Raw genomic sequence first — 57,671 nt, forward strand, 5'->3', positions numbered from 1 at the left:
GGCGCCCCTCCGCCCCGCACAACTCCCACCCCTCGGGTTTGCCCCCCCCCCCCCCCCCCCCCCCCACTACCTCATATGGTCGAACACCCCGGCCACCCAGTCGATGAACACCCGCAGCCGCGGCGACGGTGTGCGGTTGCGGGGGTAGACCAGGCTCAGTGGACTCGGTGTCGGCGGCGCGTCCGGCAACAGCTCGACCAGCTGCCCGCTCGCGATGTAGGGGTCCATCCGGTAGCGCGGTGCCTGGATGATGCCGAGACCCGCCAAGGCGGCACCAAGGAATGCGTCCGCGCCGGAAACCCTCACCCGCGCGGGCAGCGGCACATAGCGCACCTGCCCACCCTGCTGGAACTCAAGCGGAATCAGCTGGCCGGTGGCGCTGGAGCGATAGCCGACCATCTGGTGGCCTTGCTCCAGTGATTCGATGGTCTCGGGCACACCGTGCGCCTGCACATAACCCGGTGCGGCCACCGTAACTTCCCGCAGCATGGTCAACCGGCGCGCCGCCAGATCGCTGTCGGCCAGGGTCCCCACCCGCAACGCCGCATCCACGCCTTCGCGCAGCAGGTCGACATAGCGGTCGCCTTCGCTGACCTCCAGTTCGATCTCGGGGTAATGCTGCAGGAAGTCCGGTAGATGCGGAAACAGCAGATGCCGGCCCAGCGTGCCATGCACTTCAATGCGCAGCGGGCCACGCGGCGGCACGTCACGGAACGCGGCTTCGGCATCGTCCATGTCGGCGATCAGGCGCAGGCAACGCCCATAGAACGCTTCCCCTTCCAGGGTGGGCACCACCAGCCGCGTGGTCCGGTGCAGCAGGCGCACGCCCAGCCGCTGTTCCAGTGCTTTGATCGCATCGGTCACCGTGGCCCGCGGCAGGCCCAGGTCCTCGGAGGCCCGGGTGAAGCTGCGGCGCTCGACGATGCGGACGAAGGCGCGCATGGCCGTGAATCGGTCCATTGTTCGGCAATCCGGATTATGTTGGCGGATTATGCATGATTATCCGAACTGATGAGATGGCGAAGATGGCACTGCGCCAGTCCGGCGCGCCCTGCTGGAACCAACCATGCCCACCTCCTCCGCCCGCCGCGTCGCTCTGGTCACCGGCGGTTCCCGTGGCATCGGCGCGGCCATTTCGCGCCGCCTGGCCGCCGACGGCCATGCCGTGGCGATCAACTACGCCGGCCGCCGCGACGATGCCGAGGCACTGGCCGCCGAACTCACGGCCACTGGCGCGCACACCATCGCGCTGCAGGCCGATGTGGCCGACCCGCAGGCGGTGCGCCAGCTGTTCGACGCCATCGAGGCGCGCTTCGGCGGTATCGACGTGGTGGTGAACAGCGCCGGCGTGCTGCAGCTGGCGCCGCTGGCCGACAGCGACGACGCGCTGTTCGAACGGGTCATCGGCATCAACCTGAAGGGTGCCTTCAACGTGCTGCGCGAGAGCGCGCGGCGGGTGCGCGACGGCGGCCGCCTGATCAGCCTGTCCACCAGCGTGGTCGGCATCAGACTGGAGAACTACAGCGTGTACGCGGCCAGCAAGGCGGCGGTGGAAACGATGGCAGCGATCCTCAGCAAGGAGCTGCGTGGGCGCAACATCACGGTGAACACGGTGGCTCCCGGCCCGACCGCCACCGACCTGTTCCTGGAGGGCAAGTCACCGGAACTGATCGAGCGGCTGGCGAAGATGAACCCCCTGGAACGGCTGGGTATGCCGGAGGACATCGCCGGTGCGGTGGCCTTCCTGGCCGGTGCTGATGGCGGGTGGATCAACGGGCAGGTGCTGCGCGCCAATGGCGGGATGGTGTAAGGACCACCGGACTGGCTATGCTCGGCCAAACGGAGGGGGCACGCGCATGGAAAAGCCGGGCATCTGGTATCGACTCTGGATGATCACGTTTCTGCTGGGAGGCCTGTTGGCGCTGGCGACGCTGGTGTTATGGACCTGGCTGCCTGGCGACGTACGCAATCTGGCGATGGCCCTGATCTGGGTGCTGTGGGCACTGGCGACCGTCTGCTTCTTTCTGGGGGGCATCGCCGATGGCTTTACGATCTGGGGCGTCAACATCGCCAAGAAGGTATGGCGTGCTGAAACGCCAGGCCGTTTCTGGTTCTTCCACATCACCACGACGGTGCTGTGCGTCAGCTGCCTGGGCCTGCTGATCGTGCCGATGATGATCGCCTGGCAGGGGTCGGCGTGGTGAGCTTGCCAACTCCACACAAGACGTGGATCCCTGTGTAGAGCCGAGCGCATGCTCGGCTGCTCTTCGCGCAAAGGCCAGAAGCAGCCGAGCATGGCTCGGCTCTACACGTCGTCAGCCGGCGCGGGCCTCGCGACGCCGGTGCACCCAGTAGTAGAGCGTCGGCAGTACCAGCAGGGTCAGCAGCATTGCCGACAGCAGGCCACCGATCACCACCACCGCCAGCGGCTTCTGGGTCTCTGCACCGATCGCATGCGAGGTCGCCATCGGCAGCAGGCCGAACATCGCCAGCAGTGCGGTCATCAGCACCGTGCGCAGGCGCTGCAGCGAGCCCTGCACCACCGACTGCAGCAGGTCCATGCCCTGTTCGCGCAGCTGGGCGAAACGACTGAGCATCACTACCCCGTTCAGCACCGCTTGTCCGAACAACGCAATGAATCCGATCGCCGCCGACACTGACAGTGGAATGCCGGTCAACCACAACGCCAGGATGCCGCCGATCATCGCCAGCGGTACGTTGGCCAGGATCAGCGCCGCGCTGCTGATGTCCTTGAAGGCATCGAACAGCAGTACGAAGATGAGCAGCACCGACAGCGGAATCACCCAGCCCAGCCGCTTCATCGCACGCTGCTGGTTCTCGAACTCACCGGACCATTCCAACCGGTAGCCTTCCGGCAGCTGCACGCTGGCATCCACGCGCTTGCGCATGTCGGCCACCACGCTGCCCATGTCCCGCCCGGCGATGAAGATGCTCACTGCCTTCACCCGCTGTGCGTTCTCGCGCGAGATGTTGATCGCGCCGCTGGCCATGCGGAAGTCGGCCACGTCGGACAGCGTCACCGTGTGGCCATCGCCGATGCCCACCGGCACCGTGCGCAGCCGCTGCAGGTCACGATCGGCATCGTCCAGGCGCAACGTGATCGGGAACCTGCGGTCGCCCTCCCACAGCTCGCCGACCTGGCGCCCACCCAGCGCTGTCTCGATCACTTCGTCGATGTCACGCACATTCAGCCCATACCGTGCTGCACGGTCGCGGTCGATCTCGATCTGCAGCTGCGGCAACGAGCCATCGCGGTCAATGAAGGCACTCTCCACGCCCTCCACGCCACGCACCTGGCCCAGGATCGCCTGCGCCTGCCGGTTCAGTACGTCCAGATCCGAGCCACTGACCTTGATCACCACCTGGCCCTTGATCTGCGAGATGCTCTCCAGGATGTTGTCGCGCACCGGCTGTGAGATCGAGAACTCCGGCCCCGGAATGCGCTGCTCCAGCGTGCGCTGCAGGTCGCTCACCAGCTGCCGCTTGTCCACCCCCTTCGGCCATTCCTTCTCCGGCTTCAACGCCACCAGTGCCTCGATCTGGTTGGCGCCCTTGGCATCGGAGCCGTCTTCCGGCCGCCCCAGCTTGGCCACCACCGTCGATACCTGCGGGAAGGTTCCAACCAGCTCACGGATGCGCCGCGACTGCTGCTGTGCTTCGGCCAGGCTGGTGCTGGGGTCAAGCGTGGCGGTCAGCCAGATCGAGCCCTCGTCCAGCTCGGGCAGGAACTCCGAGCCCAGGCGAGTGCCCAGTGCCAACGTACCCACCAGCAACGCCACTGCGGTCAGCACCACCGCACGTGGCCGGGCCAGTGCGCGCTCCAGGATCGGCCGGTACCAGTCGGTCAGGCGGTCCATCAGCGGGTTGCCGTCGCGCATGCGGTCGCGCCGCAGCCACCAGTAGCAGAACAGCGGCACCACGGTCAGCGCCAGGATCAACGCACCGATCAGGGCCGAGGTCACCGAGTACGCCATCGGCGCGAACATGCGGCCTTCCTGGCGCTGCAGGGTGAAGATCGGGATGTGCGCGGCGATGATGATCAGCATCGAGAAGAACGTCGGCCGGCCCACTTCCGATGCGGCGGAAAGAATGGTCGAGAACCGCGTCTTCCGATCAGCCGTAGGTGGCAGCTTCGACAATCGCGAGACAATGTGCTCGGTGACGATCACCGCGCCATCGATGATGATGCCGAAGTCCATCGCACCCAAGGACAGCAGGTTGGCCGGCACGCCCCACAGGTGCAGGCCTAGGAAGGTCGACAACAGCGCCAGCGGCATCATCGCCGCCACGATCAGCGCGGCGCGGGCGTTGTACAGGAACAGCCACAGCACCAGGAACACCAGCACCGCACCTTCCAGCAGGTTGCGGAAGACGGTCTTCAAGGTGGTCGACACCAGCCAGGAGCGGTCGTAGAACGGCTCGATGCTGACCCCGGCCGGCAGCTGGTTCGCTTCGATCTCGGCGATGCGCGCATGCAGGGCGTCGAGCACGTCGGACGGATTCTCGCCCTTGCGCATGAGCACCATGCCGAACACCGCATCGTCATTGTCGTCCTGGCCGACCAGGCCCTGCCGTGGCAGGCCGGTATCGGCGATGCCGGCCAGGTCGCGCACCAGGATCGGCGTGCCACCTCGCTGCGCCACCACCACGTTGCCGATGTCACCCGGCGAACGCATCAGGCCCACGCCGCGGATCAGGAACTGCTGCTGGCCACGCTCCACGTAGCCGCCGCCGGCATTGGAGCTGCCCTTCTCCAGCGCCTCGGCGAATTCACCGAGGCTGATGCCGCGATCACGCAGCTTGTCCAGGTCCGGTTTGACCTGGAAGGTGCGCGCGAACCCGCCGAAGCTGATCACATCGGCCACGCCCGGCACGGTGCGCAGGCTGCGCTCCATCGTCCATTCCTGCACGGTGCGCAGCTGGGTCGGCGTCATGTGCGGGCCCTTGAGTACGTAGCGGTAGATCTCGCCCACCGCCGAACTCATCGCCTCCAGCTCCGGGGTCACGCCCTCCGGCAGCTCCACGCCCTGCAGGCGCTCCAGCACCTGCTGCCGCGCGAAATAGTCGTCGGCCTTGTCGTCGAAGGTCAGGATGATCATCGACAGGCCGAACTGGGTATGCGAGAACACCCGCACCGAATGCGGAATGCCGGACAAGGCCACTTCCAGCGGCATCGTCACTTCGCGTTCCACCTCTTCGGCGGCGCGGCCCGGGTGCAGCGACACCACCGTCACCTGGGTGTCGGAGACGTCCGGGAAGGCCTCCACCGGCAGCACGCGGAACGCGGCGATGCCGCCGCCGATGAACAACAGCAGTGCCAGCATCACCATCAGCGGCTGGCGCAGGCAATAGGCAATCAGGCGATCGATCATGGGGCGGCATGCCCCGCGCCGGTGCTGGCGGCCGCTGGCGCGCTGTCGACCAGCTGCTGCAGCAGCAGGCCCCCTTCGACCACCACCCTGCTGCCAGCCGCCAGACCGTCACGCACCCACAGTCGACCGTCACCCAGCTCCTCGGCGTGCACGGCGTGGCGCACGTAGCGGCCCTTGCCCTCTTCCACGAACACTACCTGCTTGCCGTCGATCAGCAGCACCGCCGCATCGGGCAACGAGACACCGCCCTCGGCCGGCAACGCCACCTGGGCGCGCACATACTGTCCCGCCTTGAAGCCGCGTGCGCGGTTGTCCAGCTCGGCGCGCGCCTGCACCACGCGGCGTTCGCTGTCGACGAAGTCATCCACATGCTGCAGGGTCGCCTGCAGCGGCTGGCCATCTGCACCCGGCACGCTCACCTGCATGCCGGCCTTCAAACGTCCGGCCAGGCTTTCGGGAATGTCCAGCAACAGCCACAGGCGGTCCGGATCGCCGATCACTGCCAACGGCTGATCGCTGTCGGGGCTGACCGACACGCCCGGGCTCATCCGCCGCTCCACCAGCACGCCATCGATGGGCGCGCGCAGCGGCAGGCGCTGGTCGACGCGCTGGCCGTTGCCATAGGCCTTGGCGAAGGCGGCCGCGCGTGCATGATCAGCCTGACTGCCAGCGAAGTTTGCCTCGGCCTCGTCCAGTTCACGACCCGACGCCACTCCCGCCGCATGCAGTTCGCGGGTACGGTCCAGTTCCTTGCGTGCCTGCTGCAGCTCGGCGCGACCACGGGCACCTTCAGCCTGAGCCTGGCCGAACTCGGGCGAGGTGATCCAGGCGATGACCTGGCCGGCTTTCACCTTCTGTCCCGGCTGTGCCTCGATGCGCGCTACCTGCCCCGGCAGCGGCGTGTGAAGTGCGCTGGAGCGCGTCTCATCCCAGACCACCCGGCCCGGCAGCTGTAGGCTGGCGCTGGCGCCGGCACTGACTGTCTCGCTGCGCAGCACGTCCAGCTGGCGGCTGTCGGCGGGAAACTGGATCTGGCCCGCGCTGACCTGGGGCGCATCCTCGGTATAGGACGCTGGCTCGCGGCCACAGCCGCTCAGCAGGGCCAGCGCCAGCAACGCCGGCAGCACGGCATGTCGCGCCCGTGGGCGATGGGCGACGGTGGACTTCATCGGGATTCTCCTTCGGCAACGGATGTGGCGGCTTCCCAGCGCGCCAGGGCAATGGCATGGTCGGTGCGCGCCTCGATCAGCGCGGCCTCGAAATCGCGCCAGCTGCGGCGCGCATCCAGCAGATCGGTCAGGTTGGCGGCACCGCGCCGGTACGCCAGTTCGATGCCCTGCACCGCCCTGCGTGCGGCGTCGGACTGCAGTCCCTCATAGTCGCTGCGGCGCTGTGCGGCGGACTGCGCGCTGGCCTGCAGCTGGTCCAGCTCGGCGCGTGCTTCGCGCTGCAGCACCTGCAGCTCCAGCGCGGCGCTGTCACGGTCGGCCTCGGCACGCTGGATCGCGCCGCGCGCGCGCGACGGCCCCCCCAGCGGAATGGTCAACGACACGCCCCAGGTAACACCGCTGATGTCGGTCGGCTCTCGTTCGGCCTCCACGCCCAGCTGGATATCGCGATGGCGCTCGCTGCGCGCCAGGGCCACGCCGGCATCGGCGGCCGCTAGGCGCGAGCGTGCAGCGCGAAGATCCACGCGCTGCTGCGCGTCGGAGACACGCACGCTGGGCACGCTGCTGGCAGCCGGCCACGGATCATCGGCGCTGAGGTCCTGGCTGTCGTCGCGTCCAAGCAGCAGGCCCAGCGCATGCCGCGCGTCACGCAGATCCAATGCTGCCTCGCGCGCCGCATCCGCCACAGCCAGGTCGTCCACCGCCAGGCGCGCGCGATCCACCGGCGCCATCGCCCCTGTCGCAACCTGCTTATCCGCCGCCGCCATCTGCTCGGCCGAACTCTGCCGGTTGGCGTCGGCAATCTGGGCCCGCTCCTGCGCGCCCTTCAGGCCGAAATAGGCTTCATGCAGTGCCACCTGTTGTCGGCGACGGGTATCGAGCATCTCCAGCCCTGCGACTTCCAGCAGCGCGTCGGCCTGGCGGATGCGCAACGCACGCTTGCCACCACGTTCCCAGGTCCAGCCCAGGCCCACGGTGCTGTCCACGCGCTTGTCCTGCCAGCGCCCCGGGCCGATGCCATGCTTGGGGCTGACCTTGCTGGTACCGAGCGACAGCTCGGTGGCCGGGCGCAATGCCGCCGTCTGCGCATCGCCCTGCACACCGCGCAGCTCCAGTGCCGCCGCACGCAGGTCAGGGTTGTGTGCGTCCATTGCGCGCTGCGCGTCCTGCAGGGACAGCGCCGAAGCCACAGGCGCGCACAGAAGAGTGGCCAGCACGGCCGCAAGACGAGAGGAGAAATTCATGTGCGTCAAGGTAAGGTGATGCACTTGCGCCAAACTTGCCCCAACCTTGCACGAAGCTTGCAATGCGAATCCTGCTGATCGAAGACGATGCCGCCCTGGCCGATGGACTGATCCGCGCCCTGCAAGGTGCCGGCCATCTGTGCGACCACCTCTCGCGCGGACTGCACGCACCTGCGGCGCTGGCCAGTGCACCCTATGACGTGATGGTGCTGGACCTTTCATTGCCGGACGTGGATGGCCTCGACCTGCTCTCGCGCCTGCGCAACGATGGCGCCACCTTGCCGGTGCTGATCCTGACCGCACGCGATGGCGTGGAGGACCGCATCCTCGGCCTCGACCGCGGTGGTGATGACTACCTGGCAAAACCATTCGCGCTGGGCGAGCTGGAAGCGCGCCTGCGTGCGTTGTCGCGCCGCCGCAGTGACGCACCGGCACAGAAGCGATTGGGCCGGCTGTGCTTCGACAGCATCCGCAACGAAGTGCAGGTGGACGGCCAGCGTATCGAGCTGACCGCGCGCGAGCTGTCGCTGGTCGAAGCGTTGATGCAGCACCCCGGCCGCACCGTGACCAAGCAGCGCCTGTTCGATGCGCTTTACAGCTGGGACCACGAGGCCAACCTGTCGGTGATCGAGGTGCACGTCAGCCGCCTGCGCCGCAAGCTGGAGCAGGCCCGCGCCGGCGTCGGCATCCGCATGCTGCGCGGCCTCGGCTACCGGCTGGAGGCCGTGGGTGACTGAGCGCGTGCACAGCCTGCGTGGCCTGTTGCTGCGGCGCCTGTGGCTGCCGCTGCTGGTACTGCTGCTGTGCAGTGCGGTGGGTTCATTCGCGTTGGCGCGCTTCTATGCCGGCCAGGTCTACGACCGCTGGCTGCTGGACTCGGCGATGTCATTGTCCGAGCTGGTGACGGTGCAGGACGGCCGCGCATCCATCGAGATCACCCCGGCGGTATCACGCATGTTCACCTGGGACACCGCCGACGAAGTGCATGGCGAGGTGGTCGACGCCGCAGGAGGGCGCCTGTATGGCGATCTGCCCGAGGCATTGCCGCGTCCGGCGAGCGCCGCCGCGAATGACGATGCGGTCTACTACGATGCGCGTCTGCGTGGTCAACCGGTGCGCATGGTCGAAGTGGTGGTCAGCGCCGGGCCGGGCCATGACATCCGGCTGCGCGTGGCCGAGACGCTGCGCAAGCGCCACCGGCTGGAACGCAAGCTGCTGCTGACCAGCGTGCCGTTCCAGGCCGCGATCCTGGCACTGGCGGCGTGGCTGGCCTGGTCCGGCACCGGCGCCGCCGCAGGCCACGCCAACCTGGTCGCACGGAAGCTGGCCAGCCCGCGGCCGGATCCGTTGGCACCGCTGGATCCGGCGCAGGAGGCACCGCGCGAACTGTGGCCGGCGGTTGAGGCCTACAACGCCCTGCTGCAGCGCCTGGACGCGATGCAGGATGCGCAGCGGCGCTTCGTCAGCAACGCCGCACATCAACTGCGCACACCGTTGGCGGCCATGCAGGTGGAGCTGGAGAGCTCATTGCGCCAGCATGATCCGCAGGCCCAGCAGCTGGCGCTGTCCGGCACGCTGGCCGGGTTGGCCCGCTTGCAGCATCTGGTCAACCAACTGCTGATGTTGAGCCGCTCCGAAGATCCACATGGCAGCGCACTGCCGCTGCAGCCAGTGGACCTGGCCGCGTTGGCGCGTGGCGTGGTGGAGCGCTATGCGGACCGCGCATTGGCTGCAGGCGTGGACCTGGGTTATGACGGGCCCGACGACGGCGTGCAGGTACAGGGCGATCCGCAGCTGCTGCGCGAGGCGTTAGGCAACCTGCTGGACAACGCGCTGCGCTACGGTTCCCTACCAGGTGTGATCACCCTCGGCCTTCGGCAGGAGACCGAAGGCGTACAGGTATGGGTGGACGATGATGGCGCCGGCATTGCCGAAGCCGAGCGCACGCGCGTCACGGAACGCTTCTACCGGGCCAGCACAGAAGGCGACGGCTGCGGACTGGGATTGGCGATCGTGGCCGAGATCGCGCAGCGGCATGATGCGGCGCTGGTGATCGATACCGCCCCGATCGGTGGCGCGCGGGTGGGGATGCGGTTTCGATCCCGCTGACGTCCTGCGTGCCAACCAAGGTTGGCACCCACCCGGTCACGCCATCCGGTAGACGCCCACCTTGGTGGGCGCTGTTGACGTCCCGCATGCCAACCAAGGTTGGCACCTACCAAAGGCACCCCAGCCGGCGGATTCCGGTAGACGCCAACCTTGGTTGGCGCCGTTGATGTCCTGCATGCCAACCAAGGTTGGCACCTACCAAAAGCACCCCAGCCGGCGGATCCCGGTAGATGCCAACCTTGGTTGGCGCTGTTGACGTCCCGTGTGCCAACCAAGGTTGGCACCTACCAAAAGCACCCAGCCGGCGGATTCCGGTAGACGCCAACCTTGGTTGGCGCCGTTGATGTTCTGCATGCCAACCAAGGTTGGCACCTACCAAAAGCACCCCAGCCGGCGGATTCCGGTAGATGCCAACCTTGGTTGGCACCTACCCATCATCAACGGCTCATCGAATACGGCGCCTGCGCGCCCTGCCCCGGCCAGTCCCTGTTCGGCTCGGCCTGCATGCTGAAGCGCAGTTCGCCACCTGCCAGGATCTCGTCGTGGCGCAGGAAGGTGCGCTGCAATGGCTTGCCGTTGAGGCTCACATTGCCCACATAGGTGTGCTTGTCATCCAGCCCATCGGCCACGATGGTGAACGTCTTGCCGTTCGGCAGGCGCATTGCGGTCTTCGGCAGGAACGGGCGACCCAGGATGTACTCGCCCGAGCCCGGGGCCACCGGGTAGAAGCCCAAGGCGGTCAACACGTACCACGCCGACATCTGGCCGACGTCATCATTGCCGGCCAGGCCATCGGGGCGGTCGGCGTACTGGGTATCCATGATCTGCTTCAGGCGCGCCTGCGTGCGCCACGGCTGACCGGCATACGAATACAGGTAGGCGACGTGGTGGCTGGGCTCGTTGCCGTGCGCATACCAGCCGATCAGCCCGGTGATGTCTTCCATGTGCTCGAAGATGGACGGGTCGACCTTGGCGTTGAACACCTCGTCCAGGCGCGCGAGCAGCTTGTCACTGCCACCGTGCGCTGCCGCCAGACCGGCCACATCCTGCGGCACGTACCAGGAGTACTGCCAGGCATTGCCCTCGGTGTAGTCGGTGCCGTATCCACTGGCGCTGGGATCGAATGGGGTGCGGAAGCTGCCATCACGCTTGCGCGCGCGCATGAAGCCGGTGTCCTCGTCGAAAGCATTGCGCCAGTTGCCGGCGCGCTTGTCGAAGGTGGCCGCAACATCGGTCTTGCCCATCGCCTGTGCCATGCGCGCGATGGTCCAGTCGTCGAAGGCGTACTCCAGTGTCTTGCTGGCCGCTTCGCCTTCCTCGTCGATCGGCACATAGCCCAGCTCGCGGTACTGCGCGATGCCGTCGTAGGGCCCGTAGTTGGCGGTCTCGACCATCGCCTTCAGTGCCTTGTCGGCGTCGAAGCCGCGGATGCCCTTCACGTAGGCGTCGGCGATCACCGGCACGGCGTGGTAGCCGATCATGCACCAGTCTTCCAGGCCATGGAATGACCACACCGGCAGCATGCCGTACGGGCTGTGCTCATGGTGGGCCAGCATCGAATTGACGAAGTCGCTGTTGCGCTTCTCCGGCTGCACCAGCGTCAGCAGCGGATGCAGCGCGCGGTAGGTATCCCACAGCGAGAACGTGGAGTAGTTGGTGTAGCCCTTGGCCTGGTGCACCGCGTTGTCCGAGCCGCGGTACTGGCCATCGGCATCCATGAACAGCGTCGGCCCCAGCAGGGTGTGGTACAGCGCGGTATAGGCACTGCGCCGGGCGTGCTCGGGGGCGTCGATATCCAGCACCGACAGCGCCTGCGTCCATTCCTGCTTGGCCTGCGCGCGAACGCGGTCGAAATCGAAGCCGGCCACTTCCGCGTCGAGGTTGGCAATGGCACCGGCTTCGCTGACCGGCGAGATCGCCACCTTGACCACCAGCGGTGCATCCAGCTTGCCGAAGGCGAAGGTGCCGACCAGCTGGCGCCCCTCGATCTGTGCGCGCTGCGCCGGATTCTTCTCGCCCGGCGGCGGGAAGCCCTTGTAGACAATGTCCTGCTCGGTGTTGTGCAGCTCATGCCCGGAAAGCGGCCGCGAGAAACGCATCGCGAAATACAGCTGGCGGCCCGGCGCCCAACCACGGGTTTCGCGGAAGCCGGTCACCGTGCCATCGGCGCGCACCCGCACCCGCGACCACAGCACCTTGCCCGGGTAGTCGTACATGCTGGTGCGCATGTCCAGCAGCACCTTGGCATCGGCGCCCTTGGGGAAGGCATAGCGGTGCACGCCCACGCGCGCACTGGTGGTCAGCTCCGCGCGCACCTGGTAGTCATCCAGGGTGACTGCGTAGTAGCCCGGCTCGGCCTTTTCGTCGTCGTGGCGGAAACGCGAGGCGTAGCCGCTGCGTGGCTTTTCCGGATCACCGCGCTCCAGGCCGGGAGTGCCGGTGAACGGCATCAGCAGGATGTCGCCGAGGTCCGAATGACCGGTGCCGGAAAAATGCGTGTGCGAGAAGCCGACGATGCTGCTGTCGTCGTAGCGATAGCCGGCTGCCCAGCCATAGGCCTTTTCGCGTGGTTGGATGCGTGTGTCCGGGCTGAGCTGGACCATTCCGAACGGCACTGTGGCACCCGGGTAGGTGTGGCCTTCACCTCCAGTACCAATGAACGGGTCGACCGAGGCGTAGGCCTTGTCGGCGGCGGTTTTGGCGGGAGCGGCCGACGCCAGGCCGGAAGCGAGCATTGCCGTGGCGGCGACAGCAATCAGGAGACGACGGTCCAGCGTGGGCATCGGCGTTTGGATCGATTCAGGTGGTAGCCGGATGCTAGCACCGGGCCTGTCACGCCGCATGCTGCAGTGCGACTGCCCGGTGTCCCGCGCCGGGTTCAATCATCAACCGGGAAGCGCGCTCTGCAACGACATGAGGTCCGCACTGTCCAGCGGCCTCACCACCCGCGCGACCTCTTCTCCATCGCGCAGCAGCACCACTGTCGGCCACAGCTTCACCTTGAACGCTCGCCCCAATGGCCTTCCCTTGCCATCCTCGATCTTCCAATGCGGCAGATCGTTCGCTTCGACGAAGGCCTGCAACGCGGGCTGCGCGGCCTGGCAATGACCGCACCAGGGCGCACCGAACTCCAGCACCTGCCACCCAGCCTGCGCCGCCACCCCCGCAAAGGTGGGCTCGGTCGGAAGGTGATCACGCATGAACGGCATGAGCGCTACGCCGCCAGTGCCTTCTGGATGTCTTCCAGCGGCGCGTTGGTCAGGTCCTTGGCAATATCCCCGAGCAATCGCGCCTGGACCTCTTTATGCAGCAGCGGACGAATGCGACCCAGCGTGGTCGGGTCGGCGATCAACACCAGGTGCGCATAGCGGTTCTTCAAGGCATCCTCATTGAGCTGTTCGGCCACCTGCTTGGCGAACGTCGCCTCGTTGAGCTGCGAGACCGACATGTCCTTCGGCACGGCACCCGCAGGCCCCTGCCCGGACACGCCCTGCTCACTGATGTCCTGCAGGCGCAGCTCGCCCTCCTGTTTCAGGGTCAACTGATGGTTGCTGCCCACGTTGGTAAACACCCGTGCCGAACCACCGTCGGCTACCACGATCAGCGTTCCTTCGGGAATCGTCCGCGCCATTGCATCCTCCATCAATTTGAAAAGTGGGTGTGTGCTCCACCTTATGCACGCCGATGTCACCAGAGCGCGTACAGGATGTGATTCCGTCATCGCAATCTGAAATCCGCCCTAAATTTACCGGGAGGCCTGCCGCTATGGCCTCCATCATCGCGAGGAACCTCTGTGCACGCTGGCTCACTGTTCCACATCTGCTTCGCCACCAGCCTGGCCATTGCCGGCTGCGCCGGCTGCATCCACCAGTTCCTGCAGGGCCAACCGTTTTTCGCCCTGGCCATCATGCTCTCGGTGCTCACGATGATCGGCGCCGCACTGGTCACGCGGAAACTGGCACTGCCGGGCGCCTTGGCGATGGCCTGCACGATGTTCGGTTTGCTGGCGAAGTCGGCCTGAGCCTTCTGAACAGGCGACGTGGAACACAGCGTGCAGATCAGCCCGCTTCGCTGCACGCTCACGCCGGTGCCGTTATGATGAACGGATGATCGACACGACCCACTACGTGACGGGCGCACCTGTTACGTGGGAAGCACTGCCGACCGGCGCTTCGCTTGCCACGATTGCTCCCGCCCTGCATTTCCATCGCCTCGCGCTGGATCCCGGCGGATGACGCCCGCAGGCCCACGGCCTGCCATCCCCACACGCTGATGTGACACGCGGCTGCCAACTGCGCGGCCGTTGTGATCCCGTTGCCGCGTTTCCGCCCTTGCGGCGGTGCTTTGCCGTGCGCGTGGCGTTGCGCCTGCACACATTCCCCGGCCCCCACGCCCCCTTCCGATGCCCCTGCGCCACTTGCGCCTGCATCGCCGTTTCCGATTTCCGGGACACACCACAGCACCCATTCCCCTATTCCATACCTACAAGGGAGCCCCTATGCAGGACACGCCCGATTCCCATGCCCACTTCGGCTGGTTCAAACGCCGCCGCCACCTGAAGGTCGATGAGATCACCGTCGTCGACAAGCCCATGCTCAAGCGCGCCGTCGGTGCCGCTGCACTCGGCAATGCCATGGAGTGGTTCGACTTCGGTGTCTACGGCTATCTGGCCGTCACCATCGGCCAGGTGTTCTTCCCGTCGAGCAATCCCACCGCACAGGTGATCGCAGCCTTCGCCACCTTCACCGTGGCATTCCTGGTGCGTCCACTCGGCGGCCTGGTGTTCGGCCCGCTCGGCGACCGCTATGGGCGCCAGAAGGTGCTGGCGTTCACCATGATCCTGATGGCGCTGGGTACCTTTGCGATCGGCCTGATTCCTTCCTACGAGCGGATCGGCATCTGGGCACCGGTGCTGTTGCTGCTGGCGCGTGTGGTGCAGGGCTTTTCCACCGGCGGCGAGTATGGCGGTGCGGCCACCTTCATCGCCGAGTATTCCACCGACCGCAACCGCGGCCTGATGGGCAGCTGGCTGGAGTTCGGTACGCTGGGCGGATACATCGCCGGCGCCGGTACCGTGACCGCGCTGCACATGCTGTTGAGCAGCGAACAGATGCTGGACTGGGGCTGGCGCATTCCATTCCTGGTGGCTGGCCCGCTGGGCCTGCTCGGCCTGTACATGCGAATGAAGCTGGAAGAGACCCCGGCATTCCGCGCCTTCGCCGAGGAAGCCGAGAAGCGCGAGCACGACCGGCCCGGGCTGACCGCGCTGTTCCAGGTGCACGGCCGCCAACTGCTGGTGTGCATGGGCCTGGTGCTGGTGTTCAACGTCACCGACTACATGCTGCTGACCTACATGCCCAGCTACCTCAGCGTCACCATGGGCTACGCCGAGAGCAAAGGCCTGCTGCTGATCATCATCGTGATGCTGGTGATGATGCCGCTGAACATCGTCGGCGGATTGTTCAGTGACAAGCTGGGCCGCCGGCCGATGATCATCGGCGCCTGCATTGCGTTGCTGGTGCTGGCCATTCCGTGCCTGCTGCTGGTCGGCAGCGGCAACGACTGGATGATCTTCCTTGGCCTGATGCTGCTGGGCCTGGCGCTGGTGTGCTTCACCAGTTCGATGCCGTCCACGCTGCCGGCGCTGTTCTATACCCCGGTGCGCTACAGCGCGCTGTCGATCGCCTTCAACGTCTCGGTATCGTTGTTCGGTGGCACCACGCCGCTGGTGACCGCGTGGCTGGTGGAACGTACCGGCGACCCGCTGGTGCCGGCCTACTACCTGATGGGCGCAGCGGTGATCGGCCTGATCACGATGCTGTTCGTGAAGGAAACCGCCGGCCTGCCGCTGCGCGGTTCACCGCCGGCGGTAGGCAGTGACAAGGAAGCCGCTGCGCTGCTGAAGAGCGATCTGCCAGTGACAGTGGACCCGAGCCTGCCGCCGTTGCCGGAAGCAAGTGAAGGTGAGGCGCCCAAGCCGGCCTGATACCACGCCGGCACCGATGTCACGCCCCGTCCGGGGGCGCCTCGGCGTCCCCGCCCTCGCGGGCCAGCTGTCCGGGCGTCCAGCGCAGGGTCCACTCATAGGGCCCCTCTGGCGGGCAGACGTGGCGAAAATCGCGGGGAATTTCGCAGACCGTTGCGCCCGCGGTAACAGTGAAGGCAACGATGATCCGGTTGCCCTCGATTCGGATCGCCTGCACCGCACCAGGAATCTGGATGCCGGCATCATCGCCATAGCCTGACTCCCGGATGGCCGCGAAATCCTCGGCCTCCATCCGCGACAGACTCTTCGGATTTGCCTGGCCGCGCGGATCGTTCGCCGTCAGCTCCGTCATCACCGCCACCACATTGCTTTGCGCGAAGCTGCCACCGGTGTAGGTAGATGTGTAGAAGTACACAACCTCCGAACGGCCATCACCATCGAGATCGGCAACAGCCGTCCACGCCGGGCGGAAGTCCGATTCGATATCGCCGCCTGGAATAAGTCGCAGACTGGCTTCGGCGGCGTGCAAGGCCTGCACCAGGCTGGGCGGCGATGGTCGCTTGGCGGCGGGCGACGCGGCCATCGCCGGCGTGCAGGACAGCGCCAGCGCTGCAAGCGTCAGGCGGATCGGGCTCGAGCGGAGCGTTGCAGGTCCGTGCATGTCATCCTCCTTGAGTGTGCGGTCAGTCTAACCGCAGCTCCGGTGGCGCCCAGTCGTGCACGGCGCGCCTTCGCGCGATGTGAAAGACATCCACACATGGCGTGGATCTACTGCGGGGTGTCCAACTCCATCGCACGCATCACGATCGGTTTGGCCCAGTCCGGCGTGTGCAGCAGTTCGGCCACCGAGACCGGGTACTGCAGCTGGCCGCGCTCCATCGCCAGCACCGGGAGGGGCGCGGCGCAGCCTTCTGCGTCGGCCGGCGCGCTGTTGTCGTAGACATGCAGCTCAGCCAGGTGCGGCAGCAGGTCCAACAGGTTCTCGCGCGCCGAATCGAAGCGGGCGTGGATCTTTTCCACCGGAATATCGTGGCCACCGGCCTCTACCCGCGCCGCCACGCGGGCGATGTGCAGCTCGACCGTGGCCAGGCCACAGAACCAGATCGCGACGTGATGGTGCTCGCAGGCCTCGCGCAGCAGGCGCGGAATGGTGTTGCCACCCAGCGTTGTTTCGAAGGCGAAGTCCGTGCCATCGGCCATGGCCTGGCGCAGGCGGCGGGTGCCTTCCTGCCAGGCCTCGGCATTGGCTTCGGGCAGCGGCCAGCCAGCCTCGACCAGGCGGCGGGTGAACGAATCGGGGTTGAACCAGCTCAGTCCTTCGGCTTCCAGCCAGGTACCCAGCAGCGAGCTTTTGCCGGCGCCATTGACGCCGGCCAGCACCAGGATCCGCCCCATCGTTCAGAGCGGACGGCCGAGGGTGACCTTGCGGCCACGGCGGATCGGCTGGCCCAGCACCTTGCCCAGCCCCTCACCGCGCTGCAGGCTGGCCAGGGTCTGGTCGAACTCACCGCGCAGGCGCAGCAGTTCTTCACTGCGCTCACCGGCGTCACCGCCGGCGGCCTTGGCCAGCAGCTCCTGGTACGTGCGGATATCCACGATCACCGCTTCCGGATGATTGTGGTTGGTGATGACCAGTGCCTGCTTCTCGCGCACGGTGCGCATCAGGCTCGGCCAGCCACGGGTCTTCACCGACGAGGCCGGGGCCTTTTCGAGGCCAGGCAGATCCAGCGGCAGGGTCATGGCACGGCTCCAGACGGGGATAGTTGAGGCCATTATGCCCAATTTGGCCCAATTGGGGATAAATGGACCTTTACCTGACGGAACCCTCCGCCGCCGCGCCCGGAGCATCGGTCTGCAGCAGGCTGTCGCGCTCCCGCAACGGGAAGCGGATCCAGGCATCCAGGCCTTGTGGGCCAAAGCGCAGCTCCCCGCTGCCAGCCAGCTCGTACGGCACGCGCTGCTCGATCAGCGCCCGGCCCAGGCCGCGCTGGCGTGGCAGCTCCCAGTCCTCCACCTCGGCATGACGCTCGCACCAGTGCAGGCCCAACCATGGCTGGCCGGCCTGAACCTGCAGATCCCAGGTGACCTCGATCCGGCCATCCTCATGGGTGAGCGCGCCATGCCTCAGCGCGTTGGTCGCTAATTCGTGGATCGCCAGGGACAGTACTTCGGCTGCTTTCGGCGGCAGCAGCACGTCCTCGCCCTGCAGGCGGTAGGCGGCCGCTGCCGGCGTCTGCGCAGCGATCTCCTCTTCGAGCATGCCACGCAGGCAGACGCCGGCATTGGCACCACGGGTCAGCAGGCTCTGCGTGCGTGCCAGCGACATCAGTCGCCCGCACAACCGTTCAGCGTATTCATCCACACTGCTGACCGACTCGCGGGTCCGCCAGGCAATGGCATGGATGGTCGACATGATGTTGCGCACCCGGTGCTGCAGTTCGGCCAGCAATACCGATTGACGCTCAGTGGCACGCTTGAGGTCGTCGATGTCCACCGCGATGGCAAATACCCCGCTGACCTCACCGTCGCCATCGCGCAGGGGCGCGGCAGCGACCCGGGTCCAGCGCGCGCGGCCATCATCATGCAGGTACTGGAACTCCAGCCCCGGCACCACGGTCTCGCCGCGCATTGCGCGCGCGATGGCGAAGTCGTGCGCCTCGATGGCGTTACCGTCCGCATGCCACCCACGCCATCGATGCAGGTTCACCTCATCCGTGGAAGGCACCTTGCCGCTGGGCAGGTAGGCACGCATCTGGTCGTTGGACAGCTGCAAGCGCCCCTCGGTGTCGACAATGCAGACACCTACCGGCAGCACCTTGAAGGCCAATGCCAAGCGCCGGTCCGCCTCCCGCCGCTTCTGCTCTTCGCGCTCGCGTGCCAATTGGGCCACATGTGCCGCTGTGGTCTCGAACATGGTCACCAACACGCCGTTGATGCGCCCCTCCTCGCCACGGATCGGGCTGTAGGTAATGGTGAACCAGACGTCCTCCAACCACCCGCGGCGCGCCAGGGGATAGAGTTTGTCCTCGTAAGTGATGGTTTCGCCCTGCCAGACGCGCTGGTAGATCGGCCCGTTGATATGCCACACCTCGGGCCAGCACTCGCGGGTCGGCTGGCCGAGCCCGCCGGGATGCTTGTCGGCCAGGATCTCGGCATAACCATCGTTGTAGAGCTGCACCAGCTGCTCGCCCCACAGCACGATCATCGGGAAGCCATGGGCCAGCATCAGGTCGACAGTGGCGCGCAGGTGGGGCGGCCACTGCTCACAGGCACCCAATGGCGTGGACGACCAGTCGTGACGGGCGATGCGCGCGGCCATGCCATCGTGGCGCGCATGCAGGCGCGGCGCAGGTGGCATCGAGCCACGCAGCTTGGCGGCGTGGATGCCTTCAGGACGGCGCGACATGCCGCGCAATCAGGCGATGCCCGCAGAGACCTGCGGCGCCGCCACCAGCCCGGCCAGCTGCTGCACCAGGGTTTCGATGTGATAAGGCTTGGTACAGCGCGGCGCGCTGGCGAAGCGGCTGGGCAAGTTGTCGTCGTAACCGGAGGTCAGCAGAAAGGGCGTACCGGCCTCGGCCAGCCGATCGGCCAGCGGATAGACCTGCTCACCGCCCAGGTTGATGTCCAGCAATGCCACATCGATGGGATGGGTATCGACCAGCTGCCCCAGCGCCTGCAGGTCACCGGCCGGCCCCACCACCTGTGCGCCTTTCAGCTCCAGATAGTCGACCAGGAACATCGCGATGGCGAATTCATCCTCCGCCACCAGTACACGCAGCCCTTTCAGGCCCTCTGGTTTGTTGCCCGCTTCCAGCACGACCGGCGCTCCTCGATACACGCGGCCCAGCTCTGCCGCAACGCCCGCAGGATGCGCGAACCGGGCTACAAGAGCGCGTGATGATGGATGAAGATCGTGGCCACGGCCCGTTCACCGCGGCATTGCAGCGGCGTGTTCAGAAGGCCCGCTCCCACTTCAGGCTGAGCAGGCTGCGGTCGTGGCTGTACAGCCAGCCAACGTTGCTGTCGATGCGCGCGTAGCGCAGGCTCAGGCTGGGTACCAGCCCGGCCACGGCAAGGCGCTCGCTGCGCACGATGGCGATCAGGTTCTGTTCGCTGTCCTCACGCCGCGCCTCCAGCAGCGGACTCCACGCGTCGTAGTCGCGCTCGCGCAACGAGACGAATACGGTGGCGGTGGTGCCACTCCATTGCCGCGCTGCACCCAGCCGCACGCCGCGCTGGCGATAGCCGTTGGCTGGGTTGGCGGCGCTGCTGTCACTCAGGTCCAGCCCGGCAAAGAGGGTCCAGCGCGGGTTGAGCGCACGGAACCAGGTGGCATACACCGCGGCCAGCTCACCGTCGTAATTGCTGGCCAGGCCACGCTGGCGATAGCGCTGGCGCTTCCAGTCGGCCTCCAGCTTGAGCAGGCTGCGCGCGTCCAGCGCATATTGCCATTCGCCATGCAGCCCGCTACCGCCTTGCAGGGCCCGGTTGCCGAGGCCCTGATAGTCATAGCTGGGGGCGATCTGCAGGGTATGCCGTGCGCTACGCCAGCTGTAACCCGCCTGCACGTTGGCATTGAGCTCGTTGTAGGCGCTGTGCCCACGCCATGCCTGGCCGAATGCGAGGCCACGCACGTACACGCCATGGTGGCCCTTCAAGGCCCAGCGACGTTCGAGGTTACCGTCGTAGTCCAGGCCCATGGCGCGCTGGGCATCGGGAAGATTGCGCTGAATGATGCAGGTGTCGCCTACCCCGAACAGGCAGGTGCGGCTGGCCGAACTGCGGTTGATGTTGTCGCTCCATGCCGGGCCGGCGGACAGCGCGCCTTTCCAGCGCTGGCGCGCCTGCAGCGCAGCCAGATAGGCGTCCACCCGTCCGCGTACACCTGCGGTGGCGGGGTCATCGGCACTGATGGCATCCGCGATCGCCGTGAACAACGCCACCGCATCGCGATCGCGCTGGTCTTCGGCGTAGACGCGCGCAAGTTCAAGGCGGGCCGGCAGGAAATCCGGCTGTGCCTCCAGCAGCGCCTCGTACTCGTTGGCCGCGCGATGGTGATTGCCGGCCACCCGCGCCAGGCCGCCCTGCGCATAGTGGCGCAGCAACGGGTCGTGGCCAGGCAGTTCGATGTATTCATCCAGGAAGCGTTGCGCGGCGCCCCATTGCTGATGCTGCAGCGACAGGTACAGCGCCTGGCCCAGATCATCGACCGTGCGCTCCACGCGCAGGGTCTGGCCGTCGATGGTGATGGTCGGTCGCTCCGACTCGGCCTGCTGCAGGCGCTGCTGGTCCTGCTGCTGGTGGCGCAGGTCGGTGCCCTGTTCGAGCACGCGGCGAAGATCGTCCTGCTGGGCGCGCACGTCGGCGGCCGCCAGCAGCAGTACGACAAGGAAGATGGGATGGCGCATGGTCGATCCGTGGTGGTGCATGCAGCGGGCCGAAGCAGGGACTGGCGGATCGCGGCTTGTCCCTGCCCTGCCCCGTCAGGGGCGTGGCAATCAGTTCTTGCTGCCGCCGAAGGCGGTGTCGTACTGGCTGTTGCCGCTGAAGGTGGCGATACCGGCCAGGGCGGCCGCGTTGGCGCCGAAGAACTGCCCCTGGGTGGTGCCGGCAACGCTGCCGTTGGCGGTGGCCGAACCGGCGAACGATGCGTCGGCACTGTTGATGTTGGCAACGATGGCCAGGTTCAGGCCGTTGCCCGACAGCGCACCATCCAGGGTGCCGGCGCCGAAGTCGGCGTCGAAGGTGCCGCTCAGCAGGTTGCTGCCGTTGAACTTGTTCAGGCCAGCAACGGTGTAGGACGCCACGCCAGCAGGCAACGTGGTGCCGGCGCGGTCACCGACGAAGTAGACCTGGCGGTTGTTGAAGCCACCGGCGGCGCCATCCTTGGACCACTCACCGAACCAGACATCGCCACTGCCGACCTTGACGAAGTTGAAGTGGCCCATGCCGGCGTGGCTGCCCGGTGCGCCGGTGATCGGCATGGCCAGGGTACGTACCGTCACGCCATTGACGGTGGTGGGTGCCGAGTAGGCGCTCAGGCCCTGGAAGTCCACCGGCTTGGCCTGGGACACGGTACCGACACCGATACCGGCCTTGCCAGCGCGGTGCGGGCCGCCATTGACCTGCGATTCGCCAACCGCCACATACAGCTCGGCATCGGTCTTGGCACTGGCGGCACCGACGATATCGGCAGCATGCGCGGCACCGACCAGAGCCAGCGAGGCAGCAACGGCGAGAACCGAACGGGAGATCATTTTCATGGTATTGCTCCTTGGTTGAGGGAACTACGGGTACAACGCTTGAAGGTGGGAGATCAGAAGCGTGCGGTGACGCCGAGCTTCAGGGTGCGACCCGGAGCCGGCAGCGTGGACCGCGTGGCTGGATCGACGTAGTAGCGGTTGCCGAGGTTGCTGCCGACCAGTTCGACGCTGGCATGCTCGTTGAAGCGCCAGCGCGCATAGGCATCGACGGTGGTGATGTTTCCCCAGGTGAACGGCACGTTCTGCCAGAGCAGGCCGCTGCCACCGCTCAGCAAACGGTCACGGTAGGCCTGCAGATCAGGGTTCTCGTGGCGCTGGTAGTGCACGATGCGGCTGCCAAGCTCCAGGCGTTCATCGAACAGGCGCGTGCCCAGCGACCAGTTGATCGACAGCTTGGGAATGGCCTGGGTCAGCAGGTAGCCACCGACGAAACCATCCTGCACGCAGTTCGGGACCAGGCCGCGGTTCGCATCCAGGAGCACCGCCGTGCTCTCGTCACACACCTCGTTTTCCAGCGTGCGGGTGATGCCCAGATCGGTGAAGAAGCGCCGGTTGTCGAAGCGGGCCTGCAGTTCGATGCCACGGATGGTCTGCTTGTCGATGTTGTCGAACAGGAAGTTGCCATCGCGCTCGATCACGTCACGGGTCTTGTGCACGTAGTACGCCAGCTTGACGTCGGCATCGGCGGTGTTGCCGAACAGGGCCGACAGGTTGTGCACGTAGCCCACTTCGTAGTTGTAGGCGTGCTCGGGCTTGAGCGCATGCAGCGGATTGAGGCTGCCGGAGAAGGCGATCGTGCTTTCGAACATGCTCGGGAAGCGCACCGCTTCGCTGTAACGCACGTAGGCACGGGCGGCCGGGGACAGGTGTGCAGTGGCCGAGAAGGTCGGCAGCCAGGCATGGTCGCGGCGGCGGCTGTTGCGTGCATCGACCGGCTGCGACTGTACGCTGTTACCGATGTTGCAGACCTGGTCGCTGCCGGCGAACACCGGCTGCACGCCGGGAATGGCCGCCACTTCGCCATTGAGGCACGGATTGCCGGCGCGGGTGTAGTTGCCATCGGCATCGGGCAGCCAGGGCCGCGTGTACCTGACCGGACGCGGCGTCTCGTACGGCGCCAGCAAGGCACGGATGCTGTCATCGATGAACCAGCCCATGCCGCGCTTTTCCCATACGGCGCGGCGTGCTTCCAACGCGTCGATGCGGGCCTGCAGATTGGCGGGACGGGGCGGCAACTCGTTCACGGTGTACTGCGCTTCCTTGCCACCTACGCCCTTGGTCAGCAGCTCGGGGTGCGCCTCGAGGAAATCGTCGAAGGCCCAGTAGCGGCTGTAGCGCACGCCTGCATTGAGGGTAAGGAAGTCGACCGGCCGCCACTCCAGGGTCAGGTAGCCCTCGCCCTCCTGTCGGCGCCCGGCACGCGGAAACATGCGCCAGCCATCGGTGGTACCGAAGTACGGATCGCTCGAGCCGAGCTTCTCGTACTGCCAGTTGCCGCCCACGGTCAGGTCCAGGGTCGAATGCAGGGCGAAACGATTGCTCAGGATCAGGCCGGTGCGGTCGTTGCGCGCGTTGGCCAGCGCGGTGTTGCGCAGGATCGGGCTGGCGTCCGGATTCCACGCCGGATTACCCACTGCGAAGTTCGGGAAGCCGCCAGCGCTGTAGGTATCGCTGTCCGTCTCCGTGCGCCACAGGTTGGCGTAGAGGTCCAGCCAACGACTGCCGGCGGGCTGGAAACGGTATTCCAGGTTCCACACATCCGAATCGACCCGGCTGAGCGGCCACTGGATGCGGCCGTAGTCCGGGGCCGACAGGATGCGCGACGGCATGATCTCGCCGTAGTGCGACAGCGTGCGCCGCCAGGTCGCCTTCAACTGCTGGTCATCGTTGATCTGCCAGCTGCCTTTGACCAGCCAGGACTCCTGTTCGCTGGAGGTATTGGGCACTTCATCGCCGGGCTTGAAGTAGCGCGCCAGCGTGGTGATGTAGTCGATGCCCTGGTACTCGTACTGCTCGCGCCGGTCCTGGTCGTAGTACGCGCTTCCCTTGCTGCCGGAGAAGTAGTTGCCGCGCTTGCGCCAGGCGTAGGCGGCCATCAGGTCGACGTTGTCGCCGCGTACGCCCAGTGCCAACCGCCAGGCCTGGTCTTCGCCATCGAAGGGGTTGTTGCCGCTGCGCGACTTCACCGGCACCACCAGGGTGCGGTCGTTATAGGGTGAGTTCGGCGAGCCCTGCGGGAACCCCGGCACGGTGCGGTAATCCTCGCCGGTGTGCAGGCGCGGCAGGCGCGGTGCCACCGCATTGCTGCTGCCTTCGATCTTCAGCTCCCCGCCGAAGCGTTCGCCGGCAGCAACAATGTCGTCAACGTCGATGGTCTTGATCACCAGCGCACCACCGATCCCGCTGTGCACATCGCGCACCAGCCCTGGCCCCTTGATGACCTGGATGCCACCAATCAGGTTGGGATCGATGTAGTTGCGGTTGCTGACGCCGTTGTAGCCACGCCAGACCGTGAGCGCCTGTTCGCCGCCATCGATGCTGACCGGCACCCGCCCGGGCCCCTGGATGCCACGGATATTGACGTCCAGCGCGCCGCTGTTGCGCGCATCGCCACTGAACACACCGACCAGATCCTTGACCACGTCGGCCGGATTGGAGCCACGGTAACGTTCCACCCGGTCGCGCCCCGAATACGCCGTGGTCATGTCCAGCGCGAACACATCGTCGTAGCCACGCCGATCGCGGGCCTCACCCCCTTCCGACTGAAGGCGACCGGCCACGTCCAGTGTTTCGGTCACCCGCACCCCTTCGCCCTCACCCGCCTCCGCTGCGGCCCGCAGGCTCCAGGTACCGTCCATGCCGCGCTGTGCACGCACGCCGCTGCCGCGCAACAGCTGCTGCAGGGCCTGCATCTGGCTGTACTCGCCACTCACCGCACTGGAGCGGCGGCCCTCCACCAGGTCACTGCGGAACACCACCTGCACATCGGCCTGGCGGCCAAAGGCACGTACGGCATCAGCCAGTGGCTGCTCCGGAATGGCGTACTGGCGCAGCGGCGCGACGATCGCCGGTTGTGCCTGCACGGTCGGCACCCAGGCCAGCGGCAGCAATGCGGTGGAAACGGCCAGGGCCAGAACGGTGGCGCGACGATGACAGGCGGATGCCGTGGACGGCATGGACAGGAACTCCTCAAGCGTGGCTGGACCACGGGCACATCCGGTGCCGGTGGTGTGTCTGGCTTGAGGAAAAACGGTGTTTCGCTCTGGCTATACCTCTATAGACAGCGGGACACTGCAGGTGCCCACGGCTTTTTTCATGTTTTTTTCATGCGGCCCGTTCATCCAGGTGCTGCGCGGGCCTCACCACACCACCAGCGCGCCGCCGGGCAAGCGCTGCACTCGCAGTCCTGCCTGCGCGGCCACCGCATCGATGGCCGTCTCCGGCTGCCGCAGGTGGAACAAGCCACTGACCCGTACGCCTGCACCCTGCCCACCCAGTACCCAGACCGGGGCGCGATGGTAGCGCGCCAGATCGGCGATGGCCTGCGTGGCCGACTGATCATCGATCACTACCTCGCCCCGCCGCCATGGCGCCACGGCCTCGGGATCTTCCAGCCGCACAGGCTGCAGCCAGCGACCGTCACGGAACACGCGTGACTGCCCCGCATGCAGGCGCTGTACGCTGCCATCGCCCGGACGCACGTCGACCACACCCTCGCTGACCTCGGTGGTGACCGTGGTATCCAGCATCGACACACTGAAGGCGGTACCGATGTCACGGACCAGGCCGCCCGCCGCCTCGACCTGGAACGGTCGCGCCTCATGGGCCACCTGGAACCAGGCCTGGCCGCGCAGCAGGCGCAGGTGCCGCTGCTGGCCATCGAACGCAACCGCCAATGCGGTGCCCGCATCGAGCACGGCGGTGCTGCCGTCTTCCAGCTGCACCACGCGTGGTGTATCGCTGCTGCGCAGGTCACTGCGTGCCAGCAACAGCGCCTGCGGTGCGGCCGCGACCATCAGAACCACAGCGGCGGCACTGGCCAGCAGCCATGGCAGGCGGCGCGGCGCGATCGGGCGCAGGCCCTCGCGATCGGTGGTGAGCTCGGGCAGCGCCGCCAGCACCTCGGGCCCGGCGGCATCCAGCCCCCGCCAGAACGCCGTCTGCTGGCGCCAGGCCAGCGCATGGCGTGGATCGGCCTGCAGCCAGCGCTGCAGGGTTCGTTGCTGGCGTTCCGGCAGCGGGCCTGCACTGCACCGGATCACCCAGCGCAACGCCTGCCTGGCCTGACGCGGCGAGGGTTCGGACGTGGTCATGGTTGTGGCCTGCCGCACCACGAACGGGTGCGCTTTCCTGTTGTGACAACGGCGGGCGCGATCTGCCCACTGCAATCGCCGCTCATCGATGCATTCCCTGCTGGTGCTGCTGGATCAACAGTGCCGCGCGCAGCACATGCTTGCCGACCAGGCTCTTGGAAATGCCGAGCCGAGTGGCGATTTCACGCTCGCTCAGGCCCAGGTAGCGGTTGAGCACAAAGCACTCACGCACCTGCGCTGGCAGCGCGAGGATGGTCTGGGTGATCTCGCGCAGCTGTGCCTGGTCCAGTGCCTGGGCCTCGCCGTCGTGGCCCGCCTCGGCCATGTCGGCGGCGTACTCGGCCATCGCGCGCCGCTCGCGGGCGTCGGCCTGGCTGCGGTTGAGCGCATGGTGATAGGCCATCCGGTACAGATAGCCGCGCGGCTCCAGGATCGGTGGATCACCGGGCACGCTGCTGGCCTTCAGGTACAGGTTCTGCAGGGTGTCCTCGGTACTGGCCGGGTCGAGATAGCGCGCGATGAAGCGAGACAACGCACGGCGCTCGCGGATCAGCAGCTCGACCAGCGCCAGGGCATTGGGAGACATAGGTGCCAAGGCCGGACCGGGGAATGATGGGCGTGATGGCGACGGTCCGGACATGGATTGTGGGCTGCGCGGCCGCAGGCGGCAAGCGAAAGCCTGTCGCGCGGCACCAGGATCATCCACACATGGCGTGGATCTCCCAGGCGGCGCCGGATCCAGTAGATCCACGCCATGCGTGGATGCGGAGCCTACGGTTCGTCCAACGCCTCGAAACGCTCGGCGAGGTAATCGATCAACGCACGCACTGCCGGCAGCAGCCCACGCCGCGAAGGGAACACCGCATGCACGATGCCGTGCTTCGGCACCCACTCCGGCAGCACCGGCACCAGCGCGCCGCTGTCCAGCTCATCGGTGATCATCATCCGCGGCAGCATCAACAGCCCGACCCCGGCCACCGCGGCTGCGCGCAGCGCGATCATGTCATCGCTGACCAGGCGCGGGCGGTGATGCACGCTGGCCTGCACGTCGTCCGGCCCGATGTACTCCCACACATGCTGCTGACTGGGCGAGGCCAGATCGACGGTCGGCATCATCGCCAGGTCGGCCGGCACCTGCGGCGTACCCAACCGTTGCAGCAGCGCCGGGCTGGCACTGGTGCACCAGACCCGGCGTGCCAGCACGCGCACCACCAGGTCGCTGTCTTCCAATGGCGGCGGCCTTACCCGGATCGCCACGTCCACACCCTCGCCCACCACGTCCACGCGGCGGTTGGTGGCGTCCAGCTGCATCGTCACCTGCGGATGCAGGGCCAGGAAGTCGGCCAGCATCGGGCCGATGCGCGCGTGCAGGATCGCGATCGGGCACGCCAGGCGGATGGTGCCGCGCGGCTCGGCGCGTGACATCGCAATCGCTTCTTCGGCCGCCTCCGCCTCGACCAGCATTGCCTTGCAATGGCGGTAGTAGTCCTGGCCGACCTCGGTGACCGAGAAACGCCGGGTCGAGCGCTGGATCAGGCGCACGCCCAACCGTTCTTCCAGCAGCGCGATGCGCCGGCTCAGTTTCGACTTCGGCATGGCCAGCGCCCGACCGGCCTGCGAGAAGCCGCCGTGCTCGACCACCATGGCGAAATAGAACAGGTCGTTGAGGTCACAACGGCGGATATCTGCGATGAACACGGGGCGATCTCCTGCGGCCCACGGCCTGCCGCCATTGTTCACCAGATAGGACTATGACGGCAAATATTGGCGTCTACCGGCCCAATTGTCGCGGCGATATCGTCTCCTGCAACGAAGAACAGCGGCCGGCAGCCCCGGCCAGGAGATCGCCATGAAGCGTGTCACCGGTACCTACAGCGCCCCCCGCCCGCACTGGGTGGGCGACGGATTCCCCGCCCGCTCGATGTTTTCCTACAACACCCACGGCCAGCACCTGAGCCCGTTCCTGCTGCTGGACTATGCCGGCCCCTACCGCTTCGCGCCCAGCGAAACGCCGCGTGGTGTCGGCCAGCATCCGCATCGCGGTTTCGAGACGGTCACGATCGTCTATGAGGGCGAGGTCGCCCACCGCGATTCGACCGGGGCCGGCGGCACCATTGGCCCGGGTGACGTGCAGTGGATGACGGCGGCCTCCGGCATTCTCCACGAGGAATTCCACACACCGGAATTCAGCAAGCGCGGCGGCACGCTGGACATGGTCCAGCTTTGGGTCAACCTGCCGGCGCGGGACAAGATGGGCGCACCGGGCTACCAGACCCTGCTTGACGCAGAGATCCCCTCGGTGGATCTGCCTGAGGGCGCCGGCCGCGTGCGTGTCATCGCGGGCCGCTTCGACCGCCACGCCGGTCCGGCACGTACCCACACGCCGATGGATGTCTGGGACATCCGCCTGCAGCAGGGCCACCACGCCGAACTGCCGGTGGCCGATGGCCGCACGCTGGCGGTGGTGGTGCTGAAGGGCTCGGTCCGGATCAACGGCGGCCAGCCGGTCGGCGAGGCGCAGCTGGTCACCTTCGATCGCAGCGGCGAGGACGTGTTCGTCGACGCCGACAGCGACGCCACTGTGCTGCTGCTCAGCGGCGAGCCGATCGACGAGCCGGTGGTGGGCTACGGCCCGTTCGTGATGAACAGCCAGGCCGAGATCAGCCAGGCGGTCAACGATTTCAACAGCGGCCGCTTCGGCCAGATCGCGCACTGAGCGCTTCCGCGCGGCGGGCGATGACCCGCCGCGCCAATGGGCCATCGCCCACCTTCCCCAGGAGACTGACCATGAGTACCCCCGCCAACTTCAACGGTGCCCGCCCGGTGATCGATCCGGACAACGCCGCGATGCTGCTGATCGACCACCAGAGCGGCCTGTTCCAGACCATCGGTGACATGCCATTCACCAGCGTGCGCGCCCACGCCACTGCGCTGGCGAAGATGGCCACGCTGGCAAAGATGCCGGTGATCACCACCGCCTCGGTCCCGCAGGGCCCGAACGGCCCGCTGATCCCGGAGATCCACGACGCGGCCCCGCATGCTCAGTACGTGGCGCGCAAGGGTGAGATCAACGCTTGGGACAACCCGGAATTCGTTGCTGCAGTGAAGGCCACCGGCCGCAAGCAGCTGATCATCGCCGGCACCATCACCAGCGTGTGCATGGCCTTCCCGTCGATCGCCGCCGTGGCCGATGGCTACCAGGTGTTCGCGGTGATCGATGCCTCGGGCACCTATTCGAAGATGGCTGAAGAGATCACCCTGGCCCGCGTGGTGCAGGCCGGCGTGGTGCCAATGGACACCGCCGCGGTGGCCTCGGAGATCCAGCGCAGCTGGAACCGTGACGATGCCCAGCAATGGGCCGAGGTCTACACGAAGATCTTCCCGAACTACCAGCTGTTGATCGAGAGCTACCTGAAGGCGCAGGACGTGCAGAAGAACCACGAGCAGCTGGATTCGCAGCGCAGCTGAGCTGCCCCCGGGGTGCCGGCCTGCCGCCGGCCCCCTCCCAACCGGAGACCCACCATGTCCAGTGAACCGATCCGCGACCCGGCCAGCGACCACCTGCTGACCCCGCAGAATTCCGCCTTCATCATCATCGACTACCAGCCGGTGCAGGTGAACTCCATCGCCTCGATGGACCGCCAGCTGCTGGTCAACAACATCGTCGGCACCGCCAAGGCCGCTGTGGCTTACGGTCTGCCGATCGTGCATTCGACGGTCAACGTCAAGACCGGCCTGAACAAGCCGCCGATTCCGCAGCTGCGCAAGGTGCTGGGCGACTACCCCACCTACGACCGCACCACCATCAATTCCTGGGAAGACGTCGAGTTCCGCCAGGCGGTGGAAGCCACCGGCCGTCGCAAGCTGATCATGACCGCGCTGTGGACCGAAGCCTGCCTGACTTTCCCGGCGCTGGACGCCTTGAAGGAAGGCTATGAGGTGTACGTGGTGGTCGACGCCGTCGGTGGCACTTCGCTGGCCGCGCACGATGCCGCGTTGCGCCGCATCGAACAGGCAGGTGGCCAGCTGATCAGCGTGCCGCAGCTGTTCTGCGAACTGCAGCGCGACTGGGCCCGCTCAGAAACGGTGCCGGCGTTCATGAACCTCTTCATCGAAACCGGTGGTACGGCAGGCATCCAGTTCTCGTACGATCGTACCGAGTGATTGGGTGGCGGCGCTGGCATTGGCTGGCGCCGCCTTTGGGAGCAGTCGAGCATGGCTCGACGCTACAGTGGGTTTGGTCGAGCGTGGCTCGACGCTAGAGACAGATGGAGAATGTGATGGCCTACGCGCGCATTGTTTCGACCGGCGACAACTACCTGCACCACATCAGCAATGGAAGCTTTGATGTAGACGCGGACGAGCCCGCCTCGCTGGGCGGTCAGGGCAAGGGCTTCGCGCCCTTCGATCTGTACCTGGCCTCGCTGGCCGCCTGCACCGCCATCACCCTGCGCATGTACGCGCAACGCAAGGACTGGGAGCTGGGCGAGTTCCATGCCGAGCTGCGTTCGGAACGCGATGCGGATGGACGCTTCCACGTGCACCGCGTGCTGCATGCCAGCGCCGAGCTGAGCGATGCGCAGTGGCAGCGGTTGCTGGAGGTGGTGGAAAAGACCCCGGTGACGCTGGTGATGCGCGAAGGTGCGCGCATCACCAGTGAGCGCGGCTGAAGGAGGTCTGGCCCACCTGCGGCGGATCTTGGCCGGTTCCTCGCTTGTTCCGGCCTCGCCCCTGTTCCAAGCTGCGCGTCCGCGTTCGGATGCAGTGAGCGCGCAGCAACAGGAGGACCGCACGCGATGTTACGTGCCCATGCTTTGGATCTGGATTTCAACGGCCGCGCCCTGCTGGCCGACGTCAACCTGCACCTGCCCTCAGGTGCCCGCATCGCCCTGATCGGCGACAACGGCAGCGGCAAGAGCTGCCTGCTGCAGATATTGGCCGGTACTCTGGTGCCCAGTGGCGGGACCATCATCCGCCGCGATGGCGCACGCATCGCCTACGTGCCGCAGCACGTACTGGATGACTCCTCTCGCAGCGGCGGCGAGCAGATGCGCCATTCGCTCGCCCGCGCGCTTGATGCCGACCCCGATGTACTGCTACTGGATGAACCCAGCAATCACCTGGACCGCAGTGCACGCCGCTCGCTGATCGCGCGCCTGCGCCAGTTCCACGACGCACTGTTGGTGGCCACCCACGATGAAGCCCTGATCGATGCGCTCTGTAATGAGCTCTGGCACATACGTGGCGGGCGCGTGAGCCACTTCGGCGGTCGCTACCGCGACTATCAGGCGGACCTGCAGCAGCGACGCGAGGCCAGCGACCGGCAGCTGCGCCAGCTGGATCAGGAGCGCGGCCAGGCCCATGAGGCGTTGATGCGCGAACAGCAGCGCGCCGCGAGCTCGCGGGAACGCGGCGTGCGCAAGGTCGAACAGCGCAAGTGGGGCGGCGTCCGTTCAGCCACCAAGCTCGGCCGTGGCAATACCACCGCCGGCGGCAAGCAACTGCAGATCCGTGAGCAGCAGGAAGACATCGAGGCTCGTCGCAATGACCTGCAGCGCGAGACCATCATCGAGCCTGCCTTCGCGTTGCCGGCCGGCTGGCGACGTGAGGGAGTGGTGGTGCAGCTGACCGACGCCAGCGTGGCGCATGCCACGGAAACGGTGCTGGGTGGACTGCATCTGCGCCTGGATGTCGGCGATCGCCTGGCGATCACCGGTGACAACGGCAGCGGCAAGTCCACGCTGGCCCGCGCGCTGTGCGGCGACCCAAGCATCCACCGTGATGGTGACTGGTTGCTGCCGCCAGCTGCTCAGATCGCCCTGCTTGACCAGCACTACCGGGACCTGCCGATGCAGGTCACGCCTCTCCAGGCGCTGTCTGCCCAAATGCCGGAGTGGAGCCAGACCCAGTGCCGGCTGCACCTGGCCGACTTCCTGTTCCGCGGCGACGCCACGGCGCAGACGCACGTGTCCGCATTGTCCGGTGGCGAACGGGCGCGGCTTTCATTGGCATTGATGGCGGCCAAACCCCCGACGCTGCTGGTTCTGGACGAACCCACCAACAACCTGGACATGACGCTGCGGATGCACTTGCTGCAGGTGCTGCGGGTGTTCCCGGGCACGTTGGTGGTGGTGTCGCATGACGACGCATTTCTGCAGGCGCTGGAACCGGGACAGGTGCTGGCGTTGTAGCTGCGGCCGGGCGTGTGCCATCCACGCATGGCGTGGATCTACTGTAGAGGCGAAGACAACGACAGGGGCTGTTGCCAACGTCGCGTGCAACCGCCCGAAAAGCCGAGCATGGGCCCGGCTCTACGGAAGGCTCAGCGCCGTGAATGCAGCACGGTGCGCTGGCGCATCGCGTTGAATTCCTGTTCGACCTGCTGGATGTCCTCGGCCTGGAAACCGGCCGCATCCAGCAGCTGGTCGGCGGCAGCCGCCGCCAGCGGATCATCGTCACGCTGGCGCCAGCAGCGCGCCGGCAGGAAGTAGCCCACTTCGCTGCGCCCGCGCATGATCACCACCGGCCGGCCCGCATACAGCAGGAACTCGGCCAGGTGCTGGCGCAGTCCCTCCACTGAAACATAGGCCGGTCCAACACCCAGCATCTGGCTGGACGGTTCGGGACTCTCGAACAGTTTGCGACGGCTCATCCACTCCTCCTTTTGAACAACGCGTGGTCTCCTTTCCTTAGACGGGCGCATCGCTGCGCCCCCGCCACGCACTACGTGATCCGCATCACGCCCGCCACTCAGAAGCCGGTGTTGAACTCCAGCTGGAACACGTCGATCGACAGCGGCGCACCGGACACTTCCTTGGCCGCCATCCACTTGCCGCTGATCCAGCTGCGCGCGTCCAGCGCGTAGGCACCGCCCACGTAGTAACCGCGGGCGTTGGTGCCGCCCAGGTGGAAGTTCGGATCGTTGTAGGCGTCGGGCAACGCGTCGGCCTCAATGTGCTTGTAGCCCAGCAGTGCCTGCCACTGGCCCTTCTCCTTCAGCTCGGTAGCACCGAAGGTGGCCTGCAGCATCCAGGCGGTGTCGCCGCTGCGGAAGGTATCGATGCCGACAGTATCGCCGGCGCCGTAGTTGTTGACGATGCCGTTCTGGGCACGACTGAACATGGCCTGCTTGTCGTAGGCCAGGTTGCGGATGTAATCGCCATCCAGGCGCAGACCGATGCCCTGCGCCAGCTGTGTATCCCAGCGCAGGTTCAGCGTGGCCAGGCGGAAGGCCGAGGCCAGGCCGACATACTGCGGGGTCGGCGTACCGGCCGGATCCACCGGATTGCGCGCGATGTTGCGGATCAGCATCAGGGTGTTGCCCTTCTGCATGAACGCCGGGCGCGACCAGTCAGTGTCGCAGCCCACCGCACCCGAATACAGCGAGCACGTTGAGGACAGGCGACCGCTGATGTTCTTGAAGTCGTAGTAGCCCAGCGCAGCACGCAGTGCGTTGTCATCGTTGAAGCGCCAGTTCACGCCCACCTGGGCACCGGACAGCCACTTGTTCTCGTTCGGAGTCTTGACCTTGCTCTGGCTCGGCGAGCTGTCGGAGGTGTACTCCAGCGGTACCACCGCGAGGTTGCCGAACAGGTCGAGGTCGCCACCATCGAAGTCATACTTCAGGTTCGCGGCCAGACCATCGAAATTGAGATCGTTGGAGAACAGCGTGTCGCTGGTCCAGAACGGATTGCCGAAGCGGCCGCCACGCACCGTCACCCAGTCCGCCGGGCTGTAGGCTAGCCAGGCCTGGTCCAGCCACACGTCCTTCTTGCTCAGGCCGCCACCCAGCTGCTCGGTGGTCGACACCGGGCCATTGCTGCTGCCGCTGGCCAGGCGCACGCCGGCCGTGGTGTGCTGGCCAATGGTGGCCTCGATGCCCAGGCGGGCACGGATGCGCCACAGGTTGCGGCGGTCCTGGCGGGTGTTCAGCAGCGGCGGCAGCTGCAGGTTGGTATTGGTGTTGGTATCGAAGCCGTTGCCGGAATTGATCGACGCCCAGTTGCTCACGATGTCGCTGTTGCGCTCGGAGTAGAAGCGCGACTCGCTGCGTACACGCATGTCACCGGTGACCTTGATGCGCTTGGTCCATTCGGCCACTTCGTTGGGTGCCGCCCAGCCTTCCGCCTTGGCCTGCGCCATCACGTCCTGGCGCACCTCGTCACGAATGCCGTCGCGTACGCTCTGCGGCACGTAGGGCACGCGCACGTCGCCGGCTTCCAGGGCCACGCCACCGCTGGCGGCCGTGCTGCCGCTGGCTGCGGTGCGTTGTGCGGCCACCGCTTCGGCTTCGGCCTGCACCAACAACGCCTGGCCGTCTTCGGGCTTCAGTGCACCACTGGCGATCAGGCCCTTGATCAGCTTGACCATGGTGGTTTCGGCGGCCATCGCACCGGCCGGTGCAGCCAGGCTGAGCAGCACGGCGCAGCACAGCAGCGCCCGTCGGGCCGGCCGCGGGCGGCGGGAGTCGGTTCGTGCGCGGACGTGGTCGTTCATCACGGTTCTCATCGAAAGAAGGGGAATCATGGAAGTCGGGAATCAGGCCCCGGGCCGGCGGCCCTGGATCAGGACGCGGGCGGGGAAATCGAGTGACGGCGGCGGTGCCTGGTCAACCTTGCCGATGCGACGCAGGGCATCGAGCACGGCCGCGTCGGCCTCCTCGTTGCCACTGCCGCGTACCAGCTCGACCTTCTCCAGGCGGCCGTCGTTGGCCAGCCACACATTCACCTGCAGCTGGAACGCCAGGCGCTTGACCTTGTCGTCGCGCGAGATCGCCTGCTGCATCAGGTAGCCCAGGTAGCGGCCGTAGGTAGCGTTGCCGGCGCCACCACGGCCAACGCCGGACGAACCGCCACCACTGCCGGACTGGATACCGAAGTTGTCACCACCGGCCTGCGCGTCGGCATTCATCGTCACCGGATCGCTGTTATCCGGCGTCGGCGTCGGCTCTTCGGCCGGCGTCGGCTGATCCAGCGGCTCCGGCTCGGGCATCGTCTCTTCCGGCGGCGTCTCCGGCTCCGGTGGTTTTTCCGGGGGCGGCGGGGGCGGCGGCGGAGGGGGGGGCAGCGCCAGCATCGGCGGTTGCACCACCGGCCGGCGGGTGCTGGCGGTGTCCTTGAACAACAGCCACCACACCGCGATACCGAGCACCAGCAACGCGGCCAGCACCAGGGCCACGGTCACCAGCAACTGGCGACCGCGCATGCCGGGCTCCGGCCGAGGGGGTTGATGGGCCGTCATGCCTCAGCCCTGCGCCTTGCCGGTGACCAGGCCGACCTGGGCCAGCTCCAGCCGCCGCAGCAGGTCCAGTACCTCGACCACGCGGGCGTACTGCACCTGCGCATCACCGCGTACGATCACCGGAAAATCCGGTGTGGTCGCGCGCTCGGTACGCAGGCGGTCTTCCAGCTCGGCCATCGTCACCGGGTAGGCATCCAGGAACACCTGGCCGCTGGGGTCGATGGTGATCGCCTTGGTCTTCGGCTTTTCCAGGGCCACGCTGTTGCTGGCCTTCGGCAGATTGACCTCGATACCGGGGATGGAGGCATTGCTGGTCAGGATGAAGATCACCAGCACCACCAGCAGCACGTCGACGAAGGGCGTCACGTTGATGCCCTTCTCGCGCTTCTTGATGCCGAACTTCGCCTTCTGGCCCATGGCGCGCCCCTCAGCCCTGGACCGCGGCCGGGCCGCGCCCGTCCTGCTCTTCGGCCAGGCGCGCGGCGAACTCGTCGATGAACACCGCCATGTCCGCGCCGATCGCCTCGGCACGCGCGCCCAGGTAGTTATAGCCGAACAGCGCCGGAATCGCGACGCCGAGGCCGGCAGCGGTACACAGCAGCGCCGCGGCCATGCCGGGCGCCACCGAGTTGATGTCCACCGCGCCGGCCATCGCCGCCACCACGAACACCAGCATGATGCCGATCACGGTGCCGAACAGGCCCACGTAGGGCGCACCTTCGATGGTGGTCGACAGCCAGTTCATGCGCCGTGCCATTGCTTCCTGCTCGCGCACCATCACCGCATCCATCGAGGCACGGATCGCGGCGATGGTGGCACCGCTCAGGTAGCCACTGTTGCCATCGCGCTGGTGGCGCTGCTGCATTTCATCGATGGCCACCTGGTAGATGCGCCACAGCGAGCCGTCATGCATCGCGGTCGGCGCCTTGCCCTGGCGGTCCATCTCGGACAGAGTGCGCAGCGGCACACCGGACAACTTGCCGAAGCTCTCGGTGAATACCGCGTTGGCCTTGCTGGTGCGGCCGAAGTGGCGGCTCTTGGCAATCATGATCGCCCATGACATCAGCATCATCAGGCCGAGGATGGCGACCACCACCCAGGCATCGAACGGCATCGCCTTGAGGATGAAGCCGAAGTGGCTCTGGCCGGCCGACTGCTCGTCGGCGCCGTAGCTGATCAGGCGCGAGTCGGCGCCCTGAGCGGTGGCATCGGCCAGCAGCAGCGCGGCTGGACGTGCAACCCGCGAGACGCGCAACTCATCCAGCGCACCTTCGAAGTTGGCCAGCGGCTGCGCCGCGCCCGGCGCATCGGCGCCCACCACCGGCGCGGTACCCAGCGCCGGCAGCTCGCCGCTCAGCTGGGCCACTACACGGCCGTTGAGGTACAGCTGCAGCGCACCCTTCTCCGCGGTCAGTGCCACGTGCGCCCACTGCCCTTCCGGAATCGGCTGTGCCGGCGTGCTGCGCTGGCCATTGAGCTGAACGAACGGCACCCGGTTCTCGATACCGACCACCAGCTCGGAGGCGCCATCGCGACGGGCGTAGATCGCCTGCGCCGCATTGTTGCTGCCCGGCTTGATCCAGGCCGAGAGGGTCAACGGCGCCCCCGCTTCCTGTGCCAGCGAGGCGCTGGCCGGCAACGGCAGCGGGCCTGCGCCCAACTGCACGCCACGGCCGATCACCGAACCTTCGGACGGCGGCACCACAGCACCGGCATTGTTGCCGTAGGCGGTGGTGTCGCGTGCAGGCGCATTGGCTTCGGCGAAGTGGTAGACCAGCGTGTAGTCCGGGTCGAACACCTGCTGGCCGTTGCCGCTGGCCGGGGCCTTCTCGTTGCCGTAGTACATCCAGATCGTCTGCGGCGCCGCGGCGCTGACCGCCGGCACGTCCACCCAGACCAGGGCCAGGCCCAGCTTGGGATCGAACTGCTCGATCTGGTGGGCCAGCACGGTGCGGCCATCACCCGAGACGAAGCGCAGGTCATTGCCCGCATCCTGGGTGCCGTCAAAACCGAAGTTGCCGGTATGCAGGCGCAGCAGCAGCGGCGTACGGCCCGGGTCACCGGCCAGGCCCGCACCCTGCGGGCCGGCATCGACGGTAATCGGCTTGCGGTACTTCCATTCGGCCTGCCACCAATTGGCATCGGCCGCAGCAGCAGGCAGCGCAACCAGCGCGGCCAGCAGCAACAACACTCGGGAAAGCAAACGGTCCATGCGAAGGGTCTCCGGAGAACGCATGTTCAAGGGAAGGGTCAGTAACTGGTGCTGATGTTGAAATGCAGGCGCGGGTCGTCCTTGCGCGTGACCGGGCCATCGGCATAAGGCCAGGCGTAGTCCAGGCGCAGCTGCAGGTGCTCACCCAGGCGCAGCTGCGCGCCCAGGCCGACCGAGGCCAGGTTGTACTTGTCACGCTGCTCGGGCAGCGGCTGGCGCAGGCGCAGGTAGGCGGCGTCGGCAAAGCTGTAGACGCGCAGATCCGTGCCGCTCCACAGCGACCACGCCGGGGTACGCCATTCCAGGCTGGCCAGGCCGCCGTAGTCGCCGATCGCCTCGGCCGACAGATAGCCGCGCACGGTGTACATGCCACCGGCGGCGAACTGCTCGGCCGACACCAGCGGTGCGTCGGTCACCTGCAGCGAGCCGCGCGCGTACCACTGCCAATCGCTGCCGAAGGTGTGGGTGTTGGCCACATCGGCCTTGAACGCGATGAAACTGGGGTCCGCCCAGTAGCGCTTCTGCCCGAATCCGATGGCATCGCTGCCATAGCCGAACAGGCGGCGGGTACCGGCCACCAGCTGGGTATTGATGCTCAACTGATCCTGCTCGCCCTGGCGCACACCGACAAACGCCAGGGTGATCGGCGCGTACTTCAGCGGCGTCTTCAGGCTCTCCTTGCCCATCTGCGTGTCTTCCTCGGTGTCCTTGAAGTCCACGCCGAGGCTGAGCTGGCGCCACCACTGGCTGCTGCCGGCCAGTCGATAGTTGAGCTTGAGACCGATCGAATGGCCGTTGCCGATTACATTGGTTCCGGTGCCGGTACCCACCTGCCCACCCGCGTTCAGCACGCGGCTGTCGGACTTGTAGCCGGACGCTTCCAGGCTCCACGGCGTGCCCTCGAACGGCATCATGTACGAGGCCGAGAACACCTTGGCCTGCTTGGTATCTTCCGGCGCCAGGTACACGCCGATGTTGGCGCTGTGCCCGCGCTTCCACAGGTTGTCGTAGGCCAGCGATGCACTCAGGCGCAGCTTCTCGGTGTCGGCGCTGTGGTCGTTGTTGAGTGACGCGCTGGCACGCCACGGCGACTTCTCTTCGACCTGCAGGTCCACATCCATCGTGCCCGGCACCTGGCCCTCGCGCACCAGCGGCATCACCTGCCGACGTCCACCTTCATTCAGCGCGGTCAGTTCCTTCTGCGCCTGGTCGAAGTCCGGCACCTTGCCCTCGGCAAGTGCCGGCACGCGTTCGCGGATGCGTTCGGGCGATTCGTGCTTCGTGCCTACGACCCGCAGCTGCCCGATCGGCGTCTGCTGCACCTTCAGCAGCACGACGCCGCCACTGACCTGCTGCTCGGGCAGCTCGACGTAGACCGACTGGTAGCCTGCCTGCTGGTACAGCGCATTGACGGCATCGCGCGCCTTCTCGACATCGGCCAGGGTCTTGCCCGGGCCGAGGAACGGCTCCACCGCACGTTCGATCTGGCGCGGATCGAGCACGGTGTTGCCGCGCACGATGTATTCATTGATGTTCACGCTGGGCGCAGGCGCCGCGTCCTGCGCGAACAATGGCAGCGGCATCGCGGCCAGAGCCAGCACCAGCGGATGCAGGCGCAGCGGAAGGCGGACGGCTCGGCACGGAACAGGAGTCATCGAAGGCATCGCGTCGTATCGAAGGGAGTGGCCAGGGAGCGGCGCGTGGGTCTACCAACAGGACGTGTACGTCGCGTCAAAGCCGCCAATAGTTTTGTGACAGCACTGTCATCTTTTGACAGCGCCGGAACAGTTGCAGGCGGACACTGTCTTCGCCATACGTCTTCATTGCTGAGCGTCGGTTTTCGCAGGAGATTCAAGATGAGTGAGTCGTTGGAGGCGGGCCTTCGCCCTGCCCTCGCCCTTGCCTTGTTGCTGGCGTTGCCATCGGCCTGGGCCGGAGAGGCGAAGAAGCAGGACGATGCCGCGCCGTGCATCGAAGTACAGGTCAACGGCGAGCGCATCCCCGCCTGGGAGTGCCTGCAACGCAAACTGGCCCCGGCGCCGAAATCGGCGAAGTCACCGGCACTGCCTGAAGCCGAACGCCTGATGCGGCAGCCGGGCAACCAGCTGATGCAGTACAACCTGGAAGGCACACGACAGCGCATGGGCGATGCCTTTGGTCGTTCGGTGGAACCGCAGCGTCCGGCGCGTTGAGCCTGCGCAGCCGTGGAGCCGGGCCCGCGCTCGGCAGGATTTTGTAGAGTCGAGCCTTGCTCGACTGTTCTTCCAGACGCAGCCGAGCGTGGGCTCGGCTCTACAGGGAGCTGGCGGGCACGATGCCATCGGTCGGCACCGCTGGCAGCGCGGGCACCGGCAGGCTGCGCGATTGCCCGGCCTGGTTCAGTTCCACTGCGCTGGCACTGATGCTGGCCAGTACCGTGCAGGGTCCGAGTCTTTGGCCGGGCGCATACGCTTCCGCTGGGCGTCCATCTACCGAGAGCAGGGCCAATGGCGCATGGTCACCCGCCATCACGCCCAGCACGACCACCTCGGTCTGCACCGCACCGGGCGACAGCAGCCGCACCAGTGGCAGGCTGGCCACTGCATCGAACATCGGCCGTACCGGCGCCTCGGCATGCGCTTCGCTCGCGGCCGCCGCTGGCGCCACCGCAGACAGGGTGACGCTCCAATAGGCCACCACGGCCAGCAGCAGCGTCGCCGCCAGCAGGGTCAACATCCGATTCCGATCCCAGCGCCTGCCGTCCATGTTCCACATCATCGCCACGTTCGTGTCCGCCTACGCTAGCAGGTGCGGCTGACGCTTTTGTTTCATCATGCGGGCCTACGCTGGCACGCATCGGCAAGGGACAGGAGGCAATGTCGATGCGACGCATCCCGCGTGGTTTCACCCTGCTGGAACTGATGGTGGTGCTGGTGATCATCGGCATCTGCACGGCAGGCATCGGCCTGGGCCTGGGCAGCCTGCTCGACCCCGCGCGCCAGCTGCGGCAGGAAGGCGAACGACTGGCGCAGCGCCTGCAGGTGGCGCGCGACGAGGCCCGCATCGATGGCCGCCCCCTGCGCTGGCAGGCCGACGCCGCCGGCTATCGTTTCAGCCGCCTCGAAGGCAGCCGCTGGGTCACCGTTGAACGCGATGATCTGCTGCGTCCACAGAAGTGGCAGGCTGCAGGCATCGCGGTGCAGCCCACCAACGCCATCGAGCTGAGCCCGGAGTGGATCGGTACCGCCTGGGAGCTTGGACTGTCGCTGGACGGCCGCGCACTGCGTCTTCGTGATGATGGCAGCGGACAATTGCAGGTCGTGCAGTGAAGCAGACGGCGTGCGGATTCTCCCTGATCGAGGTGCTGATCGCGCTGGCGATCGTATCGATTGCACTGGCTGCGGTGATGCGCTCGGTGGCAGTGGCGACCGACGATCAGTCACGGCTGCGCGACCGTCGCCTGGCGCTGTTGTGCGCGCAGGACCGCTGGCAGGAGCTGCGCCTCGTCGGGCAGCCGCCGCGGGATGCGCGGCAGCGCTGTGTGCAGGGACGCGGCAGCTTCCTGGTCCTGCAGCATCTGGGCACTGGCAGCGACGGGCAGCCGCAACTGGAATTGACCGTGGTGGCCGAAGATGCACCGCGACAGTCGCTGGCCCGGATGCAGCTGCCGTGGACGGCGGCGCAATGAGGCGCGCCGTGCGTGGCTTCACCCTGATCGAGGTGATGATCGCGATCACCATCATGGGCGTGCTGGCGCTGATCTGCTGGCGTGCGCTGGACAGCGTGGCCAGCAGCGACCAGCGCCTGCGCCAGGCCGATGCCGAGACCACGACGGCGCTGCGCGTGCTGCAGCAGTTCCAGCGCGATATTGAAATGCGTGCCGACGATGCGCTGATGAATGGCGCGGTGCGCCCGGCAGATCGTCCGCAGCGATTGCTGCCCCCGTCGCTGGTGAGCGAGCGGCACCCGGATGGCAGCTTCGCGCTGGAGATCACCCGCAGTGTCGGCAGTGATGGGCTGCACTGGCAGCGGGTGCGCTGGTGGCGGCAGGGCAGCACGCTGTGGCGGGCCAGTGGTGCGGCTACGGACCGGTATCCCCTGCCCGCACCAGATCCGTCGAAGGGCATTGCGGTGGCGCGCGATGTGCAGCGGTTCGAGGTGCGGGCGTGGCAGCCTGGAACGGGATGGGCCGTGTTGCCGAGCGAGGGCGAGGTATTGCCGGCCACCGGACTTGAACTGCGGTTGGGCCTGCGCGATGGGCGTGGGCCGTTGAGTTACCGGCGGGTACTGGAGCTTTAAGATTGGTTCGTGGCACCGCATCCACGCATGGCGTGGATCTACTGCCGAGCTGCTTCTACTGCAGAGCCTGCTCTGGTGGGTGCCGACCGTTGGTCGGCACTGACGCTGTCCGGGCATCCACGCATGGCGAGGATCTACCGCCGACCAAGGTCGGCATCTACCGTGACACATGCGCGTCCCTCCTGCCGCCGGGCGCTCTCCTGCACCCGGCGGCGCTGTGTCGGTGGTCCTCACCGCTGATGGCCTCTCCCTGCCCTCCGTGCCGTCCTGGCTGGGGCCGCCACCGTTCCCTGGCGGCTGGCCCGATGCTGCAGCCCGATGCGGTGCACCGGGCAATGCGTGCCGACCAAGGTCGGCACCTACCGTGGCGTGCAATGCCTATCGGCGCTGCGTGCCTTCGTCGCGGCTTGCCTGCGGGAACTGGAAGGCGCTGTTGGCGTCGTAGCCGCTGTTGGCAGTGGTACCGCGTGCCGGCGGCGCAATGCTGCTGGTGCCACTGCCGAAGCCGAGGATCTGCACGCTGATCACCGATGGCTGGTTGCGCCGCGCGTCGTCCTGGCTCTTGCGCATCACGTCCTGTGCGGCCTGGCTGGCACTGTTCGCTGCAGCACTGGCCGACGCCAGCGCATTGACGTTCACCGTGGCCAACACCGGCAGGCCCTTGCTCTCACCCTGCACCTGGATGTTGGCCGCGTTGAGCACCTGCAGCGCGGCAAGGTTGATGTTGCCCGAAACACGGATGCCCGCTTCGCCCGCATCGATGGTGCCCAGCGGCGCGATCAGGTCGACGTCGCCCGGCGGCACTTCGGCGATGGGGTTCAAGGTGGCGATGCCTGCGCCACTGGCGGGAGCCTGCGGCGACAGGATCACATTGCCCCAGCCGTCATAGACGCGACGCGGCGGCGTGTACAACAAGGTGGTCCGCGAACCGCGACCGGCATTGATGTCACCCTGCTCCGACCAGGCCAGGATGTCACCGCCGAACGTCGTCATCACCCGCGACAGGCCCAGCAGCACGCTGTCCTGGCTGAACAGCCGGATGTCACCCTGCCCTTGGGTCACCAGCCCGGCACTGGCCGGTGGCACCACGCCCTGTACACCCACCACGATCTGTCCGCCCGGTGCCATCAGCTCGATGTTGCCACCGGCTTCGGTACGTACGCCGGCGCCGCCATACATCAGGATATCGCCGGTGCGTTGGATCGTCGCACCTGCTGCATCCTTGTCCGGCATCAGCGTGGCGATGGCCTCACGGCCCCGCAGGTAAGAACCAACACGTGGCCCATTCCGATCGTTGTACTCGCGGCCGCCTTCGCGCAGTTCGGCGTAGTAGACCTGGCGCAGGAACATCCGTTGCTGTTCGCTCGGCAACCGGTCGAACGCAGCCAGCGCCTCGGCGCCGTCGACGGCCAGGCCGAAGCGCTGCTGCAGCCACTGCTTCAACTCCTTGTCATAGATCTTCACCGCCTTGCCGGGCTGCGATGCCAGCGACTGCGCCGGGTCGGCCAGGTTGACCGGGTCCAGGTAGCGCGTGCGCAGTGCATCGAAGTCAATGCCCTGATTGCCGGCAGTCACTGCGATGCTGGCACCGGGACGGGCATCGCCCTGGACGACGCCACCCAGGCTCACGATGCTTCCGGCCTCTTCCTGGCGCAGCTGCCGGCCCGCACTCACTTCAACGTTGCCAGGGCCGGCCACCGTCAGGTTGCTGCGGATGATGTCCCGGCCCGCCTCGATCCCGCTGATATCGGTACCGCTGGTGTTGAGCGCGGTGACGTTCGCATTGATCACGTCGCGACCGGCGCGCAGCTGTACGGCCGAGCCCGCTTCGTACCAGTCGAACAGTGTCCGGCTCTCCTCGCCGATGTTCCGCCTCAATTGCCTGCGCCCGCCGCTGCCCAACCCGATGATGTCACCGGCAACGGCATAGAAGCGGCTGGGCGACGTGGGCCGGGACGTCAGCGCACCCGTGGTCGGAGTACTGGGGCCGAACGCGAACAAGGGCAGGTTCGCCGACGGATCCGCTCCCTGCACCCCATCGTCGGAGAGATTGTGGCCGACCCGGGTCAGGCTGGCGCCCCGCTGGGCCACGAATGCAGGATCAAACGGGCCAGGCAGGCGGGCGTCGCTACCGGAACGTGCAATGCCGGTGGCGTTGATCGCGGCATGGATCGAGCCTCCGGCCAGAACATCGAGCTGGCCGCTGGCCGAAGGCGCGAGCAGGATCACATCGCCCGTAGTCGCCCCTGGTCCGAGACCTCGAAGCGGGGCGCTGATGATGTCACCACTCGCTGCCACCGCGCTGAACCTGGACGGATACAGCCAGTAATTGATGCTGGCGGGAACGGATTGCTCGCGCAGCGCGATGCCTTCAGCGAACATGTTGCTACCGGTTGCATGCAGAGTTCCGGCCAGGCTGGGTGCGAGATTTCCGCCTGCCGAGAACAGGTCCAGTGCCGTGCCTCGGGTCCAGAGCGAGAACCACGTCGTGCCAGCTGCATGCTGGCCATCGCCCAGAACCACGTCGTTGTAGTTGGCCGTCGGTACACGCCCTGCATCTGCGGCGCCACCGAGAACAATGTCACCACGGGCCTGCAGGCGGGCAGTGGAATCACCCAGAATGAGCAGGGGCCCCGCCATCGCCACCGGGGCGTCCGCCACGAACGGATCCATCAGGCCCAGCGTTCCGTAGCTGCTCTGTATCGCGCTGAGGCCACCGATGCGTGCCGCCTGCAGCAGGGTGCTGCCGCGCAGGTTGGTCATCGCGCCATTGAGATCCAGATCCTGCAGGAAACTCTCCGGCTGCTGCGCGCTGGCGCGCAGGCCAGGATTCAACGCACCGCCACTGCGCAGGGTCAGGTCGCCGCCACCGGTCAGATGCAGCTCACCATTGCTGACGCGCCCGGTCGACCCTACCGCAGCGACAATCGCGCTGGAATGAGGCGCGGTCAACAGACCCAGGGCATTGCCCATCGGGTCGAGCACGCCCGCGTGGCGGCCCGCTTCCAGTGACAGATTGCCGCCTCCCAGCGTGCCGAAGCCGGTGAACCCGACCATGCGGGGAGCTGCGTCCGCTTCGGCGCCCACGGTGCTGTACGTGCCGAAGTTGATCCACCAGCTCGTCGGTGTTGCCTGGACGCCTTCGGTGGTGCCCGTACCCTGCCGCCACAACCAGCCGCCCACGGCTGCGCTTGAATGCCCGGCCTGGTCGCGCTGCGCCGTACCGGATTCGGACCGGGCGGTCCAGGCGTCGCCGATGATGTCGCGCCCGGCTTCAACCCTGAGATCGCCGCCATGGTCGGGATACCACGCACGGTAACTGGCCAGTGCCGCATCATAGTTGCCCGAGACCTGGTTCTTTCCCAGCAGCGAGGTGTGCCAGGGCGCAGCCGTTCGCACCGGATTGAACTGGGGGTCGCTGCCATCGCCCAGCAGCGTCGGCGCACCTGCGGTGTACACGCCGAAGCCGGACTTCATGCGCACGTCCTGCGCGGCCAGCAGTGCCAGATCACCCTTGCCGGTACGCAGCACGCTCCAGGCCGGTGCGCCCAGGCGCTTGCCGTAGGTGGTGACTTCGGTAAGCGTGCCGCCGCCGTAGCAGTAGCCCATTGCCGCGCAGATCTCTTCCTCCGACATGCCCATCTCGGCGCCCAGTTCCGTAGCCGGGCGACCGACCCAGGATTCATCGCCCCACCATGCCAGCGAGCCTTCCTTGTCCACCAGGCGCGGGGCGGGGCCGCAGAAGGCGCCTGCGCCACAGATCTCCGCCTCGGTGGTCCCGATGATCTCGGCCACCTCGGCAGGTGACTTTCCGGCCAGACTCTCATCGCCCCACCAGTACAGAGAACCTTCCAAATTGACGATTCGATCACCCTTCCATTCCGTCGTCTTGGTCACCGTCCCGATGGTGCTGTAGTGGCTGTCGGCCAGCACGATGCTGCCGTCACTTCCCCAGCTGCGGGTACGCGGATCGGCAGCGGTCGTATCGGCACCGGCCACTGCAGTCAGATCCCACGAGGTGGTGCCTTCGGGCAGCATCGCCGCCAGCGCCCAGTTTCGCCCCTGGCGCCCGCTGGCGTCGGCCGCCCGCAGCTTCACCGGTGCATCGCCTGGCAGCTCCACCTTGGTCATCGACGGGATGATCGCACCGGCATGCAGGTTCAGCGCGCCTGAAAGCTTCATCGCCATGGGCAGGGTGACGCCGGCCGGCCACACCTGTGCGGCCAACGGCGCCGGCGTGCGCAGGCGGAAACCGGCACCCAGTCGGGCACCGGACTGCAAGGCCAGCGCCTCTGCCAGCACGGTGCCGGCCGCCATCACCTGCCCGCTGTCTGTGGTCACTACCGCGCCCAGCACGGTACCGGCCGGCAGCAGGAGCGGTCCGGACAACACCATCTCTGCCGGCAGCACGGTTCCCGCGGGCAGGGTCACGGCCTCGAAGGGCAGTGCATAGTTCAGCGTCGCGCCAGCACGGAATTCGGTGCCGCGCTGCAGCTGTACACCTTCGCCGGGCACGATCAGGTCGCCACCGAACGCCGTGTTGGGCGTACCGGCACTGCGCCCTTCCAGCAGCACCCAGCCGTCCTCATCGGGATTGGCAGGCGGCGGTGCGAATCCATCGTTGATGCTGCCGTAGACGTTGATATCGCCTCCGGCGCGCAGCACCAGCGCTGCCGATTCACCGAAGCCACGGCGCGCTGGATCGGTCCGGTTCGACTGCGGTCCGTAGCGGTAGCCGGACAGATCGATATCGCCGGCCACGACCAGATCGCCACGCGGGTTGTCACTGCTGGTCCGCGCCACGATCTGCACGCCGGGGCGCAGGCGATAGCTGCCCAGTGCGGCAGTACGCTGCTGCAGTACCGTATTGGTCAGCGCGGCGTTCATCCACTGGCTGTTGTCCGGGTCCACAACCGTGTCCAGCCAGTGTTGGTTGATCACCTGCGGACGATGGCCATGCACGTCCGGAGCGCTGGCCAATGGCGCCGAATCATAGCTGCGGAAGGCGTTGACCTGGACGTCGGCGGCACCGGCGATACGGATGCCGCTGGCCACGTCGATCGCGGCGTCGTTGCTGCCCACGCGTGGCACGTTGAGCTTGACGCTGCCGCGTGCGCGGCCATCGTTCTGGCCCGGGCTGCTACCCGCAGCCACCGACGTGCCGGCGCGCAGGTCCATCGAAGCGGACGCGCCCAGCTGCAGGCTGCCACTGGCCGAGTTCAGTTCGATCATCGCCCGGTTCGGGCTGTCGATGATCTTGCCGTAACTATCGACGCGCAAGGCGCTGCCATGCGCGTCCAATGTTCCGTCGATACGCAGCACATCGCGGGCGGACAGGCGGATGCTGCCGACCTGTTCGCCACTGGCATCAATGCGACCATTGACGAGCAGGCTGCCACCATCGACGCTGATATCCACGTTGCGTGCCTTCACTTCATCGCCGATCACCAGGTCGCCTTCGCTCAACTGGAACGTCCGGCCACCGGTAATGCCACCGGCGGTAAGCCGGGTGTTCAGCCCGGAGAAGTCCTGCAACTGGCGTGCACGTACCACCAGTTCGCCGCCGTCGTAGGGCACTTCAGTGCCACCGGCGTCGTAGCGGCCGCTGGCTCCGCCAAGCAACGTACCTGCCAGATCTATACGGCCGCCCTGCGGGCCCAGCGCAGCGACCGTCAAGCGGCCGCCGCGGTTGTTGCGGGCGGAAAGATCGATGCGCGACGCCGCGTCGGCAACGATGTCACCTTCACGGCTCGACAGCGCTACGTCGCCGCCCCAACTGTACTTGTCCACGTCGAACAGGCTGACCTTCCGCCCCGCCATGTCCAGCACTGCATTGCTGCCAAGCGCCACGCCCTGGCGGGCATTGGCTTCGAACCGGCCGGACGCCAGCGCCACCCGGCTGTCGATCACAACGCGTTCGGCCGTGATGGACAACTCCGCACCCAACGCATCGCTGCCCGCGGTTGCCGCGGCACCGCGCACCTGCACCGTACCGCCATTGCGGATTGCCAGCTGCGCGCCCGCACTGCCGGTCAGCAGCGGGGTAACGATATCCAGCGCGCCGCCGCTGAACTGCCAGCCGCTGCCTGCCACGTAATCGCCCTGCCGCTGGAAGACATCCAGGCTGCCCTTGCCGGAGAACAACATGCGATCCGACGCTGCCAGGGTAACGCCGGCGAAGCCGAGCACCTGCCGATCCGCGGCCACCGACGAACTGGGCCGGGTGAAGGGCGCACGCCCCAGCTCCAGCACCCGCGTATCGATTTCCAGCTGCCCTTGGCCAAGCCGACCCACCATTGCCTCGCCGGCTGGCTGGGCCTGCTCACCGCCGGGCAATGTGGTGCCGGCCAGCGTTCCGTCCCAGACCAGCGTATCGGCGAAGATGCGCGCGTGGTCGGCCGCAGTGCCGTAACCATGAATGGCAGGGGCGCCCAGCACCAGGCTGCGCAGGCTGCTGCGGCCGGTCGCACCGTCACGCGTATCCAGGTCCACGCTGCCGAACACATTGATGGCATCGCGCGCGGTCAGACTCAGCGCCTCCAGCGCCGGCGCGCCGGTGGCAGTGTTTCCACGCAGCAATCGCTGCAGGACCTCCTGGTTCATGGTCATGCCCGCCGGCAGGCCGCCGGCTGCCGCTGCCGCCGCAATGGCCTCGGCGCTGCCGAGATTGAGCGCCGACATGCCCAGGCCGAGCTGGCGCGTGCCGTAGCTCACCGCGTCGCCAATGCTCAGCGCGCCGTCGGTGACCACGTTGATGCTGCCTGCCGACAGCAACCGGGTCTGGCCATTGCAGTCCACCACGCATCCGCCGATGTCGATCGCCACCGGACCGCCGGCACTGCCGCCCTGCGCACTGAGCGCCGTCAAGCGCTGGTTGGACACGGCAAGCAGGCCGCCCGACACCAGGTAGGGCGCCGTGGGCTGCGCCACGCGCGAGGGATCGGCCCCGGCCAAGGTATCGATCGAAGCGCCCTGCTCGACCAGGATGCCCTTGCCCCCGAACGCAGCCGACAGCAGCACTTCCTGCGCCGTCAGGTTGACGCCGTTGCGCACCACGATGTGCTGCGCGCTGCCCTCCAACGAGTAAGTCGTCGCGTCACGTCGCAGCACGCCGCCGATCAGCATCGTTTCCGGGCGGAACGCATTGAGCGCCGAATCGAAGAGGGTGGCGCCGCTGCCGCTGCCGGCACTACCGCCCTGGGTGGCAATCTCCAGCGTTGCCTCATTGGAGGCGAGCAGATTGACTGAAAGCGTGCCCCCGCGTCCGTCATTGCTGCCGGCGTTGAAGCGTGACACGCCCTGGAAGATCGCGGCTGGCACGCTCGAACGTCCGGCGCCATCGCCCAACACCAGGTTGAGGTTGCCGGCGTCGGTTGGCCGCCAGCGCAGCGCTTCACCACGCCGCTCAGCCACGCCCTGTACGAAAGTGCTGTAGGAGGTCTCGTTGTAGCTGGCATGGCGGCGCACCACATCCGCCGGCGTCAGCACCAGATCGGTGAGCAGCGATGAGACTCCACCGCCCAGGCTCTGCGCCTGGTGTCCACTGACGCGCCAGGAACCCGTGCCGGTCGCCACTGCCTGGCGGCTGCCGACGGCGCTTTCGGCGCCGACTTCGACGCGGAATGCGCCCTTCTGCAGTGCGTAGCTTGCCGGCAGCAGCGTGTAGGTTCCGGCCGGGAGGCCGGGAACCCCGGCAGGAATGACAATCTGCTGGCCGATGCGCGGATCGGCGCTGCCGTCCGAGACCGCCTGCGGCGCCTGCGTGCCCGAGCGTCCCGGCATGATCGCGTAGACCGCATTGTCACTGCCGCTGAAGCGGTAGCGCGGGTTCGCATCCGCCAGCGCGTGCCTCAGGATGTCCACCGAGCCGCCGCGCCCCGCCACGAATGCGGCACCGGACAGCTCGCCTCCGCCGGAGACGTCCAGCACACTGCCCGCCACGCCATTGAAAGCGTTGGCGACGATGTCGATACCGATCGGGATGTTGGTCGAGCCGGGGCCCAGCACATCGAAGTCGGCACCGTTACGGCGCCAGCCCACACCATCCACGGTACCGCCAAACGGCAGCTGCAGGCCGGCACCGCTCACCGACGTCACGCTGCCTGCAAGCAGGTCGACGCGGCTGGCCGCATCGGCGTTGAATTCCCTGCCGCCCAGCTGCACATGGCCCCACGGCGCCTGCACATTGCCGCCCTGCACCACCGTCGCCGCCACCAGCTCCAGGCTTCCGAACGCAGAGTCCGGTGCCGGTTGCGCGCCGCCTGCAATGCCATGGATGCGCAGTACGGCGTCGGGGTTCTGCCAGGACAGGCCTGAAGGACCGATGCCGGGGACGCCCGCCACGATACGTCCCTTGGCCCGGGCCGCCGGATACATACGTGCGGCGCTGATATCGATCGAACCCGGGCTTGCCAGCGTGGAGACGAGCGAACTGCTGGCGACCGGGGCCAGCATGCGGATGTCACCGCGGCTGCGCAGCGCGACCTGGTCAAATCCCGCCAGCCAGGTGACGTCTCGCAGATCGATCAGATCGGCGCTCACGTCCAGGCGATGCTGCCGGCCGCTGTCGAACGCTGCCTCCAGTGGGCGCAACGTGCCTTCCCCGGCCGGCTGCCACCAGCGCCCCTGCGCAAGGCGGACATATGGCGCGGCCAGTTGCAGGCGGCCGCCCTCGCTGTTGCCCGGGACGAGGCCGAGGTAACGCTCATTCAAGCCCTGGATGCGCAGGCTCTGATCCATGCGCAGATTGACATCTCCCTGGGCGCGGATGTCGCCGAACAGCGCCAGATGATCGAACCCCCCGGCCTCGATCTGCTCCACCGACAGTGCCGCATGACCGTACTCAAGGCGTGCAGGCAGGTCCGCCGTCTGCGCGGCACGCTGGGTCAGCGAGATCACCCGCGGTGCCAGCACCTCCTTGCCGTCTGCCGTTCTGCCGTAGGTGCCACCACCGAAGGCAACCCCCAGGGTGCCGCCGCGCGCGCCGTCGCCGCCCGCTGCTGCGTCCAGGTCGCCCTGCAGGTACAGCGCATTGCCGGCGCGCAGCACGATGCTGCCGCCGTCGCTGTCCACCCGGGTGCGCCCGCTGCCATCAATGTCCAGCAGCGCCGAAGCACCGGACGCGTCCAGCCGCGCACCGCGCTCCACCACCACGAAGGTATCGGGCGGCAAGTGGCGTACGTTGTCCTGGTCTTCCCAGTCCAACGCCCCCCCGATCTCGATCGTTCCGCCCTTGCGCACCTGTCCGCGCAATGTCCCGCGCGCGTCGGGCAGGGAAACGCTATCGCCGCTCACGTCCAGCAGGGCGCCCTCGGCAATCGTCCAGCGACGTTCGCGGCGTTGATCGCCACGCACACCGGTCGGGTCGAATGCCTCGTCCAGGCGGATGCGGCCGCCGGCCGCCTTCAGACTGCCAGCCACGTCCAGGTTGCCGGCGCTGAACAGTTCGATCGACTGGCCGGCATCGACCTCGATCCTTGCGCCCTTGCCTACGCGCAGATCGGCCGTGGACAGCAGATGCCCTGCGCGCAGTGCCAGGCTCGCGCCGCCGCGCTGCGATACACGCCCGCTGGCCGGATCCGCCTCATACAACGATGGCGTCCAAGTCTGCACGCCCTGCTCGCGGGCCAGTGCCTGCTGTGCGCCCTCGGCCAGGCGCAGCGCCGGTCGTTCCACCTGCAGCCGGGTACCTTCTTCAACCGTCAAACCGTTGTGCCCGGCGATGTCATAGCCGGCGAAGCCACTCCTGAACAGTGCTGGCTGCAGTTGCAACGACGCCGCCGATGCGTCCGTGCCAGGCGCGCCGATAGACACCGCACCGCCTGTTGCCAACGTGAAGTTGCCGCTGCCATTGCCGAGCGCGCTGAAGCGTGCGCCATCGCCGATACGGATCCGCCCGCTGCCGTCGGTGGCAACCTCGGTGCTGGCCGCGAGCAGGCTGACACTGCCGCCCTTGCCTACGCGCCCTTTGCCACTGGCATCGATCGCGCCGCCGGCATCGACCAGAATCGTCGCTCCCTCGCCCACAGCGATGTCGTGGCTGCTGTTGAAGCGCACCTGCCCGCCGTCGATCCACGCCTGTGCCGGACCGCCCTCCGGCGCTGCAAGCGCGTTGCTCCAGCCACCGCCAAGATCGATCCGCGCGCCCGCCGCAACATCCACCGCGCCGCGTCCGGACCTCAGCAGGGCCGAGGGCCCGCCGAGCGCCGGAAGCAGGTTGCCGGCCTCCACCTGCCCGCCGGCAATCTGCACCGTTCCGCCGAAGCCGACGCGGCTTGCAGTGAGCCCAAGCCGACCGCCCTCCTGCAACCTGAGCGTGCCATCCAGGTCGATACGGCCCGCAGAAGCGAGGTCCACCTGCCCCCAACGTTGAGCGCTCAGGACCTCACTGTCCAACCACACGGTATTGCGCTGTGTTTCCCCGATCGGCGCCTGCAACGTCCATGACCGGGTGTCGGCCTGGAGCGCTCCGATGCGGATCTGCGAATCGAACACTGCACTTCGGCCGTTGTTGTCGAAACGCCCCAGCCAGAGCTGGGCGTTGCGGGCCGCCGCCGTCTGTGCCTGCGCGTATCCGTCCTGCGCCTGGTCGGGGCGGCGCGTCTGCTGCAGGCCCTGAAAGGCCACCGTATCCACCTGGCCCTGCAGGACAGCCGTGGGCGCCGAGATCAGCAGACGGCCAGCATCGCGTCCCACGGAATAGCCATTGTCGAAACGCTGGGTGGGTGCCACCAGCGGATTGCGGAACGATTCGGTCACTCCCCACCGTTCCTGCTTCACTTCATAGCCCTGGTACAGACCGTCGTACAGCATCTCGGCCGGTGCATCGTCAAGCCGGTACAACTGGCCATCGCGGCCACGCAGCCAGCTCTGCTGCACCACGCCGGACTGCACATCCAGGCTGCCGCCGGCCAGATTGATGCGCGAACCGGCGTGGCTCACCACTTCCTTGCCTGCCAGCTGGACGGTGCCGCCCTGCGCCGCCCATTCGCTGATCGAATGCCCCTGATTGTCCAGGTAGCCCCCCACTTCCAGCAGGCCGCCGCCGGCATACCAGCGCGTACCTTCATAGCCGCCGGTACCGGCGGCGACTTCGGTCAACTGGCGGCGATCGATCCACACCTCGCTGTTGATCAGCTTGCCGCTGTCACGGTTGTCTGGCGAATCGCGCAACTCATTGCCCTGCACCTTCACCTTGACGTTGTTGCTTTCCATCGCCACCTGCACGCCCACCGCACCGGAGACGTCCACGCGCGCGCCATCATCCAGATAGCTGCGCCGGCTGGCGTCGGCGATCACCTGGCCGCCGGTGGCCACTGCCAGTGCGCCAGCCTGGAAGTTCACATCGCCGCCGGAGACGACTTCGATGCGCGATTGCTCGCGGCGGTCCTGCAGGCGCGAAAGATTGTCGAAGGTGCCGCTGTTGCTGGAACCGCGCAGCTTGTCCTGCTCGGTGGATTCCTTGATGAGCGCGTCGCGCTGGCTGTCCAGCGCCGTGCTCTTGCCATCGTCTTCCAGCAGTACTGCAGTGGTCGAGCCGGAGGCCAGGGTCACACTGCCCGCCGCATCGGACGCCGAGTTCAACAGGTGCACCGTACCGCGTTGATTCAGCGTGGTGGACGCAACCGCAACGCCGGCCTGTTCGACCATGCGGCCGGCCAGGGTGATGTCGCCCTCGCGTGCCTGGATCAGACCGCTGTTGCGAACGCTGCCGGCCGTGCTGTCAGCGACGAAGCGCGGTGCGATCTCGTTGCCACGGGTGGTCGATGCAGTGTTCTGCGCCGTGCCCACGCCACGGCGGATCACGAAACTGTCGCCGGCGGCAAGCTGGGTCTGGCCTTTGCGCGTCTCGATCTGGCCCGCGTTCTCCACGCTGTGCCCAGCCAGCAGCACGTAACCACCGCCCCGCGTTGCCGTGGTCGGCTCGTGCGTGGTGATGCGCGCACCGCGTTCGACCATGACTTTGCCTACGGCGTCGGTCAGCGCCGAGGTGTTCGCGTCGGCACTGTACAGACCCTGCTCACGGAACTGCGCGTCGCTGATGCGCGCTGCCGCCGCCACCAGGTTGCGGACATTGACCTGGCTGTTGTTGCCGAACACCACGCCATTGCGGTTGGCAACGAACACCGTGCCATTGGCCTTCAGCTGGCCAAGAATCTGGCTGGGCCGTGCGGCGGGATCATTGACCCGGTTCAACACGGCCCAGTCGGGGTTCTGCAGGAAATTCAGTGTGGTGTTGCCACCAACGTTGAAGGTTTCCCAGTTCAGGATCGCTTGGTCGGCTGTCTGCTCAATGTTGACCAGCACCCGCCCGTCGGCGGCCTGCGACTGGATCGCCTCGCGGGCGTTGATCCAGCCGCGGGTCAGCGGATTCTCGTCGACCTTCAGGCCATCCTTGCCCAGGCCATCGGCGATCACGAAGCCCGCCTCGCGGCGCGCCTGCCGTGCCTGTTCCTGCAGGCGCTGCTGCAGGGCGATGGCCTGCGCGGCCGTACCAAGGTTGTCGATCGACTGCTGCAGCTTCTGCCGTGCCGCATCCTGCTGCTGCGCGGGTAGCTGGAACTGGATCGGCACGCCGTTGGGCATGCGCCCGCTCTGTGCCGCCGCGCCCTGCGCCGCACCGCGCTCGGCGAACCAGCCGGGGCTGAATGCCTGCTGGGCCTGGCTGGCCGGGGCCACCATGCTGCCAAGGGCCACGGCGACGGCCCAGGCCATCGGGTGGCTGCGCCACAGGGCGGCAGGGAAACGGGCGGTGGGCGAATGCGGGTGCGACATCGGGGACCTCGTCAACCTGATGGGCCGCGTCGGCGGCGGCGTGTGTACGGATGGGCCTGCTCGAGGCACGCCCTGCACCTCATAGACGGTGGCGACGGCGTGAAGGCGACAGGCGCATCACTGTCATGCAGCGGACATACGCACAAGGGCGCCGGCATTGCTGCCGGCGCCCTTGTGCGTCTCCTGCAACTACAGAAGCAGTTGCAGTTAGAGCGGACGGCCGATTCCCGAGCAGGTGCTCGGATTGTTCAATGCTCCAGCGTTGCTTGCGTTGACGAAGCGGGAACGGACCGCATCGCGCCAGGCTTTGTTCAGCGGAATGAACCTGTGCGCAACGATGGCGGGATCCTGCGGGCCCTGTTCGACACCGTTGACCACGGTGCTGCCATAGATTCGAAGAAGTCCGCCGCGAATTCTTGCAGCCACCAGTACATCCTTGTAGCACTGCCCAAACAGGAGATTGGTGGTACCCACGATTGGATATCCTGAGCTCGGGTTGCCGAACCACGGCACCCAGTTCGCTGGGTTCTCGGCAGCGGCACCGGCCGGCGGTGGCACGTTATCCAGTGTCGCTTGAGTACTCACGTCCTTTGGAGAGAAGCCCTTGACCTGTGCAACTCGAGTAGCATCCGAGAGATCAAGAGACAGGTCTGGACCTGTGTATCCCATTGTTCCGACGGTCGTAAAAATGGCGGCGTACACCGCCGCGTCACCGGACGCCGGAGCTGCAACAAAGTTCTCGGGAACACTAGTGAACAGATCGGCGAAGGTCGACTGCACCGAAAACGCCGGCACGCCGTTGGTCAGCTTCAGCGTGGTGCCTGAGACATCGGCCGGCTGGCAGGCGCTGGTCAGGAAACGGGCCAGCAATTCAGTGGCGCCGCTGGTCTCGCCACGGTAGACAACCCGAATGGTGCCGGTGCGGGCGCTGTCGATGCTCGACCAGTTGGTGATCTTGCCGGAGAATATCCCGCAGATCCGGGTGACCGACAGGTCAATTGCTGAACCAGGCTTGTTGAAGGGAATAATCACCGGAGCCAGCGCAACGGGAATCTGGATCAATGCCCCATAACGGGTTGGATCACCAGCCCGGTTGAAGGTGCTGTTGTAGCTGTACAACTCGGTGCTGCTCAGTACCGCATCGCTGCCAGCAAAGTGGACAGTCCCTGTCGTCGAAAACAGTGATGGGTCATTGCTCAGGAATGCCCGCTTGCCAACGCCCGAGCCCCTGGGAGCATAGCTGAACGACGTCGGAAGAATGCTGTCCGGACTCCCTTGGTACAGGGCCGCGGGCATCGTCGCACCACCACCCTGGACAAGAACCTGGGCATTTGCTTCTAGCGTTCCGACCAACACGCAACTGGCGAGCCAGAACGCCTTCAATAGCAAGTTCATGAGATTGACAACTCCCTGCCTTCTCTGGATACGGTCGTTCATACCGCAGTGCGCCGGCCTGACGGCCGGCGCACCTGGAGAACACTTCTATGTCGCAGTTACAGCGGACGGCCGATGCCCGAGCAGGTGCTCGGATTGTTCACCGCACCGGCGTTCGTGGCGGTGGCGAAGCGAGCACGGACCGCATCGCGCCAGGCCTTGGTCAGCGGGATGAACTTGTGCGCGCGGATGGCGACGTCGTTCGGGCCCTGCTCGACACCGTTGACCACGGTGCTGCCGTAATGGCGGGTCAGGAAGCCGCGCACGTTGGCGCCCACGGTGGCGTTCTTGTAGCACTGGCCGAACACGAAGTTGGTGTAGCCAGCGATCGGATAGCCCGCGCTCGGGTTGCCGAACACCGGCACCCAGTTCGCCGGGTTCTCGGCAGCGGCACCGGTCGGCGGCGCAGCGGTTTCCAGCGTGGCCTGCACGCTCACTTCATCCGGCGAGAAGCCCTTGACCTTGGCGACCTTGGTGGCGTCGGTCAGGCTCGGGATCACGTCCGGGCCGACATAGCCAACGCGGCCGTCAACGGCATAGACGGCGTTGTACAGCGCGGTGCCACCGGTGGCCGGTGCGGCGATGAAGTTCGACGGCACGGTGGTGAACAGGTTGGCGAAGGTCGACTGCACCGAGAACGCCGGCACGCCGTTGGTCAACTTCAGGTTGCTGCCCGACACGTCAGCCGGCTGGCAGGCGCTGGTCAGGAAGCGGGTCAGCAGTTCGCTGGTGCCGCTGCTTTCGCCACGGTAGACGACCTGGATGTCACCGGTACGGCCCAGGCCCGCCAGCTGGCTCCAGCTGGTGATCTTGCCGGAGAAGATGCCGCAGATCTGGGTCACCGACAGGTCAACGACCGAACCGGCCTTGTTGAACGGAATCGTGACCGAGGTGGCCACCGACGGAATCTGCACCAGGGCGCCGTAGCGGTTGGCATCGCCGGACACGTTGTAAGTGCTGTTGTAGGTGTTCAGTTCGGTGCTGCTCAGCACCGAATCGCTACCGGCGAAGTGCACGGTGCCGGTGGTGGAGAACAGCGCCGAGTTGTTTTCCAGGAAGGCCTTCTTGCCGGTGCCCGAACCAGTCACGGCGTAGCTGAAGTTGGCCGGCAGGATGCTGTCAGCCTGGCCCTTGTACAGGTCGGCCGGCAGCGAAGCGCCGCCGCCGGTGACGGCGGTCTGGGCCGAAGCGGCACCGGCGGTGGCGAGCAGCGCGGTAGCAACCAGCGCGGCCAGGGTCTTGTACTTGTTCAT

At 66.9% G+C, this 57,671-nt stretch carries 44 protein-coding genes; 16 read left to right on the forward strand and 28 right to left on the reverse strand.

Annotated elements, in window-relative coordinates:
• Positions 1 to 66: 66 nt before the first annotated feature.
• Positions 67 to 960, reverse strand: a complete 894-nt coding sequence (locus tag ABE423_RS05630; protein WP_346485324.1) for a LysR family transcriptional regulator — start codon at positions 958 to 960, stop codon at positions 67 to 69.
• 106 nt (positions 961 to 1,066) lie between these two features.
• Between ABE423_RS05630 and ABE423_RS05635 the strand changes: the two genes are divergently transcribed.
• Positions 1,067 to 1,810 (forward strand): SDR family oxidoreductase, encoded by a 744-nt coding sequence (locus tag ABE423_RS05635; RefSeq protein ID WP_180838006.1) that lies wholly within the window; start codon positions 1,067 to 1,069, stop codon positions 1,808 to 1,810.
• A 46-nt stretch (positions 1,811 to 1,856) separates the two neighbouring features.
• Positions 1,857 to 2,204 carry a hypothetical protein gene (locus ABE423_RS05640; protein WP_346485326.1) on the forward strand — a complete coding sequence of 116 codons (348 nt, stop codon included), beginning with the start codon at positions 1,857 to 1,859 and terminating at the stop codon, positions 2,202 to 2,204.
• A gap of 111 nt (positions 2,205 to 2,315) precedes the next feature.
• On the opposite strand, the gene ABE423_RS05645 is transcribed toward ABE423_RS05640, so the two are convergent.
• From ABE423_RS05645 to ABE423_RS05655, 3 genes are read right to left on the reverse strand one after another with little or no spacing between them, the layout of a single operon-like run.
• The gene (locus ABE423_RS05645) at positions 2,316 to 5,393 is read right to left on the reverse strand and encodes a CusA/CzcA family heavy metal efflux RND transporter (RefSeq protein WP_125893612.1); all 3,078 of its coding nucleotides are present in this window, start codon (positions 5,391 to 5,393) and stop codon (positions 2,316 to 2,318) included.
• Positions 5,390 to 6,562 carry an efflux RND transporter periplasmic adaptor subunit gene (locus ABE423_RS05650; RefSeq protein WP_346485328.1) on the reverse strand — a complete coding sequence of 391 codons (1,173 nt, stop codon included), beginning with the start codon at positions 6,560 to 6,562 and terminating at the stop codon, positions 5,390 to 5,392. The genes ABE423_RS05645 and ABE423_RS05650 overlap by 4 nt, the downstream gene beginning before the upstream one ends.
• Positions 6,559 to 7,806: a TolC family protein gene (locus ABE423_RS05655; RefSeq protein ID WP_180838009.1), complete on the reverse strand. Its 1,248-nt coding sequence runs from the start codon at positions 7,804 to 7,806 to the stop codon at positions 6,559 to 6,561. The genes ABE423_RS05650 and ABE423_RS05655 overlap by 4 nt, the downstream gene beginning before the upstream one ends.
• A gap of 62 nt (positions 7,807 to 7,868) precedes the next feature.
• Here ABE423_RS05655 and ABE423_RS05660 point away from each other — a divergent pair, with 62 nt between their 5' ends.
• Both ABE423_RS05660 and ABE423_RS05665 read left to right on the forward strand, forming a co-directional pair.
• Positions 7,869 to 8,543, forward strand: coding sequence for a response regulator (locus ABE423_RS05660; protein WP_006370279.1), 675 nt, complete (start codon positions 7,869 to 7,871; stop codon positions 8,541 to 8,543).
• Positions 8,536 to 9,915: a sensor histidine kinase gene (locus ABE423_RS05665; protein ID WP_180838010.1), complete on the forward strand. Its 1,380-nt coding sequence runs from the start codon at positions 8,536 to 8,538 to the stop codon at positions 9,913 to 9,915. Before ABE423_RS05660 ends, ABE423_RS05665 begins: the two co-directional genes overlap by 8 nt.
• A 437-nt stretch (positions 9,916 to 10,352) precedes the next feature.
• On the opposite strand, the gene ABE423_RS05670 is transcribed toward ABE423_RS05665, so the two are convergent.
• From ABE423_RS05670 to ABE423_RS05680, 3 genes are all read right to left on the reverse strand, one after another.
• The gene (locus tag ABE423_RS05670) at positions 10,353 to 12,698 is read right to left on the reverse strand and encodes a GH92 family glycosyl hydrolase (RefSeq protein WP_180838011.1); all 2,346 of its coding nucleotides are present in this window, start codon (positions 12,696 to 12,698) and stop codon (positions 10,353 to 10,355) included.
• 102 nt (positions 12,699 to 12,800) lie between these two features.
• Positions 12,801 to 13,124 (reverse strand): thioredoxin family protein, encoded by a 324-nt coding sequence (locus tag ABE423_RS05675; RefSeq protein ID WP_180838012.1) that lies wholly within the window; start codon positions 13,122 to 13,124, stop codon positions 12,801 to 12,803.
• Positions 13,125 to 13,129: 5 nt separating this feature from the next.
• Complete coding sequence (locus tag ABE423_RS05680) at positions 13,130 to 13,546, reverse strand: host attachment family protein (protein WP_019337746.1); 417 nt, start codon at positions 13,544 to 13,546, stop codon at positions 13,130 to 13,132.
• Between the two features lie 162 nt (positions 13,547 to 13,708).
• Between ABE423_RS05680 and ABE423_RS05685 the strand changes: the two genes are divergently transcribed.
• The 3 genes from ABE423_RS05685 to proP all read left to right on the forward strand — a co-directional run bounded on the left by ABE423_RS05685 (position 13,709) and on the right by proP (position 15,901).
• Positions 13,709 to 13,936 carry a hypothetical protein gene (locus ABE423_RS05685; RefSeq protein WP_180838013.1) on the forward strand — a complete coding sequence of 76 codons (228 nt, stop codon included), beginning with the start codon at positions 13,709 to 13,711 and terminating at the stop codon, positions 13,934 to 13,936.
• An 85-nt stretch (positions 13,937 to 14,021) separates the two neighbouring features.
• Positions 14,022 to 14,150, forward strand: coding sequence for a hypothetical protein (locus ABE423_RS05690; RefSeq protein ID WP_256200907.1), 129 nt, complete (start codon positions 14,022 to 14,024; stop codon positions 14,148 to 14,150).
• Between the two features lie 263 nt (positions 14,151 to 14,413).
• Positions 14,414 to 15,901, forward strand: a complete 1,488-nt coding sequence (gene proP, locus ABE423_RS05695) for a glycine betaine/L-proline transporter ProP (protein WP_180838014.1) — start codon at positions 14,414 to 14,416, stop codon at positions 15,899 to 15,901.
• A gap of 19 nt (positions 15,902 to 15,920) precedes the next feature.
• Here proP and ABE423_RS05700 read toward each other — a convergent pair whose 3' ends face one another.
• From ABE423_RS05700 to ABE423_RS05750, 11 genes are all read right to left on the reverse strand, one after another.
• Entirely contained in the window at positions 15,921 to 16,562 is a 642-nt protein-coding gene (locus tag ABE423_RS05700; RefSeq protein WP_180838015.1) for a hypothetical protein, read from the reverse strand.
• A 107-nt stretch (positions 16,563 to 16,669) separates the two neighbouring features.
• Positions 16,670 to 17,296 carry an AAA family ATPase gene (locus ABE423_RS05705; protein WP_132810239.1) on the reverse strand — a complete coding sequence of 209 codons (627 nt, stop codon included), beginning with the start codon at positions 17,294 to 17,296 and terminating at the stop codon, positions 16,670 to 16,672.
• Between the two features lie 3 nt (positions 17,297 to 17,299).
• Positions 17,300 to 17,641, reverse strand: a complete 342-nt coding sequence (locus tag ABE423_RS05710) for a type II toxin-antitoxin system prevent-host-death family antitoxin (RefSeq protein WP_005413623.1) — start codon at positions 17,639 to 17,641, stop codon at positions 17,300 to 17,302.
• A 70-nt stretch (positions 17,642 to 17,711) separates the two neighbouring features.
• Positions 17,712 to 19,307 carry a PAS domain-containing protein gene (locus ABE423_RS05715; RefSeq protein ID WP_125893634.1) on the reverse strand — a complete coding sequence of 532 codons (1,596 nt, stop codon included), beginning with the start codon at positions 19,305 to 19,307 and terminating at the stop codon, positions 17,712 to 17,714.
• 9 nt (positions 19,308 to 19,316) lie between these two features.
• A complete protein-coding gene (locus ABE423_RS05720; RefSeq protein WP_019337750.1) occupies positions 19,317 to 19,721 on the reverse strand; it encodes a response regulator in 405 nt (134 codons plus the stop codon).
• A gap of 136 nt (positions 19,722 to 19,857) precedes the next feature.
• Entirely contained in the window at positions 19,858 to 21,312 is a 1,455-nt protein-coding gene (locus ABE423_RS05725) for a porin family protein (protein WP_180838016.1), read from the reverse strand.
• 90 nt (positions 21,313 to 21,402) lie between these two features.
• A complete protein-coding gene (locus tag ABE423_RS05730) occupies positions 21,403 to 22,167 on the reverse strand; it encodes a Slam-dependent surface lipoprotein (RefSeq protein ID WP_032129432.1) in 765 nt (254 codons plus the stop codon).
• A 53-nt stretch (positions 22,168 to 22,220) separates the two neighbouring features.
• Positions 22,221 to 25,343 carry a TonB-dependent receptor gene (locus ABE423_RS05735; protein WP_180838017.1) on the reverse strand — a complete coding sequence of 1,041 codons (3,123 nt, stop codon included), beginning with the start codon at positions 25,341 to 25,343 and terminating at the stop codon, positions 22,221 to 22,223.
• A 183-nt stretch (positions 25,344 to 25,526) separates the two neighbouring features.
• Positions 25,527 to 26,480 carry a FecR domain-containing protein gene (locus tag ABE423_RS05740; protein WP_346485333.1) on the reverse strand — a complete coding sequence of 318 codons (954 nt, stop codon included), beginning with the start codon at positions 26,478 to 26,480 and terminating at the stop codon, positions 25,527 to 25,529.
• 82 nt (positions 26,481 to 26,562) lie between these two features.
• Entirely contained in the window at positions 26,563 to 27,066 is a 504-nt protein-coding gene (locus ABE423_RS05745; RefSeq protein WP_049462496.1) for an RNA polymerase sigma factor, read from the reverse strand.
• Between the two features lie 185 nt (positions 27,067 to 27,251).
• Positions 27,252 to 28,178, reverse strand: a complete 927-nt coding sequence (locus ABE423_RS05750; protein ID WP_180838019.1) for a LysR family transcriptional regulator — start codon at positions 28,176 to 28,178, stop codon at positions 27,252 to 27,254.
• 151 nt (positions 28,179 to 28,329) lie between these two features.
• On the opposite strand from ABE423_RS05750, the gene ABE423_RS05755 reads away from it, so the two are divergent.
• From ABE423_RS05755 to ABE423_RS05775, 5 genes are all read left to right on the forward strand, one after another.
• Positions 28,330 to 29,196: a pirin family protein gene (locus tag ABE423_RS05755; RefSeq protein ID WP_180838020.1), complete on the forward strand. Its 867-nt coding sequence runs from the start codon at positions 28,330 to 28,332 to the stop codon at positions 29,194 to 29,196.
• Between the two features lie 71 nt (positions 29,197 to 29,267).
• Positions 29,268 to 29,948 carry a hydrolase gene (locus ABE423_RS05760; RefSeq protein WP_032129426.1) on the forward strand — a complete coding sequence of 227 codons (681 nt, stop codon included), beginning with the start codon at positions 29,268 to 29,270 and terminating at the stop codon, positions 29,946 to 29,948.
• Between the two features lie 54 nt (positions 29,949 to 30,002).
• Positions 30,003 to 30,644: a hydrolase gene (locus ABE423_RS05765; RefSeq protein WP_180838021.1), complete on the forward strand. Its 642-nt coding sequence runs from the start codon at positions 30,003 to 30,005 to the stop codon at positions 30,642 to 30,644.
• A 116-nt stretch (positions 30,645 to 30,760) separates the two neighbouring features.
• The gene (locus ABE423_RS05770; protein WP_180838022.1) at positions 30,761 to 31,150 is read left to right on the forward strand and encodes an OsmC family protein; all 390 of its coding nucleotides are present in this window, start codon (positions 30,761 to 30,763) and stop codon (positions 31,148 to 31,150) included.
• 126 nt (positions 31,151 to 31,276) lie between these two features.
• Complete coding sequence (locus ABE423_RS05775) at positions 31,277 to 32,671, forward strand: ATP-binding cassette domain-containing protein (RefSeq protein WP_125893644.1); 1,395 nt, start codon at positions 31,277 to 31,279, stop codon at positions 32,669 to 32,671.
• A gap of 131 nt (positions 32,672 to 32,802) precedes the next feature.
• Here ABE423_RS05775 and ABE423_RS05780 read toward each other — a convergent pair whose 3' ends face one another.
• The 6 genes from ABE423_RS05780 to ABE423_RS05805 form a co-directional block, all read right to left on the reverse strand.
• Complete coding sequence (locus ABE423_RS05780) at positions 32,803 to 33,132, reverse strand: hypothetical protein (RefSeq protein ID WP_005409871.1); 330 nt, start codon at positions 33,130 to 33,132, stop codon at positions 32,803 to 32,805.
• 98 nt (positions 33,133 to 33,230) lie between these two features.
• Positions 33,231 to 34,976 (reverse strand): putative porin, encoded by a 1,746-nt coding sequence (locus ABE423_RS05785; RefSeq protein WP_125893646.1) that lies wholly within the window; start codon positions 34,974 to 34,976, stop codon positions 33,231 to 33,233.
• A gap of 42 nt (positions 34,977 to 35,018) precedes the next feature.
• A complete protein-coding gene (locus ABE423_RS05790) occupies positions 35,019 to 35,684 on the reverse strand; it encodes a cell envelope integrity protein TolA (RefSeq protein ID WP_049399763.1) in 666 nt (221 codons plus the stop codon).
• Between the two features lie 39 nt (positions 35,685 to 35,723).
• Positions 35,724 to 36,137, reverse strand: coding sequence for a biopolymer transporter ExbD (locus ABE423_RS05795; RefSeq protein WP_005409874.1), 414 nt, complete (start codon positions 36,135 to 36,137; stop codon positions 35,724 to 35,726).
• A 10-nt stretch (positions 36,138 to 36,147) separates the two neighbouring features.
• A complete protein-coding gene (locus ABE423_RS05800) occupies positions 36,148 to 37,932 on the reverse strand; it encodes a MotA/TolQ/ExbB proton channel family protein (protein ID WP_125893648.1) in 1,785 nt (594 codons plus the stop codon).
• A gap of 38 nt (positions 37,933 to 37,970) precedes the next feature.
• Complete coding sequence (locus ABE423_RS05805; RefSeq protein ID WP_125893650.1) at positions 37,971 to 39,587, reverse strand: ShlB/FhaC/HecB family hemolysin secretion/activation protein; 1,617 nt, start codon at positions 39,585 to 39,587, stop codon at positions 37,971 to 37,973.
• A 201-nt stretch (positions 39,588 to 39,788) separates the two neighbouring features.
• Here ABE423_RS05805 and ABE423_RS05810 point away from each other — a divergent pair, with 201 nt between their 5' ends.
• On the forward strand, positions 39,789 to 40,124 hold the full coding sequence (locus ABE423_RS05810; protein WP_121503439.1) for a hypothetical protein: 336 nt from the start codon (positions 39,789 to 39,791) through the stop codon (positions 40,122 to 40,124).
• A gap of 100 nt (positions 40,125 to 40,224) precedes the next feature.
• On the opposite strand, the gene ABE423_RS05815 is transcribed toward ABE423_RS05810, so the two are convergent.
• Positions 40,225 to 40,689: a general secretion pathway protein gene (locus ABE423_RS05815; RefSeq protein WP_180838024.1), complete on the reverse strand. Its 465-nt coding sequence runs from the start codon at positions 40,687 to 40,689 to the stop codon at positions 40,225 to 40,227.
• A gap of 104 nt (positions 40,690 to 40,793) precedes the next feature.
• Here ABE423_RS05815 and gspH point away from each other — a divergent pair, with 104 nt between their 5' ends.
• Genes gspH through ABE423_RS05830 form a run of 3 tightly spaced genes read left to right on the forward strand, consistent with a single transcriptional unit; the run spans position 40,794 to position 42,210 of the window.
• The gene (gene gspH, locus ABE423_RS05820) at positions 40,794 to 41,240 is read left to right on the forward strand and encodes a type II secretion system minor pseudopilin GspH (protein ID WP_049462512.1); all 447 of its coding nucleotides are present in this window, start codon (positions 40,794 to 40,796) and stop codon (positions 41,238 to 41,240) included.
• Entirely contained in the window at positions 41,237 to 41,599 is a 363-nt protein-coding gene (gene gspI, locus ABE423_RS05825) for a type II secretion system minor pseudopilin GspI (RefSeq protein WP_180838025.1), read from the forward strand. Before gspH ends, gspI begins: the two co-directional genes overlap by 4 nt.
• A complete protein-coding gene (locus tag ABE423_RS05830) occupies positions 41,596 to 42,210 on the forward strand; it encodes a prepilin-type N-terminal cleavage/methylation domain-containing protein (RefSeq protein WP_125893654.1) in 615 nt (204 codons plus the stop codon). The genes gspI and ABE423_RS05830 overlap by 4 nt, the downstream gene beginning before the upstream one ends.
• Positions 42,211 to 42,588: 378 nt before the next feature.
• On the opposite strand, the gene ABE423_RS05835 is transcribed toward ABE423_RS05830, so the two are convergent.
• The 3 genes from ABE423_RS05835 to ABE423_RS05845 form a co-directional block, all read right to left on the reverse strand.
• Positions 42,589 to 54,984, reverse strand: coding sequence for a filamentous haemagglutinin family protein (locus ABE423_RS05835; protein WP_346485338.1), 12,396 nt, complete (start codon positions 54,982 to 54,984; stop codon positions 42,589 to 42,591).
• Between the two features lie 207 nt (positions 54,985 to 55,191).
• A complete protein-coding gene (locus tag ABE423_RS05840) occupies positions 55,192 to 56,379 on the reverse strand; it encodes a substrate-binding domain-containing protein (protein ID WP_180838027.1) in 1,188 nt (395 codons plus the stop codon).
• 98 nt (positions 56,380 to 56,477) lie between these two features.
• Positions 56,478 to 57,671, reverse strand: a complete 1,194-nt coding sequence (locus ABE423_RS05845) for a substrate-binding domain-containing protein (protein ID WP_180838028.1) — start codon at positions 57,669 to 57,671, stop codon at positions 56,478 to 56,480.

This window comes from Stenotrophomonas sp. TWI1409, assembly GCF_039673015.1.
GTDB lineage: Bacteria > Pseudomonadota > Gammaproteobacteria > Xanthomonadales > Xanthomonadaceae > Stenotrophomonas > Stenotrophomonas maltophilia_A.

What these genes read in the sequence shown, in the direction of transcription:
- ABE423_RS05805 (WP_125893650.1), bottom strand. Translation starts at nt 39,587, where the DNA reads ATGACTCCTGTTCCGTGCCGAGCCGTCCGCCTTCCGCTGCGCCTGCAT.
- ABE423_RS05710 (WP_005413623.1), bottom strand. Translation starts at nt 17,641, where the DNA reads ATGACCCTGCCGCTGGATCTGCCTGGCCTCGAAAAGGCCCCGGCCTCG.
- ABE423_RS05845 (WP_180838028.1), bottom strand. Translation starts at nt 57,671, where the DNA reads ATGAACAAGTACAAGACCCTGGCCGCGCTGGTTGCTACCGCGCTGCTC.
- ABE423_RS05835 (WP_346485338.1), bottom strand. Translation starts at nt 54,984, where the DNA reads ATGTCGCACCCGCATTCGCCCACCGCCCGTTTCCCTGCCGCCCTGTGG.
- ABE423_RS05745 (WP_049462496.1), bottom strand. Translation starts at nt 27,066, where the DNA reads ATGTCTCCCAATGCCCTGGCGCTGGTCGAGCTGCTGATCCGCGAGCGC.
- ABE423_RS05830 (WP_125893654.1), top strand. Translation starts at nt 41,596, where the DNA reads ATGAGGCGCGCCGTGCGTGGCTTCACCCTGATCGAGGTGATGATCGCG.
- ABE423_RS05765 (WP_180838021.1), top strand. Translation starts at nt 30,003, where the DNA reads ATGTCCAGTGAACCGATCCGCGACCCGGCCAGCGACCACCTGCTGACC.
- ABE423_RS05815 (WP_180838024.1), bottom strand. Translation starts at nt 40,689, where the DNA reads ATGATGTGGAACATGGACGGCAGGCGCTGGGATCGGAATCGGATGTTG.
- ABE423_RS05700 (WP_180838015.1), bottom strand. Translation starts at nt 16,562, where the DNA reads ATGCACGGACCTGCAACGCTCCGCTCGAGCCCGATCCGCCTGACGCTT.
- ABE423_RS05670 (WP_180838011.1), bottom strand. Translation starts at nt 12,698, where the DNA reads ATGCCCACGCTGGACCGTCGTCTCCTGATTGCTGTCGCCGCCACGGCA.
- ABE423_RS05760 (WP_032129426.1), top strand. Translation starts at nt 29,268, where the DNA reads ATGAGTACCCCCGCCAACTTCAACGGTGCCCGCCCGGTGATCGATCCG.
- ABE423_RS05715 (WP_125893634.1), bottom strand. Translation starts at nt 19,307, where the DNA reads ATGTCGCGCCGTCCTGAAGGCATCCACGCCGCCAAGCTGCGTGGCTCG.
- ABE423_RS05740 (WP_346485333.1), bottom strand. Translation starts at nt 26,480, where the DNA reads ATGACCACGTCCGAACCCTCGCCGCGTCAGGCCAGGCAGGCGTTGCGC.
- ABE423_RS05775 (WP_125893644.1), top strand. Translation starts at nt 31,277, where the DNA reads ATGTTACGTGCCCATGCTTTGGATCTGGATTTCAACGGCCGCGCCCTG.
- ABE423_RS05635 (WP_180838006.1), top strand. Translation starts at nt 1,067, where the DNA reads ATGCCCACCTCCTCCGCCCGCCGCGTCGCTCTGGTCACCGGCGGTTCC.
- ABE423_RS05650 (WP_346485328.1), bottom strand. Translation starts at nt 6,562, where the DNA reads ATGAAGTCCACCGTCGCCCATCGCCCACGGGCGCGACATGCCGTGCTG.
- ABE423_RS05755 (WP_180838020.1), top strand. Translation starts at nt 28,330, where the DNA reads ATGAAGCGTGTCACCGGTACCTACAGCGCCCCCCGCCCGCACTGGGTG.
- ABE423_RS05680 (WP_019337746.1), bottom strand. Translation starts at nt 13,546, where the DNA reads ATGGCGCGGACGATTCCCGAAGGAACGCTGATCGTGGTAGCCGACGGT.
- ABE423_RS05800 (WP_125893648.1), bottom strand. Translation starts at nt 37,932, where the DNA reads ATGGACCGTTTGCTTTCCCGAGTGTTGTTGCTGCTGGCCGCGCTGGTT.
- ABE423_RS05780 (WP_005409871.1), bottom strand. Translation starts at nt 33,132, where the DNA reads ATGAGCCGTCGCAAACTGTTCGAGAGTCCCGAACCGTCCAGCCAGATG.
- ABE423_RS05640 (WP_346485326.1), top strand. Translation starts at nt 1,857, where the DNA reads ATGGAAAAGCCGGGCATCTGGTATCGACTCTGGATGATCACGTTTCTG.
- ABE423_RS05645 (WP_125893612.1), bottom strand. Translation starts at nt 5,393, where the DNA reads ATGATCGATCGCCTGATTGCCTATTGCCTGCGCCAGCCGCTGATGGTG.
- ABE423_RS05840 (WP_180838027.1), bottom strand. Translation starts at nt 56,379, where the DNA reads ATGAACTTGCTATTGAAGGCGTTCTGGCTCGCCAGTTGCGTGTTGGTC.
- ABE423_RS05630 (WP_346485324.1), bottom strand. Translation starts at nt 960, where the DNA reads ATGGACCGATTCACGGCCATGCGCGCCTTCGTCCGCATCGTCGAGCGC.
- ABE423_RS05795 (WP_005409874.1), bottom strand. Translation starts at nt 36,137, where the DNA reads ATGGGCCAGAAGGCGAAGTTCGGCATCAAGAAGCGCGAGAAGGGCATC.
- ABE423_RS05785 (WP_125893646.1), bottom strand. Translation starts at nt 34,976, where the DNA reads ATGAACGACCACGTCCGCGCACGAACCGACTCCCGCCGCCCGCGGCCG.
- ABE423_RS05730 (WP_032129432.1), bottom strand. Translation starts at nt 22,167, where the DNA reads ATGAAAATGATCTCCCGTTCGGTTCTCGCCGTTGCTGCCTCGCTGGCT.
- ABE423_RS05705 (WP_132810239.1), bottom strand. Translation starts at nt 17,296, where the DNA reads ATGGGGCGGATCCTGGTGCTGGCCGGCGTCAATGGCGCCGGCAAAAGC.
- ABE423_RS05735 (WP_180838017.1), bottom strand. Translation starts at nt 25,343, where the DNA reads ATGCCGTCCACGGCATCCGCCTGTCATCGTCGCGCCACCGTTCTGGCC.
- ABE423_RS05690 (WP_256200907.1), top strand. Translation starts at nt 14,022, where the DNA reads ATGATCGACACGACCCACTACGTGACGGGCGCACCTGTTACGTGGGAA.
- proP (WP_180838014.1), top strand. Translation starts at nt 14,414, where the DNA reads ATGCAGGACACGCCCGATTCCCATGCCCACTTCGGCTGGTTCAAACGC.
- ABE423_RS05725 (WP_180838016.1), bottom strand. Translation starts at nt 21,312, where the DNA reads ATGCGCCATCCCATCTTCCTTGTCGTACTGCTGCTGGCGGCCGCCGAC.
- gspH (WP_049462512.1), top strand. Translation starts at nt 40,794, where the DNA reads ATGCGACGCATCCCGCGTGGTTTCACCCTGCTGGAACTGATGGTGGTG.
- ABE423_RS05675 (WP_180838012.1), bottom strand. Translation starts at nt 13,124, where the DNA reads ATGCCGTTCATGCGTGATCACCTTCCGACCGAGCCCACCTTTGCGGGG.
- ABE423_RS05660 (WP_006370279.1), top strand. Translation starts at nt 7,869, where the DNA reads ATGCGAATCCTGCTGATCGAAGACGATGCCGCCCTGGCCGATGGACTG.
- ABE423_RS05655 (WP_180838009.1), bottom strand. Translation starts at nt 7,806, where the DNA reads ATGAATTTCTCCTCTCGTCTTGCGGCCGTGCTGGCCACTCTTCTGTGC.
- ABE423_RS05790 (WP_049399763.1), bottom strand. Translation starts at nt 35,684, where the DNA reads ATGCGCGGTCGCCAGTTGCTGGTGACCGTGGCCCTGGTGCTGGCCGCG.
- ABE423_RS05810 (WP_121503439.1), top strand. Translation starts at nt 39,789, where the DNA reads ATGAGTGAGTCGTTGGAGGCGGGCCTTCGCCCTGCCCTCGCCCTTGCC.
- ABE423_RS05770 (WP_180838022.1), top strand. Translation starts at nt 30,761, where the DNA reads ATGGCCTACGCGCGCATTGTTTCGACCGGCGACAACTACCTGCACCAC.